Here is a 42,974-nt window from a genome sequence, read left to right on the forward strand (position 1 = left end):
GCACCCCACCGCCCGCCGCAACCGCCCCAGCACCCCCTGGCACCAGGCCACCGACGCACTCGACACCCTCCACACCGACCTGGTCGACGACACCCACGCCCAGGCCCACATTGCAGCCCTCGGCGAACTGATCGAAGCCACCGCCCAGAAAGCACCTGGCAACCTGCGCGCCGAACTCCAAGCCGCCTCCGCGGCGTTCGCCCGAGCCCAGCGCTCCCAGATTCGTGCCGAAGACCGCGCCGCCCACGCCGTGCGAAGCGCGGCGCGCGACATCGTCCACACGGCCACCGGCCCTGACGGCAGCGCGCTGGCTGCCCTGCTCGCTGCCCTCGTCTGGGCCGCCGTCGTCGCTGGGCGCTGGCACGAGGCGAAGGACCATGCTCACCAGGCCGATGCCGCCCGCCAGGCCGTCCAACACCTTCAGGCAGCCGCAGACCGTGCCCTCGCCCCGACGCTCGCCGAACTCACAGTCCGACCGCCCAGGAAGGAAGCCCGTCGCGTTGTCGCGAACGACGTGCGAGCTGCTGTCCCCGACCACGCGGAACGGATCCTCGCCGACCCGGCCTGGCCTGCGCTCGCCACCGTCCTCGCCGACGCCGAAGCCCGTGGCCACCGGCCCGAGCAGCTCCTAAAGGAGGCCGCCAGCCAGCGTGAGCTGACCACCGCTCGCCAGCCCGCCCGCGTGTTGATCACCCGCATCCAGCACACCGGACGAAACCCGGCACCCAACCGCCGCGCCGAGGCAGCCCGCCGCCGCACCACCATCGCCGACGCCTCGGTCGCCGGCCAGCAGATCGGACATCTGCCCGCAGGCACAGGGCCCAGCCAGTCCATGGGCGGCCAACAGGTGGTGCGATCGCGCCGCTAGCGAGGCCGAGGCGTCGAGCTTGCCAGGCAGCCCGAGGAACGGGCCTGCCTGGCAACCCGGGTCACACGCCCTGAGACTTGAATCGCCATACCGCGTGCTCCAGTCCCCCTGGTTCGTGCCCGAGAACGGCTGCTGCTTCCTCGTATGCGGCTCGGAGCTCGTTGTAACGAAGTTCCATGACACCGGCGTCCGCAGCGAAAGCCCGCAGATGTACGTCTACGGCGACCTGCGATCGGCCGACAAGGTTGCCGATGTAGTCGACGCTCTTCGGCCCCACTCCCTTCACCTTGCGCAGAGCGGCCCGATTGTCCTGGTGGTCAAGCCATGCACAAAGGTCGGCACGAGTATCGACACCACTGGAAGCCAGCAGGTCAGTGAGGTCGTGGGCCGTCGCGACCTTCCTGGGACTCTTGAAGTTCATCGCCACGGCAAGATCCTCCGTCGCGAGTCGTTCTCGGAAGCCGCGGACCGTGGAAGCGTCAGGCCACGCCGATTGGAGACGAAGAAGCCTCGGCCGAAGTGTCAGTTCATATTTACAGCGCGCGTGGAAGCTGGCGTCGCAGATGACAGCGCCCATGTGGGTCCACCCACCTGGCGGGTGGAACGGGCCGTCGCCGAGGACAGACCGAACGTGTGCAGCGAGCCGCTGAGCGGGGCTGAGCAGGGCCATGGGCCTATGTTGGCTCGTCGGTCCGAGAATCGGGGCGGGAACAAACACGAATGTTCCGGGGTAGGGCATGGCGGCGCTGGTGGCGAACGTCGCCTCCTTGGCACCATGCGTCGCGGATCGTAAGTTCGAGTCGGCTCCCAGGAGCCTCCCCGGTGGAGCTGGCCGCCGCTTACACGCTGGGGTACCACTGGAATCCCGCCCTGGCCACGGGGCTCGTGCCGCGGGGGAACGGCAGGCTCTTCCGAGACCAGGGCGGGGGCTCAACTGCGTCGCAGGAACCTGCTCTGGCCGCGGTGCCTGCCGGTACGTCGGGCCGAGGGCGGTCCCGCGACCGTGGCTGCGGGAGAGGGATCAGAGGAAGCCGGTTCGTCCCTGCTGAGCAGCGACTCCCAGACGCGCGCTTGGAGTTCGCGGATGCAGGGCCCGCACGCGTACATGGGAGCCTGAGCGCCGGCGACGCTCGCGGGGCCGATCCACAGCACGCGTGTCCAGCGTCGGCCGCAGTAGAGCCAGCAGAAACCGTCGACCCATTCGTTGCCGTCGTCCGTGGCTGCTGGGGCGGGTAGCCCGCCCCGGGCGAATTCCGCGATCCCGGGTATCACCCTGTGCTGTAAGGCGATTTCCGTCAGCATGGCTCGTCGGCTTCCTCGATCAGGATCCCTGGGTCACCGCGGAAGCACTCTCCTGCTTCTCGCCGTCGGAGAACAGCAGGGTGGGCTCGGCGAGGATGTCGCGGCCGGCCTCGCTCTTGTAGATCTCGTCGACGCTGCCGAACCGGGCCTGGGAGTAGTCGAGCCCCAGAAGATCGGCGGCCTGGCGAACGGACGCCTCGTCGGGCCCCTCGATCTCCAGGAACGTGGGGAGGTCGGGCCAGGTGTCGAAGTCGAAGGCGACCTCTCCCAGGCGCCACTCCTCGCGGTAGTTCTCCTGGTAGCGGACCTCGGTGAGGCCGACCCGACGGAGGATGTCGGCCATGGCGTGCAGGTCGGCGACCTCGGTCTCGATCTCCTTGGTGCCGTCGATCGTCGTGGCGTCGGTGACCTGCTTGAGCGTGAGCGTTGAGCGGGTGCCCTCGTCCCGCAGACGGAGCCACGCCCCGCCGTCGAGGGAGTCGTTCTCGAAGATCTTGCGGGTGAGGAGAGTGCGGGGAAGCGCCTGGACGGCGCCGAGGGCAGCCAGCTTGGCCTGCAGGCCGGCGACGTCGACGGCCAGGAACTTCGCCTCATACTCGTGCTTCATGGATCCTTCTCTCAGAGACGGTCGGTGAGGGTGGACGAACGGGCCGCCAGGAGCAGGCCCATGCGATGGATGTGGTCGTGTGGCTGGCCGATGTGAGGCCGCTCGGTGAACTCGTTCGTGCGCAAGGTGAGCAGCACGTCCCAGCCCCCGAGGAAGTGACGGTGCAGGCGCTCCGGAGAGGTGTAGTGCTCCACCAAGTGATGGCGCTTTTCCACGGGCATCATGAACTCCGCACCGAACACACCGCCCGGGCGGACCAGGCGCTGCATGCGATCGACGAACTCGGCGAGAGGGCGGTGGTGGTTGGCACTGTAGTGCCACGAGCAGCTCGTCCAGACCGCCTCGCACGGCACGTCCAAAGGTTTCCCCGAGAGGAAGTCCTCTTCGATCACCTGCACACGGTCGTGGAGTTCCTCCAGCTTGAGCCGGTCGATCAACCCCATGGCGTGCACCTGGCTGTCACCCGGGAGGCGTACCTCACCTCCATGCACGGCGAGCGCGTCGCGTTCGATGGCCACTACGCGGTACCCGGCGGCGGCCAGGGGCAGGACGAACTTGCCGTCGCTCGCACCGACGACGGCGACGGTGGAGTCAGGAGCAACACGTTCCCGCAGGGTCGCGAGGAACTGAGGGAAGAAGGTGAGGGTGTGCTCCCACAAGCTCTGTGTCTGCATGGGAGGGCGCTCCTTGCGTATCGGTGGCGGTGATCACGCGGAGGACTTGTTCGGGGGTGAGCCCCGTGGTGTCGATGCGTCGCATCGGGAACGAGGCGTAGGCATCCGCCACTTGGTCCGTGACGGTCTCCGCCAGCGCGTCCCATCGCGATATCGGCTTGTCCCGGGCTGCGAGGCGGCGCCGGCGTTCGTCGTCAGCGCAGACGAGGTAGTACGTGACGGGAGTCGGCAGCCAGGCCGGCAGAGTGACGCCGAGCCGGGCGCCCAAGGCTCGGTGGCTGGTTAGGCACCGGGCGAAATAGCTCTCCACGACAACCGGAACGCCGCTTCTGAGGAGCCGCTGGATCTCTTCGGCTGCTGTGAACAGTGCGGAGAGGTAGAGGCACATCCGAGCCTCGACGTTCGTCCGCCTGTCCACCTCGCGCCTGAGGGGCTGGTAGAAGGCTGGCACGGTGGGCACAAGGACGGCTTGACGGGCAACGGCGAGCATCGGAGCGATCGTCGACTTCCCAGTGCCCCGTAAGCCTTCCAGGCTCTCGAATCTCGGCTGGTCAGGCACGGGCGTACACCACGTCCGGTACGGAGAGCGTGAGCTCGTCGGTGGCGGAGGGCCTGTGAACGATGCGGTTCGCGGCCTTCTCGTACCAGAACGCGTGGGAGTCCTTGCCCACCGCCTTGCAGGACATGGTGAGCGCACCGCGCGGGTCGGCCTCGATCCGGTCGATCTCGCGAGGACCGCCGGGCGGAGCGCAGACCTCCGGAGCACCGTGCTCGGAGAGGTCCTCGTCGACGATCACCTCAAGCGGCAGCCTGGTCTGCGCGAGCTCTTCGCGGAGCCGGCCGTAGGCGGTCGTGTCAGTGACCAGCAGCTCGGGGTGGTCGGCGGCATTGCCTACCGGCCGCAGGTGGTGGAGCTTCAGTTGCCGGACTCCGAGCTGCCCGAGGATGCTGGCGAGGGGAAGGACCTCGCCGATGTTCTGAGAGGTCACGGTCATGGTCGCGCCCGTCGGGACACCGAGGTCCCGTGCCAGGCTGAGTGAGCTGAGGGCGCTCTGGTAGCTGCCGCGCTTGCGGATGCCGTCGTTGGTCGAGCCGACACCCTCAAGGGAGACCCGGAGCAGGTCCAGGTGCGGAGCGATCTCGGTCAGGCGGCGCTCGATCCGGTATCCGTTGGTGCAGATCTCGACGCGCTGGCCCAGTTCCTGCTTGGCGTGGCGGACGACCTGCGGGAGCTCCCGGTGGACGAACGGTTCCCCGCCAAGGAGGGTGACGGCCTCCGTGCCGTATTCGTCTCGCATCAGGGTGAGGAGTCTGACGGCTTCCTCGGCGGTGAAGGCGTCGGCGTACTGAAGTCGCTTGCCGTGGAAGCAGTGCAGGCACGTGAAGTTGCAGCGGTACAGAAGCTGCAGGTACAGCATCCGGATCTTCCTGATCCCGGTGACTTCCCCGATCACATGGGCTCCTTCGGCTGACTGCCTGGTGGGCACCCCGATGGTGGCGGTCTGCCAGGGGACCTCGTCACCGCGTTCAGGGACGGTCCGAGGACGTCCTGGGACGTTTTACGTGCCCGCGAAGGACTCCAGGATGCCGAGAACCCGCCTGGTGTCCGACAGGTCCGGCAGGATCTCGTGGGCGCCAGCAGCGGCCAGCTCCTCGGCACTGTGGACACCTGAGGCGACCGCAAGGATTGCGGAACCAGTGGCCAGGGCGGCTTCCACGTCGCGGGGGGTGTCTCCCACCAGGACGACGGGCACATCGGCCGGAACGCCACGGAGCTGCTGTATGCGTTCACGCGCGACCGCGACAAGTTCGGGACGGAGCTCGGCGTCCGCTCCGTAGGCGCCAGCAGGCAAATCCAACAGCGAGTCGAGGCCGAAAGCGGAAAGCTTCACGTGAGCGTTGGCGGCGATGTTGCCTGTCAGCACAGAGGAGACCCAACCGCTTCGCGCGGCTGCGGCCTTCAGCACCTCGTGAACCCCTGGCAAAGCCGTCCCGCGTAGGCGCAGATCATCAAGGCGGTCATGCCCTGATCGCGCAAGCGCGGCCTCGATGACGGACCACTTGGGTACAGGTAGCCCCTCGCGAAGGAACATGTCGCGCATGATGAGTCGATCCGTGCGCCCCTCGGTACGCGCCGGCTCCGACGGTTCGCGTCCCGCGAGTGATGAGAAGGCGGCAGCGTAGATCTCCTTGCTGACCCCCGCGTTCTCGATGAGGGTGTGGTCGATGTCCCACAGGACGATGAGCGCCATGGCGCCAGGGTAGGCAGTCCCTTCGGAGCTCTGCTTCCGTGACAACGTCCCATAACGTCCTTGCGCGATCATGCACCAGACCGCTTCCATGACTCCTGTGAACGAGCGACTGCACTCTGTGCTCGCGCAGCGCGGCGTCTCGCCCGAATCGCTCGCGGAAGTCTGCGAGGTGGACCCCAAGACGGTGAGCCGGTGGCTGGGAGGGCGTGTTCCACACGCACGGCATCGCTTCCGCGTCGCTCGCCACCTGCGCGTGGAAGAGACCTTCCTGTGGCCGGCGCCGCCTCGACGCTCCGGCCGAGCGCGTGACGGGTTAGGCACCGAACTGGTCGGCACTTATCAAAACCGGGCCAGCGTGCCGCGGGACGTCTGGCTCTCGCTGCTGCGCGAGGCCCAGCACGAGATCAGTGTCCTCGTCTTCTCCGGCACGTTCTTCGCGCAGTCCAATCCGCACGTAGCCAAGATGCTCTCCGAGCGCGCGGCGGAGGGGGTCCGGGTGCGCCTGTGCTTCGGTGACCCGGACGGTCGGGCAGTCGCGATCCGAGGCCGCGAAGAGGGAATCGGCGACACTCTTGCTGCCAAGATCCGAGCATCACTGACGTACTACCGACCCCTGCTGGGCGAGGCAGGGTGTGCCGTACGCCTCCACGACACCACGCTCTACACGTCCATGTTCCGCTACGACGACAACCTCCTGGTCAACCCCCACATCTGGGGGCAGCCGGCCAGCGCCAACCCCCTGCTCCACCTCAAGAGGACTGAAGGCACTGGGTGGTTCGACAGTTACGCTCAGAGCTTCGATGCCGTCTGGGCCGCCGCGCGGCCGTGGACGCCCGACCACGAGAGGACCACCGCCCATGGGCAGGACTGAGTACTACAACGACCCGGCCGCCCCGAAGGCAAACACCCTCATCCCTGCCAGCAACCTGCTCGTCGTCGACGAGGCCGGAGCCATTCTTCTCCAGCGCCGCCGTGACACCGGCCAGTGGGCGCTTCCCGGGGGCGCACAGGACATCGGCGAGACCGCGGCAGAGTGCGCGGTACGCGAGTGTCTGGAAGAGACCGGCATCATCGCCGAGATCACGGGCTTCCTCGGCGTCTACACCAACCCGAACCACATCGTCGCCTACAGCGATGGAGAGATCCGCCAGCAGTACGAGAACACGTACATCGGCCGTCCCATCGGCGGAGCTCCCACGATCAACGACGAGGCCGACGGGGTGCGCTTCGTCCAGCCGGCCGACCTCGACCAGTACGACATCCACCCGAGCATGCGCCAGCAGATCGGGGACTACCTGGCCGGCACCTATCCCTACCTCGGCTGAGCCGCCAGCGCCGCCTCCACCCTTTCCACAGAAGAGAGGATCTCAGGGGCCGCACGGCGGATGAACCGGCCGACCACACTGTCCGCGCCGTACCGACTGATGATCTCCGCGATCCGCTCCGGAGCACTGGTCCGGGCGCCGTCGGGCGTCGTCGTCATGTCGCAGTACACGAGAGCGTCCACCAGCAACGGCTCCTCCAGCAACGGAAACTCCGACGCCAACTCGTCCCGCAGCCCGCGCTCCTCAGCCTCCAGCAGGGCAAAAGAGTGGTTCGCGACCAGCCGCACCAGCCGCTCGTCGGCCCCATGCTCGTCACGGAGGAACCTTGCCCCGTCCAGCGGGTGGAACCCGGTCACGGCCAGCCGAGGTGCGTACCCGATGTCGTGCAGGGTGGCGGCAGCGACGAGAAGAGCGCTGTGCTCCCCGAGAAGCCCCCGGACTTCGGTGGCGCGCTCGGCCACTCCTTGCGTATGGGCCCACCTCCGGGGAAGCTCAGCGGCGAGCTCGGATTCGGCTACCTCCGTCGCCCACTTCGTGATCAGATCGGCCATGTCTGGCTTCATGCCCCCAAGGTCTCTCGAACACACCACGGCGCCCCCACCAAGCAGCACCAAACTAGGTCGAGTCGGCAGCGAGTGTCAGCGCTCCACGCCAGGATCCTCCTATGCACATCGACTTGGAGCGCATAGCCGCGATCCAGCGGTCGGTCATCGGAGCTGTGTTACTCGTTGCCATAGTGATGGTGACGTACCGATCGCTTGCCTGGGTCGCGCGTCGGATCCGCCGGATACAAGAGTGGTGGTCGGCCTGGAACGCGAGGGTTGCCGATCGGGACATAGCGCCGACAGCTCAGGCGCTCCAACGGCTTGGTTTGGCAGACCTGCCGATCCATGATCTCCGTGAGGCTGGCCGGAAGACCGCCGGATCCGTAAAACTCCGCTATCAACTGCTCACCTTCGCGGTCAGCATGGGGGCCTTCGACCTGTTGATCGCCGTGATCAAAACCATCGACACTCAGCGGGTGCAACCGGACCTGAGGCCACCGGCGCTGATGCTCGCTGGTGTGACGTTGCCCCTCCTGATGTGGGCCGCCCGGCGTGGCAAGGCCATCGTGGGTTACAGATTCCTGCTCTCGATCATGGCTGCCATCGAGGCGTGCGAGGCTGTGGCCAGCGCGGATACGAGCGCCAGGCATCAGGCGCTTCGGCATCTGGATGGCACGTGCTCCATCGTTCGGCGGTCGCTTCTGCGGGTCCACCGGATCTCGAACAGCGTCAGGCGTGGATCTCCCCGGCAGCGCAGCACAAAGCGTCACGCCGCCCTCGTAGTGGCAAAACTGCAGCTTGCCGAGGCGCAGGTTGACACCAAGGGCATTGGTGGGCTCCGCAGTCTGGCCGCGCTGCTCGCCAAGATCGGCAACAGCTACGCTGCCGGAAACGCTGGCAGGCTTCTGCCAGAGCAGAGGCTTCGAGGCACGGTTCCGGTGGCCAACCGAGAAGGGCTTCGGCTGGTTGCCGTGGTCTCCGCTCCAGTAGCAGCGGTTTGCCTGGCCGTTCTGACGGGGCTTCCCTCAGGAGTCGAGACCGTCTTGGCGGCCGCTGTAGCTGTGGTGGCTGCTGCGGCCGCATACGGGCCGCGGGTCGCAATCGCCAAAGCGGCCGAGATCATGAGCATTTTGAAGCAGTAGTACTGCGCTCATTGGTACTGAACGCGCTGCTCAGCAGGTTCTTTTTGCGTGAGCGATGCGTGAGCGGACGATGCGGCACGAGCTGTCACGAGCCACACCGCCCGTCACGGCGCACATGCTCTGACCAGGCAGTCCCGGACACCGAGTCAGCGTCCGGAACCACCCGGCAAGCCTTGACCAGGACTTTTAATCCATTGGTTGTGGGTTCGAGTCCCACAGGGCCTACGGCTGCGGGAGGGGGGATACCCCTCTGACCTGCGAAGGAGCGCCTCGGCCGACTTTGAACGGTCGGGGCGCTCTGAGGTTCTGTTGCCTCTGCGTGAGCGATGCGTAAGCGATGCGTGAGCGACTGTTCGACTGGACTGGCCGAGGGCTGCGTCGAGCCGACCCAGCAGCCACGAGTCGTCCCTCAGCCCTCAGGATCCCGGCAATCACCTCTCGGCATAGCGCAGGAACTGCACTCCCAAGCCACCGAGCGCGGCACTTTCCAAGATCGATGCGCCGATCAGCATGGGGTTGCCTGAGCTGTAGCCCCAGAAGACGATGAGTGCGCCCAAGGGGGCACCCAGGAAGGTTGTGAGATCAACAACTGCCTGTGTGACCTTGCGCGACATCCGCTTGGAGTCACTGCGATGAAAGGTCTCCCAGCCGAAGAGAGCGTCCCCCTCATGGGAGTCAGCCGTAAGCCGGAAGGTGAGCTCGGTGCGGATGTATCGCCCGATGGCAGAGATCTTCTCGTCGTTGACCAGGTAGGTCCATCCGAGTACGACGCACACGAGTGGCAGCACCAGCATGAGTTGTGGGTGCTTGGTCTGCAGAGCGATGCCGGTCACTGCCGTCACTGCTCCGAGCGTGACGTACAGCAAGTTGTCCCGGAATCCGATGCGCGCCCGCTGTTCATCCTTGATCTGAGCGTACTCGGCGAGAAGTATCGTGCTCTCGCTCACTTCACCACTACCAGCCATGGCGACCCCCTAGTTCGACGACGCGCCGATGTTCACCCGTTCACACACGTTCGGTTGATCTACGGTATGAACGCGAGTGAGCGGAACTCCGTAGCGAGGCTGCACGGCACGGCGATGCTGGGCAAGGGGCGGACATGGGCGAAGCATCGAACAAGGTTGTGGTGCTGACCGCGCTGCCGTTGGAGTATCAGGCAGTGCGGCGCTTGATCGAAGATCCGAGACGCGTCGACCACGCTGGGACCATCTTCGAGTGCGGGCGCCTCACGGGCACGTCCTACATCGTCTACTTGGCGGCCACCGGACCCGGGAATGATTCCGCTGCGGCGATTACGGAGCGAGCTGTCAGTTTTGTCCGGCCGCGAGCCGTGTTCTTTACGGGGATCGCCGGAGCGCTCAAGGCGCACGTCTCGCCGGGGGATGTCGTGGTCGCCACCGAGGTGCATGCGGACCGCACGGCGGATGAACCGGCCGACCACACTGTCCGCGCCATACCGACTGATGATCTCCGCGATCCGCTCGCGCGCACTGGTCCGGGCACCGTCGGGTGTCGTCGTCATGTCGCAGTACACGAGAGCGTCCACCAGCAACGGCTCCTCCAGCAACGGAAACTCCGACGCCAACTCGTCCCGCAGCCCGCGCTCCTCAGCCTCCAGCAGAGCAAAAGAGTGGTTCGCGACCAACCGCACCAGCCGCTCGTCGGCCCCATGCTCGTCACGGAGGAACCTTGCCCCGTCCAGCGGGTGGAACCCGGTCACGGCCAGCCGAGGTGCGTACCCGACGTCGTGGAGCGTCGCGGCAGCGACGAGAAGAGCGCTGTCCTCCCCGAGAAGCCCCCGGACTTCGGTGGCACGCTCGGCCACCCCTTGGGTATGGGCCCACCTCCGGGGAAGCTCAGCGGCGAGCTCGGATTCCGCTACCTGCGTCGCCCACTTCGTGATCAGATCGGCCATGTCTGGCTTCATGCCCCCCAAGCTCTCTCGAACACACCACGGCGCCCCCACCAAGCAGCACCGAACTAGGTCGAGTCGGCAGCGAGTGCGTGCGTGTGCGGGGCGTAAGCGGTACGTGTCCGAGGTCGGCGTGATGGTGGGGGGCCGCAGGGTCTTCTTCACCGCGTGGGTGTCGCCACCGCCTCCGCGCGTGAGGGTCGCGGCGATGTGGCGCGGGGCCCGCAGGGTGATCGGCGGCGGGTCGGTCCTGTCCGACGGTCTCGCCGCGACGGAGGTTGCGGGTGTCCAGGCAGCAGTGGGAGCAGTGGGGGACGACACCTGCTGCACGGGGGCATGCAACCGCCGGTAGGCGGCAAGTGGTCCGTGCGGCCGGCCGGCTTTGTCGAGCCAGGCCGGCTCCTCCCCGGCTACGGTGGCGTGGGCAGGGCATACCTCGTCGGCCGTTCGACTCGTCCGACCGGTCAGGAGGGTGCGCCGGTGAGGACTTCTACCTTGCCGGTGTCGAGCGAGTAGTAGGCGCCCACCACGGCTAGGGCGCCCTTTCCCACGAGTGGGGCCAGGTCCTGGTTGGATCGAAGATCGGCCGCGGTCAACTTGACCTGGGCGCGGGCCATGGTCTCGACCGGGTCGGCGCCACCCTCCCGGACGGCCTGCTTGTACGCCGGCTGCAGGGCCTTGACGATCGCCTGCAGGTTGCCGGGCAGGGGCTTGCCGTCACGAAGGGACGTGTACGCCGCCTTGACGGCGCCGCAGCGCTGATGTCCGAGGACCACGATGAGAGGGGTGTCACTCGTCATAGGCCCGTACTCGACAGAGCCGGTGACCACCGGGCTGACCGCCTGCCCACCGGTGCGCATCACGTAAAGGTCACCCAGGCCGGTATCGAAGAGAAGCTCGGGCGGCACTCGGGAGTCGATACACGAGAGGATCGCCCCGAAAGGCTCCTGCTGCTGGGCCATGAGCTGACGCCGGTTCGGATCCCGGTCGGGGTGTTGAAGGCTTCCGCTGACCCAGCGCTTGTTGCCTTCCATCAGCCGCGCGAATGCCGTGGCGGGTGTGGTGGGCCGCGCTGCCGGTGAAGCGCCGGTCGCCGACGAGGCGGCCCTCGTCGATGAGCACCCCGCGAGCGCGACCATTGTGCCCGCAAGTCCGCCGGCAAGCAGCGATCTACGATCCGGACGTCCGGCTCTGTCCATCGGTCGGTTCCCTTCGATGCCGCTCGGACACGGCACTGCGTGTTGACCAGGCCAATGGTCCAGGCCGGTGTTGGTGCAGCCGCAACAGGCACAAGCGGGCGCGGGCCACATTGCTCCGGACAGCCCACAGAACTGGCTCGGGCGGCGGCCCGGGTGCTGTCCGTTCTCGTGAACATCAACCTCGGCCCGATCCGGGTGCCTTCCGAGACGATGAACAACCGCCGTCGAAACAGCCTCGGCAAAAACCTGTTTGGGGGACCACACGACCACTGCTACGTTTCCGGAGGCCGTGCGAGAGAACGAGGAGGTGGTACCCGTGGACGCAGTATCGACATGGGTGCTCCCCTCCGGGGTCACGGTCGGGCGATAGGTCGTCCGGGAGCGCCGTTCAACAGCACTCCCGAAAGGCACGACCATGCAGTTCACTTCCGAACAGCGCCTCGGGGACGGCGTCCTCGAACGCGAATTCACCCTCGGCGAGATCCCCGGCACCCTGTGGACGCCTGAATCCGCCGCACCGGCCCCGCTGATCCTGATCGGCCACAACGGCGGCTTGCACAGGCGGGAGTCCCGGCTGGTGGCCCGGGCCCGGCACTCCGCGGACCACGGCTACGCGGTGGCCGCCATCGACGCCCCCGGGCACGGTGACCGGCCCCGATCCGCCGCCGGCGAACAGGCCCGCGCCGACCTCCGCCGGGCGATGCAGGCCGGCGAGCCGGTCGACGAGATCTTCGAGTCCTTCATCGGCCCGCTGGTCGAGAAAACGGTCCCGGAATGGCGGACCACCCTGGACGCCCTCCTTTCGCTGCCCGAGATCGGCGGCCCGGTCGGGTACTCGGGGTGGACCGCCGTCGGCATTCGGCTGGCCGTGGTCGAGCCGCGCATCGCGGCCGCCGGTTTCTTCGCCGGGGGATACGTGCCCCGCGCCCAGCGCGAGGAGGCCCGGCAGGTCACCATTCCGCTGCTGTTCCTGCTGCAGTGGGACGACGAAGGCAACCCCCGGCAGCGGGCCCTGGACCTGTTCGACGCCTTCGGCACCAAGGAGAAGACACTGCACGCCAATATGGGCGGGCACACCGGCACCCCGTGGTTCGAGGTGGAGGACGGGGACCGGTTCTTCGACCGGCACCTGAAGTGAGGGCGGGCCGCCGGGCCGGCAGCAGACGGTAAGCGGTGTTGGCCAGGATGCTGCTCGTCCGGGACAGGTTCCGGCTCCTCCTCGGGTCTCTGTACGGCGGGCCCCTGCCAACTCGGCAGGGGCCCGCGCTGCCCCGGGTCACCGTCCGTCGCTCCGGCCACGGTGATCGTGGACGCGGCTGCGTTCAGCGCGGAAGCACCCAGCCCGGTGTCCAGGTCCCGGCTGCGTCGTGGTCGGCCGCTGTGGCGGCGAGGTGGGCGCGGAGGGTGGCCAGCGCCGGGTGGGGGTTGTCGCGGTGCCAGAGGAGGGAGTGCGGGTAGACGGGCGTCGGGTCGGTCACCGGGATGCGGCGCAGGCCGTGGCCGGCGGGCCAGACGAGGCGGGTCTGCGCGCCCATGAAGGTGGCCAGGGCCGGGGTGTCGGCGATGGTGTCGAGGAGCGCGTCGGAGCCGAAGTTGGGGCCGGTCGCCTCGATGGTGAGTTCGAACTCGGCGACGAGGTCGTCGTAGTAGGCGGCCCACTCGGTACCGGGGACGATGCCCGGCATCCAGATCCGGTGCCCGGCGAGCTGAGCGAGGGTCACCGACCGGGCGCCGGCCAGCGCGTGTGCTGGGCCGGTCAGGAGTTGGAGCGGCTCGTCGAGCACCCGGACGGACTCGATGTCCTCGGGGAGGGGCCGGCCGGGCGCGGCGACGGCGCGGAAGGACGCGTCGATCTCACCGGACCGGATGGCGGTGATGGCCGTTTCGATGTCGAACAGCCACACGACGTCCAGCTCTGTCTCGGGATGCGCGCGGTGGAAGCCGCGCATGAGGCCCGACGCCGCACCGCGCGAGGCGATCACGTCGACGCGCAGCGGACGGCGGCCGGTGCGCACGGAGGCGACCGCGCGCTCGGCGACGCGTAGCAGCTCGCGCGCGTGGGGCAGGAACGCCTGGCCGTCGATGGTGAGTTCGGCGCCGCGGGGGGTGCGGGTGAACAGCCGCACGCCGAGGTCGCGCTCCAGCGCGGCGATGCGCTTGGAGACGGCCTGCTGGGTGACCGCAAGCTCGGCGGCGGCCTCCTGGAACTGACCCGCAGCGGCGGCGGCGACGAAGGTCCGGACGGTGTCGAGGTCCATGCCGGGACCCTATGTGCACAACCGATGGTTGTGGTCGGCGGCCCTGCGGTTGTTTGATCCCTGGGCGTGACGCTCGCTTTGATGCTTCCGATCGCGAATCGGTTGTGCGGGCGAGTGGCGAGGGGCGTCGGGCATGAGGAGCGGGCACCGGCTGGGACATCTGCTCGGACATCGGCTGGGGTGGCAGTTCGGGTGGCTCTGGGCAGCGTACGGGACCAGCGCGCTCGGCACGTGGCTCGCCTTCGGCGCGTTCCCGCTGATCGCCATCCGGGTGCTGCACGCCGGACCGGCCGAGGTCGCCGCGCTCTCCTCCGTGGGGACTGCGGTGGGCGCGGCCGTGGCGGTGCCGCTCGGCCCGTGGGTGGAGTTCCGCCGCAAGCGGCCGGTGCTGATCGCGATGGACGTGGTGCGGTTCGTGGCACTGCTGACGGTCCCCACCGCGTTCGTGCTGGGGGTGCTCACCTTCCTTCAGCTTCTGCTGGTCTCGGTCGTCGTCGCGGCGGCCGACATCACCTTCCGCGCCGCCTCCGGCGCGTACCTGAAGACGCTGCTGCCGGCCGGGGACCTGCTCGTCGCCAACGCCCGGTTCGAGTCCACGGCCTGGACGACCACGATCATCGGGCCGCCGCTGGGCGGCGCGGCGATCGGGCTCCTCGGTCCGGTGGCGACGGTCGTGGCCGATGCGGTCAGCTACCTCCTCTCGGCCCTGGGCATCCGTGCGACGGGCGGGCACGAGCCGCGTCCCGAGCGCCGGGAGACCGCGCGCATGCGGGTCCGGGACCTGCTCGACGGGTGGCGGTACATCCTCGCCGACGCGACGCTGCGTCCGCTGTTCTTCAACACCGCCTTGTTCAACGGTCTGGTGATGGCCGTTCAGCCGCTGCTCGCCGTCCTGATGCTCGGCCGACTGGGGTTCGCACCGTGGCAGTACGGCCTCGCCTTCGCCGCGCCCTCGATCGGCGGGCTGCTGGGTTCACGGCTGGCTCGACCGCTCGTCACCCGGTTCGGACAGCAGCGGATCCTGGTCGTGGCCGGTGCGCTGCGCGCGCTCTGGCCCGTCGGCCTGGCCTTCCTGGGGCCGGGCACCGGAGGGCTGCTGCTGGTGATGGTCGTGGAGCTCGGGCTCATCTTCTGCTGCGGGGTCTTCAACCCCGTCTACACCACCTACCGCCTCGAGCGCACCGCGACCGACCGGGTCGCCCGCACGCTGACCGCCTGGGCGGTGACGACCAAGACCTCGACCGCGCTCCTGACGGCCGTCTGGGGCGTGCTGGGCGATCTGCTCGGCCCCCGTACGGCCATCGGCCTGGCCGGCGTGCTCCTGCTGGCGACCCCGCTGCTGCTCCCCCGCCGCGCGGCAGCAGTGCGTCTCTCCGAGCCGGAACCGGCACCGCACCGCGCCTGACGGGCCGCTACGGCCGTCACCTGGATCGGGCTGCACCGCCCTTCCTCGCCGGAACGGAACGGTGACCGGCCGGCGAGCGGCATTAGAGGGTGAGTTCCACGGGTACCCGGGCGTGGTGGCCGGAAGTGTGGTGTCTTCCCTGGGTGCCGTGACCCGTGCCGGGGCCGGCGGGGCGCGGGCCCTCGGTGCGGCGGGCGCCCGTACCGCCGGGCGGGTGGCGCCGGTGGCGGCGAGGGCGGGGCTGCGGGTCGCCGGGGAGAGCGGGCGGGTCGCGGCCAGGACGGGGCTGCGGGTCGCCGAGGGGAGTGGGCGGGTCGCGGCCAGGGCGGGGCTGCGGGTCGCCGAGGGGAGTGGACGGGTGGCTGTGGCGGCCGTCCGGCAGGGCGTCTCGGCGGCCGCGGGGGTGCCTGGGCGGGCCGTGCGGGCGGGGCGTGTCCTCGCCGATCTCCATCCGCGGCGGCACACCCGCCATGTGTGGGCTTCGCACGGGCGTGCGCACATCGAGGTGCGGGGCCTCGATCGCGGTGCCCGCACGCGGGAGCGGCTGGTCGGCGGGGTGACCAGGGCGCTGCGCGGGCTCAACGGGGTGCGGTGGGCCGAGGTCAACGCGGTGACCGGCCAGGTGCTGCTGTCGTTCGACGAGCGCAGTGTCGGCGTCGACCGCCTGCTGAACACGGTCAGGGCGGTGGAGAAGGCCCAGGGCGTGCGGGACGCGGACTTCCCCTGGGCGCAGCCGGTCACTCCGGGCGACGACGCGCCGGTGGCGGCGGTGACGGCCGAGTTGCTGGTCGACTGCGCGGCGGTGGCCGCCGGGGCGGTCCGGAGCGTCTTCCGGCTGCCGTCGCTGCCCCGGGTGGTGGCCGTGGCGGTCGCGGCGCTGGAGTTGGAGCGGGGGCTGCGCAGGCCGTTGGTGCGCCGGATCGGGCCGCTGGAGACCGATCTGCTGTTGTCGTTGGCCGGCGCCGTCGTGGGTGGGCTGTACGGCGGGATCGGCATGCCGGCCGTCGACGCGGCGAACCGGATGCTGCTGCTCGGCGAGATCCGCGCCCGGCGTCAGGTGTGGGAGCGGCGTGAGAGGGAGCTGTGCCCGGGCCCGTCCTGTGTGCCGCACACCCGGCCGGCGCGGCATCTGCGCGGCAGGGCCCGGCCGCCCGGGCCCGTCGAGCGCTGGGAGGCGGGGCTCGCGCCGGTCGCCCCGCTGACCGCGGCGGCGGTGTTCGCGCTGACGGGCAGCACCGGGCGGGCGGCGGACGCGCTGCTCGCAGCCGTCCCCCGGGCAGCCCGTTACGGGCGGGAGGCCTTCGCCGCGACGGTCGGACGTGAGCTGGCGCGGCGTGGTGTCGTACCGCTGGACCCGTCGGCGCTGCGGCTGTTCGACGTGGTCACCGCCGTGGTCGTCGACTCGGCGGTGCTGGTGACGGAGGGCGGGCGGCCGGCTCCGCTCGCCGCCCCGGTGCTGGACGCGGCACGCGCCACCGGAGCGCGCCTGGTGCTCACCGACGGCGAGCGCATCAGTGAACTCCTGGGCCCCGCCGACGAGATCGTCGGCGGGCGGGAACGCCTTGCCGACCGCGTGTGCGCGCTGCGGGACCACGGGGAGGGCGTCCTGGTGATCTCGGGTACGGACGCGGAGGCGCTGGCCGCCGCGGACATCGCGGTCGCGGTGCCCGCCGCGCCGGGCGTGGAGGCGTCCTGGTCGGCGGACCTGGTCTGCGCGGACGGCCTGGAGGACGTCTGGCGTGTCCTGCGCGCGGTGACCGGGGCGCGCACGGTCTCCCGGCGCTGCGTCCGGCTGGCGCTGGCGGGCTCCGCAACCGGAACCCTGCTCGCCGTCCTCGGCCCGAGGCGGGGCGTCCTCCGCGCCCTCACTCCGGTGCAGGTCACGAGCCTGCTCGCGCTGCTGTCGTCCGTCGCGACCGCCCGCCGCGCCGTTCACGGCCGCTGCCGGACAGACTCCTAGGGCAGCCTGACGCGGTGGCGGTTCGGCCGGACACCCGCCTCAGGGCAGCTTCGCAAGGTGGCCGGCGATTGCGGCGAGCAGGTTGTCGCCGCCGGTGCCCGCGTTGTCCGCAGCCCAGCAGACGTACCCGTCGGGACGGATCAACAGGACCGCGGCGCCCAGGTCGTCGGCGCAGGTGGCGCGCACGAGCGCGACTCGTGGCGGGAGCCGTGGGTCGGCCGGGACGATACCGGCGAGATCGAGCAGGACGGCGTGCCCCGAGCCGAACAGCGTCGACAGCCGGGTGGCGCCGGCTTCGGTGACCAGGTCGGCGTCCGGCATTCGCTGTCCGACGAGCGGATGGTCGCCGGACGGTTCGTAGCGCAGCGAGAGGCCGGATATCAGTCCCGTGAGATGCCGATTGGTGTCGGGTAGCCGGAGCAGGTCCATGAAGATGTCGCGCAAGGCGGCCACGTCCTCGCTCGGGTTCGGATCCGCCAGGACGCGCTGCGCCGACGTGTGATGCAGTACCTGGGCTCCGACCGGATGCCGTTCGGTGTGGTAGCTGTCCAGCAGGCCGTTCGGCGCCCTGTCCTGGACGACCGCGGCCAGTTTCCAGCCGAGGTTGAACGCGTCCTGTATGCCGAGGTTCAGGTAAATGTATACCAGGTGCAGAAATCCTCCGGGGATAGTTTTCTGGTACGGTGGTCGCCGTGGACGACGGCAAGCCAGGGCTACGGGAACGGAAGAAGCAGCGGACGCGCGCGGCGATCTCCGATGCGGCGATCACGCTGTTCCTCGAACACGGCTTCAACCAGGTCTCGGTGGCCCAGGTCGCCGAGGCGGCCGAAGTGTCGAAACGCACGCTCTTCGCCTACTTCCCGACGAAGGAAGACCTCGTGGTGCACCGCCTCGCCGACCACGAGACCGAGCTCGCGCGTGTCGTGCGGGCCCGCCCGCCCCGCACCGATCCGCTGACCGCGGTGCGCGAGCACTTCCTCGAGGGGTTGCGCGAGCGGGATCCGATCACCGGGCTCAACGACCACCCCCAGGTGCGCAGGCTGCACCGGATGATCCTCGACGCGCCCTCACTGGTGGCCCGGATGGAACGCTTCAAGACGGGCGCCGAACGCGCACTCGCGCAGGCGTTGCGGGAAACGGCGGACACTGCGGAACTCACCGCGAGGCTTGCCGCCGTCCAGATCGTCGGGGTCCACTGGGCGCTGGCACAGGACAACGCCGATCGCCTGGCGAACGGGGAGTCGGCCGACGAGCGCCATGAGGGCGCGGTGGCTGACGCGGAGCACGCGTTCGCGCTGCTGGAGAACGGATTGCGGCAGTTGACGCCGCAGCAGTGACGGGGTCACCCACTGCAGAGGGGGACGCGCCGGTCGGTGCTTGCTCTCGCCGGGGCAAGGTGAAGACCCCGGCCCCCGGCCGCCGATACGAAAAGGATCCGTCAGCCACCCACCGCGGCCGACGGATCCTTCACGCCGGTTTTCGGTCCGAGGTTCCTCGACGCCCGGCCGAGGTGCCTCAACCTCCCAGCCTTCAGGCCTCGATGCGTGCCACCTTGCGCCCGACCTTGAGGTAGAGGGAGCCCGGCTCCAGCGACCCGGCCGCGGCGACGACCTCGCCGAGGGGCTGCTGCACCGCGCTGTCCTCGAGCGGCGTGGTCTGCTGCTCGCCGTCCGCCTCGCGGATCAGCCGCAGGCCGTTCTGCTGCGCCACGCGCCGTACGGCGGAGATGCTCGGGGCGAACTCCAGGACGCGGCTGACCAGCGCGCCGATCGTGTCCTCGCCGTGCTCCGTCAGCGAGACCACCGGCAGGTTGTGCGCGTCGCCGAAGGTCCGCTTGGAGAAGCGGGCCGTGAACTCGGCCCGGGCGGCCTTCGCGGCCTCCACGCCGTGCAGGGCCGCCACCACCTCGCCGGCCAGGATCCGCTTGACCGCCATGGGGTGCGCGGTGCCCTCCGCGAGCCGCTTGGTGACCGCGCCGATCTCGTCGTCCGTCCACTCGGTCAGCAGCTGGAGGTATGGCTCGATCAGGTGGTCCGGGATGGACATGATCCGGCCGTAGACGTCGTCGGGTGCGGCCGACAGGCCGACGTAGTTGCCCTTGCTCTTGCTCATCTTGGCGCCGGTGCCGTCGGTGCCCTCGATGAGCGGGGTGGTGACGACGACCTCGGGGGTCTGCTCCGCGATCTCCATGACCTTGCGGCACATCTGGAGGTTCAGCAGCTGGTCCACACCGCCGAGCTCGACGTCGGCGCTGATGGCCACCGAGTCCCAGGCCATCGCGACGGAGTAGACGAACTCGGCGACGGACAGCCCGTGGCCCTCGGCGAGCCGGGTGCGGAAGTCCTCGCGCTGCAGCGACATGGAGACCGGAATGCGGGCGAGGACGGAGACCAGCTCCGGCAGCGTCACCTTGTTCAGCCACTCGCCGTTGAAGCGCAGTTCGGCCTTCTCGAAGTCGATGAAGGGCGCGACCTGCTGCTGGTAGGTGCTCAGGTTGCGGGCGATGTCCTCGTCGGTGAGCGGCGGGCGCTCGGAGGAGCGCCCCGAGGGGTCACCGATCTTGGCCGTGACGTCACCGATGATGAAGACGACGCGGTGGCCCATGCGCTGGAACCGGCCGGCCAGGATGATCGGCACCGCGTGGCCGAGGTGCACGTCCGGCGAGGTCGGGTCGATGCCGAACTTGACGACGAACGGCCGCCCCGCCTTCCGGGCCTCCTCGATCCGCTCGGCCAGTGCCGGCGCCGACGGGATCAGGTTGACGGAGCGTCCCTCGATCAGCGCCGCCTGCTCCTGGGGCGTCAGATCCGACAGGTCCAGGGAGCGTCGGGCGGTCGTCTCGTCGAGCAGCTGGGCGACCGTATAGTCCGCGGCCAGGTCCGCTCCATCGAGGATGTGCATGACACGGCTGACAGACTCGCTCAAACGGCTCATGACGCCTATACGCTCCTGGGTCGGACAACTGGCCTGACCAGTGTGGTTGGAAGCGGCAATTTTATCAGCCCCGGACCTGGCGACTTCATGATCAGTAGGCGTCGGCACGGTGGTCATCACTTCGCCCGTCACGCTGGTCATCACGGTGGTCACTTCCGCGGAATTCCCGAATTACCGTGTCGTCGGGTTCCCCCTGGTGGTGCCCCGTGCGGTCGGTGGGGTCCCGGGATCCGGGACCCGGCCTCCCGGCCGTGAAACGACCGGGGAACGGCCGTGGTCATGAGGGGAATCGCGCGGGAAATTCCGCCTCATTCCCCGGTCCGTCGAAAATGCCGCGCGGTGTGATGCGTCAGCCGACCGTCAGTTCAGTCGGCCGTGAGTTCAGTCGGCCGTCGGTTCAGTCGGCCGTCGGTTCAGTCGGCCGTGAGTTCAGCCGGCCGTCGGTTCAGTCGGCCGTGAGTTCAGCCGGCCGTCGGTTCAGTCGGCCGTGAGTTCAGCCGGCCGTCAGTTCCGTCAGTGGCAGCGTGTGCTGGGTGTGGACCACCTTCGCGCGCAGATAGCGCACGTTCTGGGCGGTGGTGAAGACGCCCGTCGGGACGCGGTGGGTGACCGTGAGACCGAGATCGCGCAGCTGCTGGGCCTTGTCGGGGTTGTTGGAGAGCAGGTCCAGGGCGTCGATGCCGAGCGCGCGGAGCATCTGCGCGGCGGCCGTGTAGTCGCGGCCGTCCTCCGGCAGGCCGAGCGCGGCGTTCGCCTCGTAGGTGTCCAGGCCCTGGTCCTGGAGGGCGTAGGCGTCGAGCTTGTTGTAAAGGCCGATGCCGCGGCCCTCCTGGCGCAGGTAGAGCAGGACACCGCCGTGCTCGGCGATGCGCTCCACGGCCTCGCGCAGCTGGGGGCCGCAGTCGCAGCGGGCCGAGCCGAAGACGTCGCCGGTCAGGCACTCGGAGTGCAGCCGCACCAGCGGCGGCCGGCCGGCGGCGGGCTCGCCGAGGATCACGGCCACATGCTCCTGGCCGTCGGTGAGGCCGTGGAAGGTGACCAGGTCGGCGGTGACGGTGTAGCCGTCGCCGAAGCGGAGCGGAACCGTCACCCGGGTGCGGACCGTGGCGGCCGGAAGGCCGGCGCCGGGCATACCGGTGGCGGGAAGGCCGTTGACGGGAAGGGTGGCGGCCAGGGCGGGTGCGGGCAGCCCCGCTGTGTGCGGGCCGGGTGTCCGGGGGTCGGCTGTGTGCGGGTCGGCTGTGTCACCGGAGTCTCGGGAAGGGGCGGTCTCGTGTGCGTCGCGCATGGCTCTCGTCTTTCTCCTGGCCGACGATGGCGGGTGCGGAGGATGCGCCTCATGCTTCAGATTTGAAGCACACCTCGGCCGAGACTCTAGCCCTGCTTTAATTTTCAAGCAACTGTTTTTCTCGTGTCGCCTTCCGTTACGCCGTGGACGAACGCCGGCGCCACGGCAGCTCCCCGCACGCCGACCGCTCCTCGCCCTCCTGGAGCGCCTCCGAGATCCTGGAGCAGATCTCCTCCAACTGGGCCACCTGCTCCTTGGTGAGGTGGTCGAAGACGGCCGAGCGGACCGTCTCGACATGACCCGGCGCCGTACGCTCCAGAAGTGCCCGCCCGGCCTCCGTCAGGATCGCCACGCTGCCGCGCTTGTCGGTCGGGCACCCCTCCCGGCGGACCGCGCCGTCCTTCTCCAACCGAGTGACCGCGTACGTCAGCCGGCTGCGCGTGATCTTCAGCGACTCGGCGAGATCGGTCATGCGCATACGGTGGTCGGGCGCCTCGGAGAGGTTGGCCAGAACCGAGTAGTACAGGTGCGGCATACCGGCCTCCTGCTGGAGTTGCCGGTCGATGGCGTCCTCCAGGAGCCACGACGCGGACAGGTACGAGCGCCAGGCACGCAGTTCCTCGGGGGTCAGCCAGCGGGTCGTCATACTGGCAGTGTAGTTATTGTTTAAAAGTTGAACCAAGAAGCGTCGTCCCGCGCTTCGTCCACCGGACCGCCGCGTCCCTGCCTCGTCCACCGGATCATCCCGACCCCAGGAGCGCCGCCATGGCCCACCCCTACGTCCTGTTGTCCGCCGCCGTCTCCCTCGACGGCTTCCTGGACGACACCGGACCCGAGCGGCTGCTGCTGTCCGGCCCGGAGGACTTCGACCGGGTCGACGAGGTGCGGGCGGGCAGCGACGCCATCCTCATCGGCGCGGGCACGCTGCGCGCCGACAACCCCCGGTTGCTGGTCTACTCGGCCGAGCGGCGTGCGGCCCGGCTCGCCGCCGGGCTGCCGGAGTACCCGCTGAAGGTCACGGTCAGCGCGTCCGGGGACCTCGATCCCGAGGCCCTCTTCTGGCACACGGGCGGTGCGAAGACCGTCTACACGACGGACAAGGGCGCCCGGCGGCTGCGGGGTCTGCTGCCGGCGGACGTGGAGGTGGTCGCGCTCGGGCCGGACGTGGACTGGCGGGCCGTGCTCGACCACCTCGGGGACGTGAAGGGCGTACGGCGGCTGATGGTCGAGGGCGGCGGGAGCGTGCACACGCGCCTGCTCCAGCAGGGGCTCGCGGACGAGGTGCAGCTCGTGGTGGCGCCGCTGTTCGTGGGGGAGCCGGACGCCCCGCGGATGTTCGGGCACGGCGTGTACCCGCCGGGGCGGATGCGGCTGGTGGAGACGCGCGCGGTCGGGGACGTGGTGCTGATGCGGTACGTGCCCACCGCGCCCGGCACCGGCGCGCTCGCCTCGGCCGCGGACCGGCGGTGGCTGGAGGTGGCCTGCGAGCTGGCGGACCGGTGCCCGCCGTCACAGACCGCCTTCAGCGTCGGCGCGGTGGTCGTCGCGGCCGACGGCACCGAACTGGCGCGGGGCCACTCCCGGGAGGGCGGCGACCCTGTGGCGCACGCGGAGGAGGCGGCGCTGGCGAAGCTGGACCCGGCTGATCCGCGGCTGGCCTCCGCCACGGTGTACAGCAGCCTGGAACCGTGTGCCCGCCGCGCGTCCCGGCCCGCGCCCTGTGCCCGGCTGATCATCGAGGCGGGGGTACGACGGGTGGTGACGGCCTGGCGGGAACCGGACACCTTCGTCGAGTCCGCGGACGGGAACGCGGTGCTGGCAGCCGCGGGCGTGGACGTGGTGCTGCTGCCGGAGTACGAGGAGCGCGCCAAGGCCCCGAACGCCCATCTGCTGCCCCCGGCCGCCGGTGCCTGACGGCCTCGAAGGGGGCCGTACGCGGGGTCGTGCGGCTCCGCGCCGGGCTGGAAATCGCTGGTGGAACGCCGGCGGGGTAAAACCTGTGCGCAGGCTGTCGCGCGCATGGCGTACACTGGAATCACCGACGCGGGGTGGAGCAGCTCGGTAGCTCGCTGGGCTCATAACCCAGAGGTCGCAGGTTCAAATCCTGTCCCCGCTACTGAAGGCTGAGGGCCGGAGTCCGAAAGGGCTCCGGCCCTCGGTGTTTCCCCGGCTCTCCGTCAGCCCCGGGGCTACTCCGCCCGGCCCACAGCGGTCGCCCCCCGCCGCCCTTCCGGGAAGCCTGGACGGGTGGTGCAGCAAGCAGGCGAGCGGTGGTCATGGGAGCAGGACGATCCGGCCGAGCGGCGCGGGCCCGACGGGCCGTGTGAGCAGCGGGCCGGGGAGCCGAGCCGGCTCGTCGGAGAGCGCGGAGAGCGCGGAGACCGCGGAGACCGCGGAGACCGCGGAGACCGCGGAGACCCCGGAGACCCCGGAGACCCCGGAGTGCCCGGCGCCCCGGTCCCCGATCCCGGCGTGCGGGACCTTCCGGCGCCGCCGTGCGCAGGGGCCGAGGCGGAGGCCGGAGCGGAGGCTGGACCGGAGGCCGAGGAGCGGGGGATCTCGTACGCGCGGGCCTTCCTGCGGGCCCTGCCCTGGCTGCTCATCGCCGGTGGGGTCTGCTTCGACCTCTTCGCCCCGTCCCAGTACACGGCCGGCCCCCTCTTCACCGCCGCGCCCCTGGTCGCCGCGCCCCTGTTCTCGTTGCGCGGCACCGTCCTCACCAGCCTGACCGCCGTCCTGGTGGTCCTCGGGGTCCACCTCTGGCTCGGTGTGATCGGACAGGCGGGCGAGGTCACCGAGGTGGCCACGGTCGTCACCGTCTCCGCCCTCGCCGTCCTCATCAACGTCCTCGTCCGCCGCAACATCGCCCGCCTCGCCTCCGCCCGCCAGATCGCCGAGGCCGCGCAGCGCGCCGTGCTGCCCGAGCCCGCCGCCCGGATCGGTGGGCTGGAGATCGCGGCTCGTTACGAGGCCGCCCAGGCGGACGCGTTCATCGGCGGCGACCTGTACACCGTCCAGGACTCCCCGCACGGGGTGCGGCTCGTCGTCGGCGACGTACGCGGCAAGGGCATGGGGGCCGTGACCGCCGTGGCCGTGGTGATCGGCGCCTTCAGGGAGGCCGCCGAACAGGAGGCGTCGCTAGAGGCCGTCGCCCAGCGCCTGGAGCGGGCGCTGTCGCGCGAACGCGGCGGGCGCGAGGGGCCCGAGGAGTTCGAGGGGTTCACCACCGCGGTGCTCGCCGAGATCCCGCACGGCTGCGGCGTCGTCCGCGTCGTCAACCGCGGCCACCCCGCCCCGCTGCTCCTGCTCCCGGACGGCTCCCTGCGAGAGCTCGGGGCCCGCGACCCCGCGCCGCCGCTCGGCCTGGGCGACCTCGGCCTCTGGCCCGCGCGGGCGGAGGAGTGGGACTTCCCGCCCGGCGCGACGCTGCTCTTCTACACCGACGGGGTCTCGGAGGCGCGGGACGCGTTCGGCCGGTTCTACGACCCCGCCGTCCGCCTCGCCGGACGGGTCTTCCCCGGACCCGGCGCCCTGTTGAGCACCGTCACGCAGGAAGTCGCCCGGCACACCGGCGGCCGCGGCACGGACGACATGGCTCTGCTGGCCGTGCGTCGGCCCGGACGCGCTGGGCGCGGGCACGAACAGTGAGCGAGTGATGCCTCAGCGCATAACGACTGACATACTGTCAATACCTGTGAGGCTCATGAGGCGCGGGCGACTCGCCCTTTTTCCCCTGTTCGGGTCGCAAAAGTCCTGGCCAGCGGCGTGAACGGATCTGTCCGAACCGCTTGGAATCCAGGCCCCGCGTCTATTAACGTTCGATAACGCAGCGCGGTCGTCCCAGCCGTCACCAGAGGCGGCTCCGTGCGCGCCTGCCGAATCCCGCGAGGGAGCCGGGGAACCACCACCTTGGGGTGAATCGAGCGGATACCGCCGTGGTCGCACGGCCGGTTATACGCGCGTAGGAGACCTTCCTGCTCCGAACCCGTCAGCTAACCCGGTAGGCGAGACGGAAGGAAAGGAGTGCGCCCACGTGGCGTTCAACCGGCCTGCCCAGAGCACCTCGTTCGCCCCTGACGGCACTCGGACGCTCGACATCGCGCCCGGCACCGACGAGGGCCCCTGGGAGGAGTGGAACCCCACCGAGGACTCCGTCCGTCCCGTCCGCGGCCGGCACCGCGTCGCCAAGCAGCGCGGGGGCGGGCTCGCCCGCAGCTCCACCGTCCTCGGCGTCGGTGTGATGGCCGCCGTCGGCGCGGGCGGCCTGGCCACCGCGCAGTCCGGCAAGCCGCCGGTGTCCATATCCCTGCCGGACCTCTCCTCCGTCACGGACTCCGCCAAGGCCCTCATCGGTGACGACTCCGGCGCCCCCAAGAGCTCGGCCACGCCCCTGAGCAGCGTGGGCCGGACCGACGCCACCGGCTCGAAGGACGCGGGCGAGGCGCTGCGCGCCCGGATCATGCAGCAGGCCGAGTCCCAGCAGCAGCGGATCGCGCGGGCGGCGGCACAGGCCGCCGAGGACGCCGCCGTGAAGAAGGCCGCCGCCGCGGCGGCCAAGGCGCAGGACGACGCGCAGGCCAAGGCCGCAGCCGAGAAGAAGAAGGCCGAGGAGGCCGCGCGGCTCGCCGAACTCGCGAAGCAGTTCACGCTGCCGACCTCCTCCTACACCCTGACCTCCCGCTTCGGTGACGCCGGTGCCATGTGGTCCTCCGGCTACCACACCGGTCTCGACTTCGCCGCGCCCACCGGCACGCTCATCAAGGCCGTCCACAGCGGCACGATCACGGAGGCCGGCTGGGCCGGTTCGTACGGCTACCGCACGATCCTCACCCTCGACGACGGCACCGAGCTGTGGTTCTGCCACCAGTCGTCGATCAGCGTCACGGTCGGGCAGAAGGTCGGTACGGGCGACGTCATCGGCCGCGTGGGCGCGACCGGCAACGTCACCGGGCCGCACCTGCACCTGGAGGTGCACCCGAACGGCGGCGCCGCGATCGACCCGATGGCCTGGCTGCAGAGCAAGGGCCTCAACCCCTGACCCCCGCGGAAGCACGCCCGTTCACAAGATCTTTGCCGGCCTCCCGGAAGACTCCGGTCCGGCCGGGGCGTTGATGCAGAGCATGACTTCTCTTCGCAAGCTGGGTTCGTCCGATCTCGAGGTCTTCCCGCTGTCGCTCGGCGGCAACGTCTTCGGCTGGACCGCCGACGAGGCGCAGTCCGTCGCCGTCCTCGACGCCTACACGGAGGCCGGCGGCAACTTCGTCGACACCGCCGACGCGTACTCGGCCTGGGTGCCGGGCAACAAGGGCGGCGAGTCCGAGACCATCATCGGCAAGTGGATGAGGGCACGCGGCAACCGCTCCGACGTGGTCATCGCGACCAAGGTCAGCCAGCACCCCGACTACCAGGGCCTGACCGCTGCCAACATCAAGGCCGCGGCCGACGCGTCCCTGCGCCGTCTGGACACCGACTACATCGACCTCTACTACACCCACTACGACAAGCCCGAGGTGCCGGTCGAGGAGATCATCGGCGCGCTCGACGAGCTGGTGAAGGCGGGCAAGGTGCGCGCCATCGCCGCCTCCAACATCTCCGCCGAGCGCCTCCAGGAGTCCCTGGACTTCTCCGACCGGGAGAACCTGGCACGGTATGTGGCGCTGCAGCCGCACTACAACCTGGTCTCGCGGGACACCTACGAGGGTGCGCTGCGGGACGTCGCCTCCCGGGCGGGGCTCGCGGCCGTGCCGTACTACGCGCTCGCGTCGGGCTTCCTGACCGGCAAGTACCGGCCGGGTACGACGGTGGGGTCGGCGCGCGCGGAGGCAGCGGCCAAGCACCTGGCCACCGAACGCGGGCGGCGGGTCCTGGCGGCCCTGGACGAGGTCGCCGAGGCCCGGGGCGCCGAGATCCCGACCGTGGCGCTCGCCTGGCTGGCGGCCCAGCCGACGGTCGCGGCCCCGATCGCCTCGGCGCGCACGGTGGAGCAGCTGCCGGCGCTGCTGGCCGTGGCGGACCTGACGCTGACGGACGAGGACCTGGCGAAGCTCACGGAGGCGTCGCGGTAGTCCGGCGGACGGCGGAATCCGGCGGCCCCGAACCCGCGTCAACTCCTAGGAGCGATAGGGGTTGTACCCGGGGTACGGCGCCGCCGGACCGTACTGGGGCGCCGCCGGACCGTACTGGGGTATGGCCGGACCGTAGTGCGGCAGCGCTGGGCCGGACTGCGGCGCCCCGTGGAAGGGCAGCTGCCCGTGGTGCCCGTACCCCGGCCACACCGGCGGAGCCACCGGCGCCGTCGCCCGTGCCGCATACGCCAGCGCCGGCCGGGCCACCTCCCGGCGCGCCCACAGCTCGGCCAGCAACTCCCGTTCCCGTACGGCGAAATCGGCGCCCGCCCGCCCCCGGCGCCCCCGGTGGCGCAGGAACGCCAGCGACGTCGCGTACGCCTCGTACTGCGCCACCGACCGCCCCGCGGCCTTCCCGAGGTGCTGCCTCGCGTGGTCCCGGGCCAGCCGCCGCGCCCGCATCGAACCGAGCACGAACGGCTCCACCGGCCCCAGCCACCCGGCGACCACGTAGGCGGGCAGCTCCTCCCGCACCGTCCGCAGCTCCCGCTGCCGGGTCCAGATGACCAGCCAGGTCAGCAGCCCGAACGCGGGCACCATGAACGACGCGTACACCGCGAAGAACCCGTACTGGCCGAACGTGGACGACCCGTTCCACATGGAGTGCATGCCCATCGCGAGCAGCAGCCCGCCGAGCGGCGCGAGCGCCCGCCGGATGTGCTGCCGCTCCGCGGACAGCGCGGCGATGCCGAAGCCGATGCCGGTGAGCACGGTGAACAGCGGGTGCGCGAAGGGCGACATCACCACGCGGACGAAGAAGGTCGCGGCCGTCACGGACGCCAGCCCGCTTCCCCCGCTCATCTGGTCGGTACCGAAGGCCGTGCCCAGGTAGAGGATGTTCTCGGTGAAGGCGAAACCGGTGGCGGTGACACCGGCTATCACCACTCCGTCGACGATCCCGGTGAAGTCCCGTCTGCGGAAGAGGAACACCAGCAGCACGGCCGCGGCCTTCGCGGACTCCTCCACGACCGGCGCTATCAGCGTGGCGCCGAGCGTGTCGGCGCTGTGCGGATCGGCGGTCGCGGTCGCTATCCACCGGGTGGCGAAGCTGTTGGCGACGATCGCGATGAGCGCGGCTGCGCATGCGCCCCAGGCGAAGGCGAAGACCAGGTTCCGCCAGGGTCCGGGCGCCACCCGGTCCAGCCACCGGAACGCCGTGATGAGCAGCGGCACGGGCAGGACCGCGAGGCCCAGCCCGACCAGAAAGCCCTCGGTCCCGGTCTGCTGCCGTACCAGGGCCAGGATGACGAGCCCGGAGAGCGCGAGAAGCGTGATCAGCGCCCCGTACCGCACCCACCGCCTCTGCCACCAGTGCGGGTGCCCGAACGAGCCGCCGACGGCGTCACCGCCCGGATGAGTCGGGTACGAGGGAAAGGTGGCCACGGCATCGACCCTAACGAGACGGGGGCGCCGCCCGCGACGGTGCCCGACGTCCAACGGACGTGCGGACGCTCAGTCTTCGGCGGTGGGCTGGTCGCGGTGCTGTACGCGCCGGAAGAGCAGGTCGTTCACGAGATGACCCTTGTCCAGACCCTGCCCCTCGAAACGGGTCAGCGGCCGGAAGCCGGGGCGTGGCGCGTACCCGCCGCCGGGCTCAGTGTTCTCGAACTCCGGGTGTGCGGTGAGCACCTCCAGCATCTGCTCGGCGTACGGCTCCCAGTCCGTGGCGCAGTGCACCAGCGCGCCCGGCCTGAGACGGCTCGCGGCGAGTGTGAGGAAGTCGGGCTGGATGAGCCGCCGCTTGTGGTGGCGCTTCTTGGGCCAGGGGTCGGGGAAGTAGACGCGCAGCCCGTCGAGCGAGTCGGGGGCGAGCATCTCGCGGAGCAGGATGATCGCGTCGCCGTTGCCGACACGGATGTTGGTCAGGCCTTCCCGGTCGGCGAGGGCCAGCAGGTTGCCCTGGCCGGGGGTGTGCACGTCGACGGCGAGGATGTTGGTGTCCGGGTCGGCGGCGGCCATCTGCGCGGTGGCCTCACCCATACCGAACCCGATCTCCAGCACGACGGGGCGGGCGTTCCCGAACAGCTCGGCGAGGTCGATGACCCGCTGCCCGTCGATGTCCAGCCCCCACTTGGGCCACAGCCGCTGCAGCGCGTCCGCCTGCCCGGCCGTCACCCGGCTCCGCCGCGGCTGGAAGCTGCGGATCCGCCGCTCGAAGTGCGACCCGGCGGGATCGGCCTTGGGCCCGTCGGGAAACCGGGGCTGCCCCTTGGCCCGGGTGTGCCGAACGGACACGCCGGCCCCGGGACCGGCGCCGTCACCACGGGTGACCTGGGAATCTTCGGGAGCGAAGTTGAGGGAATCAGACACAGTGGGATCAATTTTAGGGGGTACCGAGCAGCGGGTAGCTGTCGTAGCTGTCGTAGCTGTCGTGGCTGTGGGCGGTCGTGCCGCTGGGGCGGCACGGTGGCGCAGCGGCACCCGCGAGCGCCGGGCCGCGTGACCTGTTCCCGCCCGGTCGCACCGCCGGGCACCCGCTCACCCCCGCCCCAGCACGGCCAACACCCTCCGCGCCACCTCCCGCCCGATCGGCAGCGACGCGGTAGCCGCAGGGGACGGCGCGTTCAGCACATGCACCGCCCGCGCCCCCTCCCGGATCAGGAAGTCGTCCACCAGCGTCCCGTCCCGCAACACCGCCTGCGCCCGCACCCCGGCAGGGGCCCGCACCAGGTCGTCCTCCCTCACCCCCGGCAACAGCCTCCGCACCGCGTCGGTGAACGCCCCCTTCGACACCGACCGCCGCAGCTCCCCCGCCCCGTACCGCCAGTGCCGCCGCGCGATCCGCCACGACCCCGGCCACGCCACCGTGGCGCCCAGCTCCCGAGGCCGTACGACCCCCCAGCCGTACCCCTCGCGGGCCAGCGCCGGCACCGCGTTCGGCCCGATGTGGACCTCTCCGTCGATCCCCCGGGTCAGATGCACCCCGAGGAACGGGAACGCCGGATCCGGCACCGGATACACCAGCCCCCGCACCAGCTCGGGCCGCCGCAGCGCGTAGTACTCGCCCCGGAAGGGCACGATCCGCACCCCGGGGTCGTCCCCGGTCAGCCGGGCCACCTCGTCGCAGTGCAGCCCGGCGCAGTTGACCAGCACGCGCGCGCGGAGGACCGTCCCGTCACCCGTGCGCACGGCGACCCCCAGCGAGGCGCGCCGGTCGATCCGGACCACCTCGGCCCCGTACCGGATCTCCGCCCCCGACGCCTCCCCGAGCTGCCGAGCCACCGCCACGAAGTCGCAGGTCCCGGTGGTGCCCACGTGGATGGCCGCGAGCCCCTGCACCTCCGGCTCGTACTCCGCGATCTGTGCCTGGCCCAGTTCCCGTACCGGAATGCCGTTCTCCCTGCCGCGCTGGACCAGCGCGTGCAGGCGTGGCAGCTCCTCCCGGTCCGTGGCGACGATCAGCTTGCCGGTGACGGCGTGCGCGATGCCGTACTCCGCGCAGAACTTGACCATCTCGGCGGCGCCCTCGACCGCGTACCGTGCCTTCAGGGAGCCGGGGCGGTAGTAGATGCCGCTGTGGATGACGCCGCTGTTGCGCCCCGTCTGGTGGCGGGCCGGGCCGGCCTCCTTCTCCAGGACGGTCACCCGCGTGCCCGGCGCGGCACGCGTGATCGCATACGCCGTCGACAGGCCGACGATTCCACCACCGATCACCAGCACGTCGCAGTCGTAGGCGATCTCCCGCACCTGCTCCACCTCCTGGTTCGATAGTGCACTGCGCCACTGACAATGCGCTCAAACCCAGGGCGGCCGGGCCCCGTAAGGGGCGCGGGGCTGTACCGGTACGCGGCTCCGCCGCGTGGGCGCGATCGACCACGGACAACCTGCGGCCCCATAGCAAGCCGTGACCAGGCAGACGCTCAGGGACCCGGTCGCACGGCCTCTCGTTCGGATCACGCCCAAACGAAAGACCCTAGGCAGGAGCCATGAGCAGCGGCCGGGCCCGCTCCCGCAGCTCCGCCACGCGCGGTTCGTCGCCGTACGGCTCCAGGCGGTGCAGCAGGTCCCGTACGTACTCGGTGGTGCGCGCCGACGATATGCGTCCGGCGATCTCCACCGCCCGCACGCCCTGCTCGCACGCCGCGTCCAGGTTGCCCGACTCCAGCTCGGCGACCGCCGACACCACCAGGCGCAGCCCGTGCGAGCGCACGTACTCCTCCCCGGGCCGCGACAGCGCCTGCTCGGTGAAGCGGCGGACCTGACGTGGAGCCTTGAGGTCGCGGTAGCACTCGGCGGCGTCCGCCGCGAAGCGGTCGTAGGAGTAGAAGCCGAGCCAGGAGGGGTCGTTGTCGCCGTCGCGGGCTCGCTCCAGCCAGCCCTCGGCGGCCTTCAGGGCCGCGCCGGCCGCCTGGGCGTCACCCGCGCGTGCGTGCGCGCGTGCCTCGACCAGGCGGAAGAAGCTCATGGTGCGGGCGGTCGCCAGGCCACGGTTGCGCTCCAGGGCGGCTTGGGCGAGGTCGACGCCCTCGTCGCCGAAGCCCCGGTAGGTCGCCTGCAGCGACATGGAGGCCAGGACGTAGCCCCCGAGGGGCACGTCGGCCGCCGCGCGCGCGAGGCGCAGCGCCTGGATGTAGTAGCGCTGGGCGGCCTCCTGTTGGCCGGTGTCGAAGGCCATCCAGCCGGCGAGGCGGGTCAGTTCGGCGGTCGCGCCGAACAGCGCCCTGCCGACCTCGTCGGAGTAGGAGCCGAGCAGCAGCGGCGCGGCCTCCACCCTCAAGCACTCGGGCACCATCGACGAACGCCAGTCGCCGCCCCCGTACTTGGAGTCCCAGCGCCTCGCGTCCTCCGCGGCCTCGCGGAGCTTCCGGACGTCGCTGTGGCCGACCTTGATCGGCGCTCCGGAGCTCTCGCCCGGGGTGGGGTCGCGGGCGACCGAGCTGTCGGCCGGGGTTATCAGCCAGCGGGAAGCAGGGGTCGCGTAAGCGCTCACTGCGAACGATCCGGCCAGCGACTGCCAGATGCCGCCGCTGCCGGCCCGGCGCCCGGCGAGGTCGAGGCGGTACAGCTCCGTCGCCGACTTCACCGCCTGTCCTACGTCCCGGGGGAAGGCGAGGCCCACTTCCGGTGCGGGATCCGCGTCCGCCAGACCGATCTCGTGGAGCGGTACGGGGCGGCCGAGCTTCTGGCCGATGGCCGCGGCGATCAGGTGCGGCGCGGCACCCTGCGGCACCATGCCCTTCGACACCCAGCGCGCCACCGAGGTCTTGTCGTAGCGAAGTGTCAACCCGCGCTGGGCGCCAAGATCGTTGACGCGCCGGGCGAGTCCTGCGTTGCTGATTCCCGCGAGGGCGAGAACGGCGCCGAGCTTTTCGTTCGGCCCGCGTTGCTCCCTGGACATGCGCCACCCCTCGACACAGACGGCTGCCGCATCGGTGGCATAACCGCGCGGCATTCGTAAACCCAGCGTAGTTCGCCGCATCCCATGCGTTAAGGGGCGTAAATCCGGATGGCGGGATTGTGGTCCGCACTCATGTACGGAGTGTCGCCACGTGCTCCCGATGTGTGGCCGTGCGCCTGTCCGTGCGCTCTTCTCCGGCCACCGCGGGGCCGGTTCCATGGGCCGTGCGTGGGTCGGCCCGCTGTACTGGATCCAGTGGGCTGGGGGACACCGCCGCCTTCAATCCCCGCGGGCGGCGGACCGGTCCGGGGGGCGAACTCCGTCTCCCGGACCGTGCGTTGCCCAGGGCCTGTACGGAGCGTGCCCAAGCCTGGCCCGCCACAGCCGATTTGGCCGAAAACCGATGGTGGATTTCGACGCCCATCGGGGCTCCGACCACGACTCTTCAGGGCGCGAACGGCGTTTTCGGGGAGCATTTCGGGGGCGCATTCGCGTCGCTGTTTCCTCTCGTCTCCCGGACAGCCTTGGGTCGCGCGGGAGTTCACCGGCTCGCGGGCCGCTCTCCACGGGCGCGTTACGGGGCGCACGAGCTGTGCCGTGCACCCTCCGGGGCGCAATCTTCGTGGCAGCATGGAGCCGTTCGTACGGTGCACTGGTTGTCCACAGTCTGTGGAGGCGTCGATGCGGTGGTTGGTGGGATGGAGCAGCACCGCCGCGGGAGCCGTCGAGCCCGGCTCCGCCGGCGCCACCGGATACGACGGCGAGACGGTGCACCCGGTCGGGTCCCAACTCCTGTGGGGCGATCCCGATCCGCTGTGGGCGGTCGGCGACTGGCGTCCCGACGAGGTGCGCGTCGTAAAGGCCGACGCGCGGACCCGCATCGCCGTCCTGGGCACCTGCGGCGCAACCGACGAGCAGCTGCGCGTCGCCCTGTTCGCCGCCCGTGGCGGGGCACTGCGCCATCTGACCGCCTGGTCCGGCAGCTACACCGCCGTCGTCCAGGTCGGCCGCAGGATCACCGTGTGCGGCGACCTCGCGGGCGCACGGCCGGTCTTCTACACCCCCTGGGCCGGCGGCACGGCCTACGCGACCGCCGCGCTCCCGCTCGCCGACCTCATCGAGGCCAACCTGGACTTCGGGCACCTGGCCGCCCTGCTCGCCGCCCCCGACGTGCCGGCCGCGCTGCTCGACTCCACCCCGTACGACGGCGTACGGCGCATCCCGCCGGGGCACGCGCTCATCCTGCGCGCGGGGGCCCGGGAGATCGCCGGGTACGAACCGGTCGCCTCCCTCGCGGTCGCGGCGCCCCCGGCGGACCCGGCCGACGCGGTGGACGCGGTGCGCGACGCCCTGGTCGACGCCGTACGCGCGCGTCTGGCGGCGCCCCGGCACGTCCCCAGCGCCGACCTCGACCCCGGCCCCGTGCCCGGCATGGGACCCGCGGAACGCCGTGCCGCGCGCGGAATGCCCGTCCCCGGGATCGGCGCAGACCTGTCCGGCGGCCCCGCCTCCGGCACCCTGGCCCTCCTCGCGGCCGGACTGCCGGGCATGCCCGGCACGATCCTCGGGCACGGCACCGGCGCGGGCGAACGCCTGCTCGCCGTCACCTTCAACGACCTCGCCGTCACGGGCCGCGAGGCCGAACTGGAGCGGGCCGGCACGCTCGCCGCCAACCCCCGGCTGCACCACGTGGTGGTCGCCGGCGGCGAGGAAGTGCTCCCCTACGCCGACCTGGACGGCCCGCTGACGGACGAACCGGGCCCCTCCCTGGTCACGGCGGCCCGGCACCGCGCGCGTCTCGCGTCGGGCAGCGCGGACCACTTCACCGGCTACGGCGCCCGGCAGGTCCTCGACGCGCACCCGGCGCGGCTCGCCGACCTGCTGATGGACCGCAAGCGCCGCCACCTGGTGCGGCCCATGGCCGCACTCGCGAAGGCGGACGGCTCGGTGATGGTCCCCGCGCGCGTGTACAGCGCGGCCCGCAAGCTGGCCCGCACTCCGTACCGGGCCGGCGTCGACGCACTCGCCGACCGGCTGATGCGGCGGCGGTTCGAGGAGCCCGGGGGTGCCGTGGGCGCGTCGCTCGCCGCGCTCACCTGGGCGAGACCCGGGCCGGCGGCGCGCTGGCTGACCGGGGAGGCGCTGGCTGAAGTATCGGTTCGCCTCCAAGGATCGGCGGGCCGGCCGGGCGTGGGCCCCGGGGAGCGCCCCGGCGATCACCGCGCGCGTGCCGCACTGGCGCGGCACGCCACCGACCTCCGCGTCCTGGAACAGGCCGCCGAGATCCGCTCCCAGCGGCTGCACGCCCCCTTCCTGGACAACCAGGTCGTCCGCGCCTGCCGGGCGCTTCCCGAGACCCTGCGCGTGCAGCCGGGGGCACGGGCGGCCATCCTGCGTACGGTCCTGGAGGGCGCGGGCGTCGGCGGTCTGCCACCCGGCTGGGGCGCTCCCTCCCACGGCTCCTCGGCGGCCGCGGTCCGCGCGGGCCTCAGGCTCGCCGCGAACTCCCTCGTCGACCTCTTCTCCACGCCCCTTCTGGCGGAAGCGGGCCTGGTGGAGGCCAGAGTGGTCCGCAAGGCGGTGCGCGCCGCGGCCGACGGCGCCCCCCTTCCCCTGGACGGCCTGGCGGACCTGGTCTCCCTGGAACTCTGGCTCCGCCGCCTCCTGGCCCGCCGGGGCACCTGCTGGACAGGAACCCCGGCACGCGCGCGTGCGGTCCCGGCGGGGATCTCCGCGCGGGGCAGGGCGTTGGGGGCGGGCGCGTAGGGCCGTTCGACTGTGGGCGGGCGGCAACCGCCGCAGCCGCGAGCTGCCGCAGCTCAGTCGTGCCTCTCCCAATAGCTCAACGGCCTGGGGGACCCCCAGGGCGGCACGGGTGGGCGCTGGGAGTACCCCGGGTCGAAGAGCTTCCCGACGAGGGGGCCCGGCGGCGCTCGCGGCGGCCGCCCCGCGTGACGCGCGGCGGCCGGCCCGGCTCACACCGGACGGGACCGCAGGCCCTCCAGGAGGATGTCCAGCAGCCGGGCCGAGGCCGCCGCCTGCTGGGCGGCGTCCGGCAGCGAGGGCGCCGCCGTCGCGATCACCAGCAGCACGTCCGAGACGGTGACGTCCGACCGCAGTTCACCCGCCGCACGTGCCCGCTCCACGAGCTGCCCGACGACCTCCAGCAGCGTCGCCGCTCCCGCGTCGTCCGGCTCCGGAACGGGCCGCTGCTCCACGAGCCGCAGCTCGGTGGCCGACTCGGACCGCTGCTGCGGCACCCGGGCCCCGTCCACCGCCCCCGCCTCGGACTCCTCCGTGCCCTCCTCGACGACCCCCACCCGCAGCACGTGCGGCGGCAGCAGCCGTCCCGCGCCCGACGCCACCGACGTGCGCAGGAAGCGCGAGAGCGCCGACCACGGTTCCTCCTCCTGACCGAGCGCCGCCCTGGCCTGCTCGGTCAGCCGGGAGGTCTCCTCCTCGGCTATCCGCCGCACCAATACGTCCTTGCTCGGGAAGCGCCGGTACACGGTGCCGACGCCGACTCGCGCGCGCCGCGCCACGTCCTCCATCGGCGCGCCGTACCCCAGCTCGCCGAAGACCTCGCGCGCCGCGCGCAGTACGTGCTCCAGATTGCGCTGTGCGTCCACACGCAGCGGCGTCGTACGCGAACCCTCTCCGCGTCCGTTGTCCGCCGCCGCGCTCACCGTGCCCGCCGCTACGACGGCGGACGCGGACGACCAATGAGAGTCCTGAATGTGCATAAGTGTTCCCCCGGTCCTGACGTCTCCCCCCGGAGACTCTCCCCGCCATTGGAAACCGGAGCGTACGGAACAGGCGTCGTACGTGACCGGGCCCGCCCGTCGCGGGCCCCGAGCGCATCCCCCCTACACCCCGTCAAAGGACGAACATAGTTGAGCGGGAGTCAATTCAGAAGGGGCGCGCTCCCACGCGAGTCGCCCCACGATCGGAGTACAGGCCGGATTCATCCCCTTTGCACCTTCCTTCGTACCGGTCACACCCCCGCTGACCTGCCACGCTTCCTCCACTCCGGCAATTCGGCCAACCCTGCCCCACGGGTCCGTCCCGTCACACAATTTGCCGGGGCTGTGGACAAACTCGGGCGTCGGGTGCCTCATGGGAAGGTGACGGCTGCATTCCACCGGGCGACACCCCCCGAACACCCGAAGTGTGTGCGCATCCTCGTCGTCGGCGGCGGCTACGTCGGCCTGTACACGGCGCTGCGCCTGCAACGGAAGCTGAAGGCGGAACTCCGCCGCGGCGAGGCGGAGATCGTGGTGGTCTCGCCCGACCCCTACATGACCTATCAGCCGTTCCTGCCGGAGGCGGCCGCCGGCGCCATCTCGCCGCGCCACGTCGTCGTTCCGCTGCGCCGCGTCCTCACGGACTGCCACGTCGTCATCGGCGAGGCCACCGCCATCGACCACGCCAAGCGGACCGCCGCCATCTCCACGCTCGCCACCGAGGAGACCGGGCAGACGGAACAGATCGCGTACGACGAACTCGTCCTCGCCCCCGGCTCCATCTCGCGCACCCTGCCCATCCCCGGTCTCGCCGAGCACGGCATCGGCTTCAAGACCGTCGAGGAGGCCATCGGCCTGCGCAACCATGTCATCGAACAGATGGACATCGCCTCCTCCACCCGCGACCCCGCGATCCGCGACGCGGCCCTCACCTTCGTCTTCGTCGGCGGCGGCTTCGCCGGCGTCGAGGCGCTCGGCGAGCTGGAGGACATGGCCCGCTACGCAGCCCGCTACTACCACAACCTCAAGCCCGAGGACATGCGGTGGATCCTCGTGGAGGCCTCCGACCGCATCCTGCCCGAGGTCGGCGAGGAGATGGGCCGCTACACCGTCACCGAGCTGCGCCGTCGCAACATCGACGTACGCCTCGAAACCCGCCTGGAGTCCTGCGCCGACCGGGTCGCCGTCCTCTCCGACGGCTCCCGCTTCCCGACCCGCACGGTCGTGTGGACCGCCGGTGTGAAACCGCACCCCGTCCTCGCCGCGACCGACCTGCCGCTGAACGAGCGGGGGCGCCTGAAGTGCACCCCGCAGCTGACCGTGGACGGCGTCACGCACGCGTGGGGCGCGGGAGACGCGGCCGCCGTGCCCGACGTCACCGCACAGGAGCCCGGCAGGGAGACGGCGCCCAACGCCCAGCACGCGCTGCGCCAGGCCAGGGTGCTCGGCGACAACATCGTGCACGCGCTGCGCGACGAGCCCCTGGAGACGTACGCGCACAAGTACGTCGGTTCGGTGGCCTCCCTCGGGCTGCACAAGGGGGTCGCACACGTCTACGGACGCAAGCTGAAGGGCTGGCCCGCGTGGTTCATGCACCGCACGTACCACCTCAGCAGGGTGCCCACCTTCAACCGCAAGGCGCGCGTACTGGCCGAATGGACGCTTGCGGGCCTCTTCAAGAGGGAGATCGTGTCGCTCGGTTCACTCGAACATCCCCGTGCGGAGTTCGAACTGGCCGCCGGTGGAAAGCATTCTTCAGACCCGAAGGGGTCGAACTGAGCGGACCCAGGAACTCCGCCGGAAGCACCGACGTCTGACGGATGTCGGTCCGGTCGGCCAGACTGGTCCACGACCTGGGCGGGCCGACCCTCGCCCTGGCGCACCCACCAGGCTTTCCCCACAGCGCCGTACCCGCGGGGACCGGCCCCCGGACCCCCGCCCGGATCCGGAGCCGGCCGGAGACGACAACGACGAGGCAAGGAATCGGTGAACTTCACGCGCTGGAGCGCCCGGCTCCCCGGAACGCAGCGCCGCGCCGCAGCGCGGACCGAGCACGCGGTCTCACCGGACCGGCGGGACGGCTCCGTGCCCGTGGCCCGCGCCGAGCGGCTCACCGACAACACGCCGAGCGTGCCCGCCCTCGACGAGCTGCCGGCGCGGGAGGTCCTCGACCGCATCCCGGCCCTCGTCGCCCTGGTGCACGGCCCCGACCACCGCGTCGCCTACGTGAACGACGCCTACACGGCAGCCTTCGGCGCCCGCCCGATCGGCGAACCCGCGCACAAGGCACTGCCCGAGCTGGAGGAACTGGGCCTCCTCCCGCTCCTGGACCAGGTGCTGCGCAGCTCCAGGCCCCGCACGGTCAAGTCCCGCAAGGCGCCCGGCGGCCGTTCGTACACGTTCACCTGCACACCGGTGGACGCACCCGACGACAAGGCCCGGGGCGTGCTCGTCTTCGCGGCCGACGTCACCGACCACGCCGAGGCCGCCGAACGGCTGCGCGCCAGCGAGCGCGAGCAGCGCCGGACCGCGGTCACCCTGCAGCGCTCCCTGCTGCCCCAGGAACTCGAACAGCCCGACGACCTGCGCATCGCCGCCACCTACCAGCCCGGCGGCACGGAGGCCGCGGTCGGCGGCGACTGGTACGACGTGATCACGCTCGGCGGCGGCCGCACCGCGCTGGTGATCGGCGACGTCATGGGCAGGGGCGTCCGCGCGGCGGCGGTGATGGGCCAGCTCCGCACGGCGGTGCGCGCCTACGCCCGCCTGGACCTGCCCCCGCACGAGGTTCTCCAGCTCCTCGACGGTCTCGCGGCGGAGATCGACCCCAACCAGATCGCGACCTGCGTCTACGCCGTCCACGACCCGAACGAGGGCCGACTGGTGTACGCCTCGGCAGGCCACCTGCCGATCCTGGTCCGCGACGAGAGCGGCAACGTCCTGCGCGCCGACGAACCCACCGGCCCGCCCCTCGGCACCGGCGGCTGGATGCACGCCTCGGGCTCGGTACCCCTGGGGCCCGGATCCACCGCCGTCCTCTACACCGACGGCCTGGTCGAGCGCCGGGACGCCGACCTGGACGAAGGCATCGCGGCTCTGGGGGACGCGCTCGCCGGCGCCACGGGCACACCCCAGGTGATCTGCGACCGCCTGGTGCGTTCCGCGGGCGTCACGGCGGGCCACGACGACGACGTGGCGGTCCTGGTTCTCCAGCACCCGGCACGCACGGGGCCGGACGGCGAGCTTTTCCGCAACGCCGCGCTGGAACTGCTGGGCGGTGTGGAGGCGGCACCACGCGCGCGTGCGTTCGCCTCCGGGGTGCTGACGAGCTGGCGGTTCCCCGCGGACCTGCACGATCTCGGGGTGCTGGCGGCCAGCGAACTGGTCGCCAACTCGCTGCAGCACGGCACACCTCCCATGCGGCTGCGCCTGCGTCGCACGGACCGCCGCCTGATCATCGAGGTCACGGACGGCGACGACCACCTCCCGAGGCGCCGCCGCGCGGAACCGGCGGACGAGGCGGGCCGGGGCATCGCCATCGTGGCGACGATCGCGTCGAACTGGGGGTCACGCAGGACGCCCGGGGGTGGTAAGGCGGTGTGGTGCGAATTCGCACTGCCGAGGACCGGCGGCTGAACTCCGGCCGCGCTCCTGGCGGGGGAACCGTCAGGTGCGCGCCGACGCGGGCTCCGCCGACGCGCCGCCCTGTGCCACCACCCGGCTCCTCCCCAGCGACGGCCTGTTCTGCGCCGGCGTCAGCAGCCGCCCGAGCCGCACCGCGAGCACCGTGATGCCCAGCGAGCACAGCAGGAACGTCACGACGTAGGGCCCCGGCAGGGCCGCCGCGAGGGGACCGCCCACCGCGGGCCCCACCGCCAGCGCCAACTGCTTCACCAGGGCGAACACCGAGTTGTACTGCCCTGCCATCCCCGTCGGCGCCAAGTCCGCCACCAGCGGCGCGACCGTCGGCGACAGCATCGCCTCACCCAGTCCGAACAGCGCGTACGTCGACACGAACGCGGCCGTCGCCATCTCGCGGCTGCCGTGACCCAGTCCCGCATATCCCGCGACGGCCCACGCCACCGCCCAGATCAGCCCCACGGCCGCGATCACCCGCGTCCGCCTGCGCCGCTCCACGAACCTCAGCACCGCGAACTGCGCCACCACGATCGTCGCCGTGTTCGCCGCCAGTGCCGTGCCCAGCGTGGACGTCGAGATCCCGGCCGCCTCCACGCCGTACGCGCTCAGCCCCGACTCGAACTGCCCGTAGCAGGCGAAGAACAGCACGAAGCCCAGCACACACAGCTGCACCATGGCCCGGTTCCCCAGCAACTGCCGCCAGCTCGCACCACCGCCCCGCGGCGCGGTCTCCTCGATCCTCGGGGCCCGCGGCATCCGGACCGTCGACATGACCACGACCAGCAGCAGGAACATCGCCGCCTCGATCGCGAACAACAGCGTGAAGGACGCCGCCCGCGACACGTCTACGAGGTGCCCGCCGATCAGCCCACCGACACCGAGCCCCAGGTTCTGCAGGAAGAACTGCACCGCGAAGGCCCGCGACCGCGTCTCCGTCACCGAGCAGTCGACGATCATCGTGGCGAGCGCCGGCTGCATCACCGCCTGCCCGGCCCCGAGCAGCGCCGCCGCCGGCAGCACGCTCACCGCGCCGGTCGCGACCCCCAGGCTCAGCGCGCCCACCGCGGCCAGGACGAGGGCGGCGAGCAGCACCGGAAGCGGGCCGCGCCGGACGATGGCCCGCCCGGCGAACGGCAGCACGACCAGCGCCGCCACAGCGAAGACGGCGAGTACGAGACCCGCCGTCACGGCACCGAGACCCCGCACCTGCGCCACATAGACGTAGAGATAGGGGACGGTGAAGCCGAGGCCGAACGCGCTGAGTGCGTTACCCACATGGATCCGGCGCATCGCTGCGCCCATCGCCCTGGTCACTTTCACCTTCCTTGAGAAGCGGGCCACCGAGAGCCGGAGCTCTTACCTCTGAAGCGGTTAACCCTGAAGACTTCGAAACTAAAGTTCGATGTTGAACAGTACACCTTGAAGGACTTCGATGCCAAGCGAGGGCGTGTCATACTGCGTCCATGGGTGACACCCCCGGCGTGAGCGAGCCGACCCTCGACGAACAGATCGCCGCTTACCAGCGCGAGTTCCAGGACCTGGACCCGCAGGTGGAGAAGATCGTCTCGGCCCTGTCCCGGCTCAACCGCCGCATGAACGTCGCCTACGGCCGCCAGACCGCCGCACTCGGCATCAGCAACACCGACTGGGAGGTCCTCAAGGCCCTCGTCCTGTCCGGCGCCCCCTACCGCATGGGCCCGAGCGACCTCGCCAAGCGGCTCGGCCTGACCCCGGCCGCGATGACCCACCGCATCGACCGCATGGTCAGCGAAGGCCTGGTCACCCGGGAGCGCGATGAGGCCAACCGCGTCCGCGTCATCGTCGAGTTGACCGACGAGGGCCGCGAGAAGTGGCTGGAGGCGATGCGCCTCGCCTCCGGGTTCGAGGAAGACCTCCTCCAGGACCTCTCACCGGAGGAGCGCACGGTCCTGGGCGACGTGCTGACGCGCCTGCTGCGCCGTGTGGAGGACGCGCAGCCGGACGCCGGCGGCCGGCTCAGCGACCTCGACTGACGCCTACCGGAGGTTTGACGCAGCGCCAGGCCGGGGAGGCTTGACAGTCCACCCCGCGATCCGTAAGGTTCTTCGGGTTGCCACGGGGCCGTAACGGTTCTGCGGCAGCACCTCCTGCCGCCTCAGCGGCAAAAAACCACTCAGCACGATCTCCCGACCGGGTCAATTTCGGCGTGCCCGAAATTCGATTCCATTGGGTACGGCGACCCCGATCCACTCGATTGGGAATTGCCGGAGAGATCCGCTACGGTTGGAGACGTCGGAACGGCCCAAGGGCCGCGATGACAAGCCCGGTTGACTGGGCATCAGGCCCCGAAGGGAACTGAGGGATCTGATAGAGTCAACAAAGCTGGAAGGCCGAAAGGCCGGAAAGCACCGAGGAAATCGGATCGGAAAGATCTGATAGAGTCGGAAACACCGAAGGGAAGCGCCCGGAGGAAAGCCGA

35 protein-coding genes, 1 tRNA gene, 3 pseudogenes and 1 riboswitch (1 of these 40 only partly in view) are annotated in these 42,974 nt (G+C 70.9%); of the genes and pseudogenes, 18 read left to right on the forward strand and 21 right to left on the reverse strand.

All coding sequences use genetic code 11. The annotated features are described in order from the left end of the window. Positions 1-868: the 3' portion of a relaxase/mobilization nuclease domain-containing protein gene (locus tag ACFYZJ_RS36780; protein WP_388576012.1), read on the forward strand. 857 nt of this gene lie to the left of the window's left edge; 868 of the gene's 1,725 nt are visible here — the last part of the coding sequence; the start codon falls outside the window, past its left edge; the stop codon is at positions 866-868. Between the two features lie 61 nt (positions 869-929). On the opposite strand, the gene ACFYZJ_RS36785 is transcribed toward ACFYZJ_RS36780, so the two are convergent. The 6 genes from ACFYZJ_RS36785 to ACFYZJ_RS36810 all read right to left on the reverse strand — a co-directional run bounded on the left by ACFYZJ_RS36785 (position 930) and on the right by ACFYZJ_RS36810 (position 5,703). Then, a complete protein-coding gene (locus ACFYZJ_RS36785) occupies positions 930-1,295 on the reverse strand; it encodes a hypothetical protein (RefSeq protein WP_388576014.1) in 366 nt (121 codons plus the stop codon). 894 nt (positions 1,296-2,189) lie between these two features. Further along, positions 2,190-2,777 (reverse strand): class IV adenylate cyclase, encoded by a 588-nt coding sequence (locus ACFYZJ_RS36790; protein WP_125499778.1) that lies wholly within the window; start codon positions 2,775-2,777, stop codon positions 2,190-2,192. 11 nt (positions 2,778-2,788) lie between these two features. Continuing rightward, positions 2,789-3,451, reverse strand: a complete 663-nt coding sequence (locus ACFYZJ_RS36795; RefSeq protein ID WP_168132383.1) for an SAM-dependent methyltransferase — start codon at positions 3,449-3,451, stop codon at positions 2,789-2,791. Beyond that, positions 3,369-3,941 (reverse strand): hypothetical protein, encoded by a 573-nt coding sequence (locus tag ACFYZJ_RS36800; protein WP_125499776.1) that lies wholly within the window; start codon positions 3,939-3,941, stop codon positions 3,369-3,371. The genes ACFYZJ_RS36795 and ACFYZJ_RS36800 overlap by 83 nt, the downstream gene beginning before the upstream one ends. A gap of 61 nt (positions 3,942-4,002) precedes the next feature. Beyond that, positions 4,003-4,905: a radical SAM protein gene (locus ACFYZJ_RS36805; RefSeq protein ID WP_388576019.1), complete on the reverse strand. Its 903-nt coding sequence runs from the start codon at positions 4,903-4,905 to the stop codon at positions 4,003-4,005. A 105-nt stretch (positions 4,906-5,010) separates the two neighbouring features. Beyond that, complete coding sequence (locus tag ACFYZJ_RS36810) at positions 5,011-5,703, reverse strand: HAD family hydrolase (protein ID WP_388576022.1); 693 nt, start codon at positions 5,701-5,703, stop codon at positions 5,011-5,013. Between the two features lie 97 nt (positions 5,704-5,800). On the opposite strand from ACFYZJ_RS36810, the gene ACFYZJ_RS36815 reads away from it, so the two are divergent. Both ACFYZJ_RS36815 and ACFYZJ_RS36820 read left to right on the forward strand, forming a co-directional pair. Continuing rightward, the gene (locus ACFYZJ_RS36815) at positions 5,801-6,574 is read left to right on the forward strand and encodes a helix-turn-helix domain-containing protein (RefSeq protein ID WP_388576025.1); all 774 of its coding nucleotides are present in this window, start codon (positions 5,801-5,803) and stop codon (positions 6,572-6,574) included. Continuing rightward, positions 6,561-7,028 (forward strand): NUDIX hydrolase, encoded by a 468-nt coding sequence (locus ACFYZJ_RS36820; protein WP_125499773.1) that lies wholly within the window; start codon positions 6,561-6,563, stop codon positions 7,026-7,028. Before ACFYZJ_RS36815 ends, ACFYZJ_RS36820 begins: the two co-directional genes overlap by 14 nt. Here ACFYZJ_RS36820 and ACFYZJ_RS36825 read toward each other — a convergent pair. Beyond that, positions 7,016-7,579: an HD domain-containing protein gene (locus tag ACFYZJ_RS36825; RefSeq protein ID WP_388576028.1), complete on the reverse strand. Its 564-nt coding sequence runs from the start codon at positions 7,577-7,579 to the stop codon at positions 7,016-7,018. The genes ACFYZJ_RS36820 and ACFYZJ_RS36825 overlap by 13 nt on opposite strands. A 113-nt stretch (positions 7,580-7,692) precedes the next feature. Here ACFYZJ_RS36825 and ACFYZJ_RS36830 point away from each other — a divergent pair, with 113 nt between their 5' ends. Beyond that, positions 7,693-8,715, forward strand: a complete 1,023-nt coding sequence (locus tag ACFYZJ_RS36830) for a hypothetical protein (RefSeq protein ID WP_388576031.1) — start codon at positions 7,693-7,695, stop codon at positions 8,713-8,715. Positions 8,716-9,146: 431 nt separating this feature from the next. On the opposite strand, the gene ACFYZJ_RS36835 is transcribed toward ACFYZJ_RS36830, so the two are convergent. Continuing rightward, a complete protein-coding gene (locus tag ACFYZJ_RS36835; RefSeq protein ID WP_388576034.1) occupies positions 9,147-9,662 on the reverse strand; it encodes a hypothetical protein in 516 nt (171 codons plus the stop codon). A 152-nt stretch (positions 9,663-9,814) separates the two neighbouring features. Between ACFYZJ_RS36835 and ACFYZJ_RS36840 the strand changes: the two are divergent. Next, positions 9,815-10,132, forward strand: a pseudogene (locus ACFYZJ_RS36840) (nucleosidase); the annotation flags it as partial. Here ACFYZJ_RS36840 and ACFYZJ_RS36845 read toward each other — a convergent pair. Beyond that, a pseudogene (locus ACFYZJ_RS36845) lies at positions 10,130-10,630 on the reverse strand (HD domain-containing protein); the annotation flags it as partial. The pseudogenes ACFYZJ_RS36840 and ACFYZJ_RS36845 overlap by 3 nt on opposite strands. A gap of 461 nt (positions 10,631-11,091) precedes the next feature. After that, the gene (locus ACFYZJ_RS36850) at positions 11,092-11,766 is read right to left on the reverse strand and encodes a carbonic anhydrase (protein ID WP_388576037.1); all 675 of its coding nucleotides are present in this window, start codon (positions 11,764-11,766) and stop codon (positions 11,092-11,094) included. Between the two features lie 475 nt (positions 11,767-12,241). On the opposite strand from ACFYZJ_RS36850, the gene ACFYZJ_RS36855 reads away from it, so the two are divergent. Next, the gene (locus ACFYZJ_RS36855; RefSeq protein ID WP_388576040.1) at positions 12,242-12,964 is read left to right on the forward strand and encodes a dienelactone hydrolase family protein; all 723 of its coding nucleotides are present in this window, start codon (positions 12,242-12,244) and stop codon (positions 12,962-12,964) included. A 184-nt stretch (positions 12,965-13,148) separates the two neighbouring features. On the opposite strand, the gene ACFYZJ_RS36860 is transcribed toward ACFYZJ_RS36855, so the two are convergent. Then, a complete protein-coding gene (locus ACFYZJ_RS36860; protein WP_388576042.1) occupies positions 13,149-14,084 on the reverse strand; it encodes a LysR family transcriptional regulator in 936 nt (311 codons plus the stop codon). A gap of 133 nt (positions 14,085-14,217) precedes the next feature. Here ACFYZJ_RS36860 and ACFYZJ_RS36865 point away from each other — a divergent pair, with 133 nt between their 5' ends. Beyond that, positions 14,218-15,489 (forward strand): MFS transporter, encoded by a 1,272-nt coding sequence (locus tag ACFYZJ_RS36865; RefSeq protein WP_388576045.1) that lies wholly within the window; start codon positions 14,218-14,220, stop codon positions 15,487-15,489. A gap of 148 nt (positions 15,490-15,637) precedes the next feature. Continuing rightward, positions 15,638-17,449, forward strand: a complete 1,812-nt coding sequence (locus ACFYZJ_RS36870; RefSeq protein ID WP_388576047.1) for a heavy-metal-associated domain-containing protein — start codon at positions 15,638-15,640, stop codon at positions 17,447-17,449. Positions 17,450-17,488: 39 nt separating this feature from the next. On the opposite strand, the pseudogene ACFYZJ_RS36875 reads toward ACFYZJ_RS36870, so the two are convergent. Then, positions 17,489-18,082 (reverse strand): annotated as a pseudogene (locus ACFYZJ_RS36875) (FAD-dependent monooxygenase); the annotation flags it as partial. Between the two features lie 59 nt (positions 18,083-18,141). On the opposite strand from ACFYZJ_RS36875, the gene ACFYZJ_RS36880 reads away from it, so the two are divergent. Beyond that, positions 18,142-18,786: a TetR/AcrR family transcriptional regulator gene (locus ACFYZJ_RS36880; protein WP_388576050.1), complete on the forward strand. Its 645-nt coding sequence runs from the start codon at positions 18,142-18,144 to the stop codon at positions 18,784-18,786. Positions 18,787-18,979: 193 nt separating this feature from the next. Here the strand turns inward: ACFYZJ_RS36880 and tyrS are convergent, their stop codons facing one another. From tyrS to ACFYZJ_RS36895, 3 genes are all read right to left on the reverse strand, one after another. Continuing rightward, a complete protein-coding gene (tyrS, locus tag ACFYZJ_RS36885; protein ID WP_388576052.1) occupies positions 18,980-20,383 on the reverse strand; it encodes a tyrosine--tRNA ligase in 1,404 nt (467 codons plus the stop codon). A 493-nt stretch (positions 20,384-20,876) separates the two neighbouring features. After that, positions 20,877-21,515, reverse strand: a complete 639-nt coding sequence (ribA, locus tag ACFYZJ_RS36890) for a GTP cyclohydrolase II (RefSeq protein ID WP_388576093.1) — start codon at positions 21,513-21,515, stop codon at positions 20,877-20,879. A gap of 292 nt (positions 21,516-21,807) precedes the next feature. Next, positions 21,808-22,317: a MarR family winged helix-turn-helix transcriptional regulator gene (locus tag ACFYZJ_RS36895; RefSeq protein ID WP_388576055.1), complete on the reverse strand. Its 510-nt coding sequence runs from the start codon at positions 22,315-22,317 to the stop codon at positions 21,808-21,810. A 119-nt stretch (positions 22,318-22,436) separates the two neighbouring features. Here ACFYZJ_RS36895 and ACFYZJ_RS36900 point away from each other — a divergent pair, with 119 nt between their 5' ends. The 5 genes from ACFYZJ_RS36900 to ACFYZJ_RS36920 all read left to right on the forward strand — a co-directional run bounded on the left by ACFYZJ_RS36900 (position 22,437) and on the right by ACFYZJ_RS36920 (position 27,736). Continuing rightward, positions 22,437-23,585, forward strand: coding sequence for a dihydrofolate reductase family protein (locus ACFYZJ_RS36900; protein ID WP_388576058.1), 1,149 nt, complete (start codon positions 22,437-22,439; stop codon positions 23,583-23,585). A 128-nt stretch (positions 23,586-23,713) separates the two neighbouring features. Then, positions 23,714-23,787, forward strand: a tRNA-Met gene (locus ACFYZJ_RS36905). A gap of 356 nt (positions 23,788-24,143) precedes the next feature. Beyond that, on the forward strand, positions 24,144-25,319 hold the full coding sequence (locus ACFYZJ_RS36910) for a PP2C family protein-serine/threonine phosphatase (RefSeq protein WP_388576061.1): 1,176 nt from the start codon (positions 24,144-24,146) through the stop codon (positions 25,317-25,319). A gap of 215 nt (positions 25,320-25,534) precedes the next feature. Beyond that, positions 25,535-25,693: riboswitch (cyclic di-AMP (ydaO/yuaA leader) on the forward strand. An 11-nt stretch (positions 25,694-25,704) separates the two neighbouring features. Beyond that, the gene (locus ACFYZJ_RS36915; protein ID WP_388576064.1) at positions 25,705-26,709 is read left to right on the forward strand and encodes a M23 family metallopeptidase; all 1,005 of its coding nucleotides are present in this window, start codon (positions 25,705-25,707) and stop codon (positions 26,707-26,709) included. An 82-nt stretch (positions 26,710-26,791) separates the two neighbouring features. Next, positions 26,792-27,736, forward strand: coding sequence for an aldo/keto reductase (locus tag ACFYZJ_RS36920; RefSeq protein ID WP_388576066.1), 945 nt, complete (start codon positions 26,792-26,794; stop codon positions 27,734-27,736). 45 nt (positions 27,737-27,781) lie between these two features. Here the strand turns inward: ACFYZJ_RS36920 and ACFYZJ_RS36925 are convergent, their stop codons facing one another. From ACFYZJ_RS36925 to ACFYZJ_RS36940, 4 genes are all read right to left on the reverse strand, one after another. Then, entirely contained in the window at positions 27,782-29,179 is a 1,398-nt protein-coding gene (locus ACFYZJ_RS36925; protein ID WP_388576069.1) for a PrsW family glutamic-type intramembrane protease, read from the reverse strand. 69 nt (positions 29,180-29,248) lie between these two features. Continuing rightward, complete coding sequence (gene trmB, locus ACFYZJ_RS36930) at positions 29,249-30,031, reverse strand: tRNA (guanosine(46)-N7)-methyltransferase TrmB (protein ID WP_388576096.1); 783 nt, start codon at positions 30,029-30,031, stop codon at positions 29,249-29,251. A gap of 243 nt (positions 30,032-30,274) precedes the next feature. Further along, complete coding sequence (gene lhgO, locus ACFYZJ_RS36935; protein ID WP_388576071.1) at positions 30,275-31,483, reverse strand: L-2-hydroxyglutarate oxidase; 1,209 nt, start codon at positions 31,481-31,483, stop codon at positions 30,275-30,277. 226 nt (positions 31,484-31,709) lie between these two features. Next, positions 31,710-33,134: an MFS transporter gene (locus ACFYZJ_RS36940; protein WP_388576073.1), complete on the reverse strand. Its 1,425-nt coding sequence runs from the start codon at positions 33,132-33,134 to the stop codon at positions 31,710-31,712. Between the two features lie 681 nt (positions 33,135-33,815). Between ACFYZJ_RS36940 and ACFYZJ_RS36945 the strand changes: the two genes are divergently transcribed. Beyond that, positions 33,816-35,900 carry an asparagine synthase-related protein gene (locus tag ACFYZJ_RS36945; RefSeq protein WP_388576076.1) on the forward strand — a complete coding sequence of 695 codons (2,085 nt, stop codon included), beginning with the start codon at positions 33,816-33,818 and terminating at the stop codon, positions 35,898-35,900. Positions 35,901-36,109: 209 nt separating this feature from the next. On the opposite strand, the gene ACFYZJ_RS36950 is transcribed toward ACFYZJ_RS36945, so the two are convergent. Continuing rightward, positions 36,110-36,877, reverse strand: a complete 768-nt coding sequence (locus ACFYZJ_RS36950) for a TetR/AcrR family transcriptional regulator (RefSeq protein WP_388576079.1) — start codon at positions 36,875-36,877, stop codon at positions 36,110-36,112. 381 nt (positions 36,878-37,258) lie between these two features. On the opposite strand from ACFYZJ_RS36950, the gene ACFYZJ_RS36955 reads away from it, so the two are divergent. Together ACFYZJ_RS36955 and ACFYZJ_RS36960 are read left to right on the forward strand one after the other, a co-directional pair. Then, positions 37,259-38,656 carry an NAD(P)/FAD-dependent oxidoreductase gene (locus ACFYZJ_RS36955; RefSeq protein WP_388576081.1) on the forward strand — a complete coding sequence of 466 codons (1,398 nt, stop codon included), beginning with the start codon at positions 37,259-37,261 and terminating at the stop codon, positions 38,654-38,656. 207 nt (positions 38,657-38,863) lie between these two features. Beyond that, positions 38,864-40,513 carry a SpoIIE family protein phosphatase gene (locus tag ACFYZJ_RS36960; protein ID WP_388576083.1) on the forward strand — a complete coding sequence of 550 codons (1,650 nt, stop codon included), beginning with the start codon at positions 38,864-38,866 and terminating at the stop codon, positions 40,511-40,513. A gap of 30 nt (positions 40,514-40,543) precedes the next feature. Here ACFYZJ_RS36960 and ACFYZJ_RS36965 read toward each other — a convergent pair whose 3' ends face one another. Then, positions 40,544-41,818, reverse strand: coding sequence for an MFS transporter (locus ACFYZJ_RS36965; RefSeq protein ID WP_388576100.1), 1,275 nt, complete (start codon positions 41,816-41,818; stop codon positions 40,544-40,546). Between the two features lie 161 nt (positions 41,819-41,979). Here ACFYZJ_RS36965 and ACFYZJ_RS36970 point away from each other — a divergent pair, with 161 nt between their 5' ends. Further along, positions 41,980-42,528, forward strand: a complete 549-nt coding sequence (locus tag ACFYZJ_RS36970) for a MarR family winged helix-turn-helix transcriptional regulator (RefSeq protein ID WP_388576085.1) — start codon at positions 41,980-41,982, stop codon at positions 42,526-42,528. Positions 42,529-42,974 lie beyond the last annotated feature (446 nt).

The sequence above is a fragment of the Streptomyces sp. NPDC001848 genome, from assembly GCF_042891915.1.
Lineage (GTDB): Bacteria > Actinomycetota > Actinomycetes > Streptomycetales > Streptomycetaceae > Streptomyces.

Coding starts and splice junctions, on each gene's coding strand:
- ACFYZJ_RS36790 (WP_125499778.1), bottom strand. CDS start 2,777: ATGAAGCACGAGTATGAGGCGAAGTTCCTGGCCGTCGACGTCGCCGGC.
- ACFYZJ_RS36920 (WP_388576066.1), top strand. CDS start 26,792: ATGACTTCTCTTCGCAAGCTGGGTTCGTCCGATCTCGAGGTCTTCCCG.
- ACFYZJ_RS36800 (WP_125499776.1), bottom strand. CDS start 3,941: ATGCTCGCCGTTGCCCGTCAAGCCGTCCTTGTGCCCACCGTGCCAGCC.
- ACFYZJ_RS36850 (WP_388576037.1), bottom strand. CDS start 11,766: ATGGTCGCGCTCGCGGGGTGCTCATCGACGAGGGCCGCCTCGTCGGCG.
- ACFYZJ_RS36860 (WP_388576042.1), bottom strand. CDS start 14,084: ATGGACCTCGACACCGTCCGGACCTTCGTCGCCGCCGCCGCTGCGGGT.
- ACFYZJ_RS36795 (WP_168132383.1), bottom strand. CDS start 3,451: ATGCAGACACAGAGCTTGTGGGAGCACACCCTCACCTTCTTCCCTCAG.
- ACFYZJ_RS36965 (WP_388576100.1), bottom strand. CDS start 41,818: ATGGGCGCAGCGATGCGCCGGATCCATGTGGGTAACGCACTCAGCGCG.
- ACFYZJ_RS36895 (WP_388576055.1), bottom strand. CDS start 22,317: ATGACGACCCGCTGGCTGACCCCCGAGGAACTGCGTGCCTGGCGCTCG.
- ACFYZJ_RS36810 (WP_388576022.1), bottom strand. CDS start 5,703: ATGGCGCTCATCGTCCTGTGGGACATCGACCACACCCTCATCGAGAAC.
- ACFYZJ_RS36945 (WP_388576076.1), top strand. CDS start 33,816: ATGCGGTGGTTGGTGGGATGGAGCAGCACCGCCGCGGGAGCCGTCGAG.
- ACFYZJ_RS36865 (WP_388576045.1), top strand. CDS start 14,218: ATGAGGAGCGGGCACCGGCTGGGACATCTGCTCGGACATCGGCTGGGG.
- ACFYZJ_RS36970 (WP_388576085.1), top strand. CDS start 41,980: ATGGGTGACACCCCCGGCGTGAGCGAGCCGACCCTCGACGAACAGATC.
- tyrS (WP_388576052.1), bottom strand. CDS start 20,383: ATGAGCCGTTTGAGCGAGTCTGTCAGCCGTGTCATGCACATCCTCGAT.
- ACFYZJ_RS36900 (WP_388576058.1), top strand. CDS start 22,437: ATGGCCCACCCCTACGTCCTGTTGTCCGCCGCCGTCTCCCTCGACGGC.
- ribA (WP_388576093.1), bottom strand. CDS start 21,515: ATGCCCGGCGCCGGCCTTCCGGCCGCCACGGTCCGCACCCGGGTGACG.
- ACFYZJ_RS36830 (WP_388576031.1), top strand. CDS start 7,693: ATGCACATCGACTTGGAGCGCATAGCCGCGATCCAGCGGTCGGTCATC.
- ACFYZJ_RS36855 (WP_388576040.1), top strand. CDS start 12,242: ATGCAGTTCACTTCCGAACAGCGCCTCGGGGACGGCGTCCTCGAACGC.
- ACFYZJ_RS36940 (WP_388576073.1), bottom strand. CDS start 33,134: ATGTCCAGGGAGCAACGCGGGCCGAACGAAAAGCTCGGCGCCGTTCTC.
- ACFYZJ_RS36825 (WP_388576028.1), bottom strand. CDS start 7,579: ATGGCCGATCTGATCACGAAGTGGGCGACGGAGGTAGCCGAATCCGAG.
- ACFYZJ_RS36820 (WP_125499773.1), top strand. CDS start 6,561: ATGGGCAGGACTGAGTACTACAACGACCCGGCCGCCCCGAAGGCAAAC.
- ACFYZJ_RS36950 (WP_388576079.1), bottom strand. CDS start 36,877: ATGCACATTCAGGACTCTCATTGGTCGTCCGCGTCCGCCGTCGTAGCG.